General features: G+C 70.7%; 60 protein-coding genes (2 of these 60 running past the window's edge). 27 read left to right on the top strand and 33 right to left on the bottom strand.

What is annotated here, in order from left to right; genetic code table 11:
- From ACFFQA_RS09425 to ACFFQA_RS09415, 3 genes are all read right to left on the bottom strand, one after another.
- Positions 1-84 carry the beginning of an SDR family oxidoreductase gene (locus ACFFQA_RS09425; protein ID WP_377851324.1) on the bottom strand. It extends 657 nt beyond the left edge of the window, so the window shows 84 of its 741 coding nt (coding positions 1-84); it begins with the start codon at positions 82-84; its stop codon lies off the left edge, out of view.
- A gap of 88 nt (positions 85-172) precedes the next feature.
- Positions 173-1,042, bottom strand: coding sequence for a sigma-70 family RNA polymerase sigma factor (locus ACFFQA_RS09420; RefSeq protein WP_377851323.1), 870 nt, complete (start codon positions 1,040-1,042; stop codon positions 173-175).
- Positions 1,043-1,103: 61 nt separating this feature from the next.
- On the bottom strand, positions 1,104-1,859 hold the full coding sequence (locus tag ACFFQA_RS09415; RefSeq protein ID WP_377851322.1) for an SDR family NAD(P)-dependent oxidoreductase: 756 nt from the start codon (positions 1,857-1,859) through the stop codon (positions 1,104-1,106).
- A gap of 101 nt (positions 1,860-1,960) precedes the next feature.
- On the opposite strand from ACFFQA_RS09415, the gene ACFFQA_RS09410 reads away from it, so the two are divergent.
- On the top strand, positions 1,961-2,803 hold the full coding sequence (locus ACFFQA_RS09410; protein ID WP_377851321.1) for a helix-turn-helix transcriptional regulator: 843 nt from the start codon (positions 1,961-1,963) through the stop codon (positions 2,801-2,803).
- Here the strand turns inward: ACFFQA_RS09410 and ACFFQA_RS09405 are convergent.
- The 6 genes from ACFFQA_RS09405 to ACFFQA_RS09380 are packed head-to-tail and all read right to left on the bottom strand — an operon-like array spanning position 2,746 to position 9,311.
- Complete coding sequence (locus tag ACFFQA_RS09405) at positions 2,746-3,582, bottom strand: polysaccharide lyase family protein (RefSeq protein WP_377851320.1); 837 nt, start codon at positions 3,580-3,582, stop codon at positions 2,746-2,748. The genes ACFFQA_RS09410 and ACFFQA_RS09405 overlap by 58 nt on opposite strands.
- On the bottom strand, positions 3,579-5,093 hold the full coding sequence (locus tag ACFFQA_RS09400) for an alkaline phosphatase D family protein (protein ID WP_377851319.1): 1,515 nt from the start codon (positions 5,091-5,093) through the stop codon (positions 3,579-3,581). The genes ACFFQA_RS09405 and ACFFQA_RS09400 overlap by 4 nt, the downstream gene beginning before the upstream one ends.
- Positions 5,090-5,911 (bottom strand): carbohydrate ABC transporter permease, encoded by an 822-nt coding sequence (locus tag ACFFQA_RS09395; protein WP_377851318.1) that lies wholly within the window; start codon positions 5,909-5,911, stop codon positions 5,090-5,092. The genes ACFFQA_RS09400 and ACFFQA_RS09395 overlap by 4 nt, the downstream gene beginning before the upstream one ends.
- Positions 5,908-6,801, bottom strand: a complete 894-nt coding sequence (locus ACFFQA_RS09390) for a carbohydrate ABC transporter permease (RefSeq protein WP_377851317.1) — start codon at positions 6,799-6,801, stop codon at positions 5,908-5,910. The genes ACFFQA_RS09395 and ACFFQA_RS09390 overlap by 4 nt, the downstream gene beginning before the upstream one ends.
- A 3-nt stretch (positions 6,802-6,804) precedes the next feature.
- A complete protein-coding gene (locus ACFFQA_RS09385; RefSeq protein ID WP_377851316.1) occupies positions 6,805-8,070 on the bottom strand; it encodes an ABC transporter substrate-binding protein in 1,266 nt (421 codons plus the stop codon).
- Positions 8,067-9,311, bottom strand: a complete 1,245-nt coding sequence (locus ACFFQA_RS09380) for a Gfo/Idh/MocA family protein (RefSeq protein WP_377851315.1) — start codon at positions 9,309-9,311, stop codon at positions 8,067-8,069. The genes ACFFQA_RS09385 and ACFFQA_RS09380 overlap by 4 nt, the downstream gene beginning before the upstream one ends.
- A gap of 101 nt (positions 9,312-9,412) precedes the next feature.
- On the opposite strand from ACFFQA_RS09380, the gene ACFFQA_RS09375 reads away from it, so the two are divergent.
- On the top strand, positions 9,413-10,561 hold the full coding sequence (locus ACFFQA_RS09375; RefSeq protein WP_377851314.1) for an ROK family transcriptional regulator: 1,149 nt from the start codon (positions 9,413-9,415) through the stop codon (positions 10,559-10,561).
- A 9-nt stretch (positions 10,562-10,570) separates the two neighbouring features.
- On the opposite strand, the gene ACFFQA_RS09370 is transcribed toward ACFFQA_RS09375, so the two are convergent.
- Complete coding sequence (locus ACFFQA_RS09370) at positions 10,571-11,137, bottom strand: PadR family transcriptional regulator (protein WP_377851313.1); 567 nt, start codon at positions 11,135-11,137, stop codon at positions 10,571-10,573.
- A 73-nt stretch (positions 11,138-11,210) separates the two neighbouring features.
- On the opposite strand from ACFFQA_RS09370, the gene ACFFQA_RS09365 reads away from it, so the two are divergent.
- Positions 11,211-11,582 carry a nuclear transport factor 2 family protein gene (locus ACFFQA_RS09365; protein WP_377851312.1) on the top strand — a complete coding sequence of 124 codons (372 nt, stop codon included), beginning with the start codon at positions 11,211-11,213 and terminating at the stop codon, positions 11,580-11,582.
- Positions 11,582-12,016: a hypothetical protein gene (locus ACFFQA_RS09360; protein ID WP_377851311.1), complete on the top strand. Its 435-nt coding sequence runs from the start codon at positions 11,582-11,584 to the stop codon at positions 12,014-12,016. The genes ACFFQA_RS09365 and ACFFQA_RS09360 overlap by 1 nt, the downstream gene beginning before the upstream one ends.
- 45 nt (positions 12,017-12,061) lie before the next feature.
- Here ACFFQA_RS09360 and ACFFQA_RS09355 read toward each other — a convergent pair whose 3' ends face one another.
- Positions 12,062-12,391 (bottom strand): DUF6355 family natural product biosynthesis protein, encoded by a 330-nt coding sequence (locus ACFFQA_RS09355; protein WP_377851310.1) that lies wholly within the window; start codon positions 12,389-12,391, stop codon positions 12,062-12,064.
- A 170-nt stretch (positions 12,392-12,561) separates the two neighbouring features.
- On the opposite strand from ACFFQA_RS09355, the gene ACFFQA_RS09350 reads away from it, so the two are divergent.
- The 3 genes from ACFFQA_RS09350 (at position 12,562) to ACFFQA_RS09340 (ending at position 15,578) form a co-directional block, all read left to right on the top strand.
- Entirely contained in the window at positions 12,562-13,398 is an 837-nt protein-coding gene (locus ACFFQA_RS09350; RefSeq protein ID WP_377851309.1) for an alpha/beta fold hydrolase, read from the top strand.
- Positions 13,399-13,645: 247 nt separating this feature from the next.
- Positions 13,646-14,017, top strand: a complete 372-nt coding sequence (locus ACFFQA_RS09345; RefSeq protein WP_377851307.1) for a hypothetical protein — start codon at positions 13,646-13,648, stop codon at positions 14,015-14,017.
- A 574-nt stretch (positions 14,018-14,591) separates the two neighbouring features.
- Positions 14,592-15,578 (top strand): phosphotransferase family protein, encoded by a 987-nt coding sequence (locus ACFFQA_RS09340; protein ID WP_377851306.1) that lies wholly within the window; start codon positions 14,592-14,594, stop codon positions 15,576-15,578.
- Here ACFFQA_RS09340 and ACFFQA_RS09335 read toward each other — a convergent pair.
- The 7 genes from ACFFQA_RS09335 to ACFFQA_RS09305 all read right to left on the bottom strand — a co-directional run bounded on the left by ACFFQA_RS09335 (position 15,568) and on the right by ACFFQA_RS09305 (position 21,705).
- Positions 15,568-16,332 carry an alpha/beta hydrolase fold domain-containing protein gene (locus ACFFQA_RS09335; RefSeq protein ID WP_377851305.1) on the bottom strand — a complete coding sequence of 255 codons (765 nt, stop codon included), beginning with the start codon at positions 16,330-16,332 and terminating at the stop codon, positions 15,568-15,570. The two genes, ACFFQA_RS09340 and ACFFQA_RS09335, sit on opposite strands and share 11 nt — an antisense overlap.
- A gap of 27 nt (positions 16,333-16,359) precedes the next feature.
- On the bottom strand, positions 16,360-17,319 hold the full coding sequence (locus ACFFQA_RS09330) for an alpha/beta fold hydrolase (RefSeq protein WP_377851304.1): 960 nt from the start codon (positions 17,317-17,319) through the stop codon (positions 16,360-16,362).
- A 242-nt stretch (positions 17,320-17,561) separates the two neighbouring features.
- On the bottom strand, positions 17,562-18,056 hold the full coding sequence (locus ACFFQA_RS09325; protein WP_377851303.1) for an EF-hand domain-containing protein: 495 nt from the start codon (positions 18,054-18,056) through the stop codon (positions 17,562-17,564).
- A gap of 258 nt (positions 18,057-18,314) precedes the next feature.
- Positions 18,315-18,815 carry a hypothetical protein gene (locus tag ACFFQA_RS09320; protein WP_377851302.1) on the bottom strand — a complete coding sequence of 167 codons (501 nt, stop codon included), beginning with the start codon at positions 18,813-18,815 and terminating at the stop codon, positions 18,315-18,317.
- A 714-nt stretch (positions 18,816-19,529) separates the two neighbouring features.
- On the bottom strand, positions 19,530-19,916 hold the full coding sequence (locus ACFFQA_RS09315; RefSeq protein ID WP_377851301.1) for a VOC family protein: 387 nt from the start codon (positions 19,914-19,916) through the stop codon (positions 19,530-19,532).
- A 106-nt stretch (positions 19,917-20,022) separates the two neighbouring features.
- Positions 20,023-21,111, bottom strand: coding sequence for a phage tail sheath family protein (locus ACFFQA_RS09310; protein ID WP_377851300.1), 1,089 nt, complete (start codon positions 21,109-21,111; stop codon positions 20,023-20,025).
- Positions 21,112-21,315: 204 nt separating this feature from the next.
- On the bottom strand, positions 21,316-21,705 hold the full coding sequence (locus tag ACFFQA_RS09305) for a hypothetical protein (RefSeq protein ID WP_377851299.1): 390 nt from the start codon (positions 21,703-21,705) through the stop codon (positions 21,316-21,318).
- A gap of 3 nt (positions 21,706-21,708) precedes the next feature.
- On the opposite strand from ACFFQA_RS09305, the gene ACFFQA_RS09300 reads away from it, so the two are divergent.
- Positions 21,709-22,539, top strand: a complete 831-nt coding sequence (locus tag ACFFQA_RS09300) for an AraC family transcriptional regulator (protein ID WP_377851298.1) — start codon at positions 21,709-21,711, stop codon at positions 22,537-22,539.
- A gap of 188 nt (positions 22,540-22,727) precedes the next feature.
- Here the strand turns inward: ACFFQA_RS09300 and ACFFQA_RS09295 are convergent, their stop codons facing one another.
- On the bottom strand, positions 22,728-23,735 hold the full coding sequence (locus ACFFQA_RS09295; RefSeq protein WP_377851297.1) for an LLM class flavin-dependent oxidoreductase: 1,008 nt from the start codon (positions 23,733-23,735) through the stop codon (positions 22,728-22,730).
- 164 nt (positions 23,736-23,899) lie between these two features.
- Here ACFFQA_RS09295 and ACFFQA_RS09290 point away from each other — a divergent pair, with 164 nt between their 5' ends.
- Both ACFFQA_RS09290 and ACFFQA_RS09285 read left to right on the top strand, forming a co-directional pair.
- Entirely contained in the window at positions 23,900-25,465 is a 1,566-nt protein-coding gene (locus ACFFQA_RS09290; RefSeq protein ID WP_377851296.1) for an MFS transporter, read from the top strand.
- Positions 25,458-25,808 carry a YybH family protein gene (locus ACFFQA_RS09285; RefSeq protein WP_377851295.1) on the top strand — a complete coding sequence of 117 codons (351 nt, stop codon included), beginning with the start codon at positions 25,458-25,460 and terminating at the stop codon, positions 25,806-25,808. The genes ACFFQA_RS09290 and ACFFQA_RS09285 overlap by 8 nt, the downstream gene beginning before the upstream one ends.
- A gap of 3 nt (positions 25,809-25,811) precedes the next feature.
- On the opposite strand, the gene ACFFQA_RS09280 is transcribed toward ACFFQA_RS09285, so the two are convergent.
- The gene (locus ACFFQA_RS09280; protein ID WP_377851294.1) at positions 25,812-26,309 is read right to left on the bottom strand and encodes a hypothetical protein; all 498 of its coding nucleotides are present in this window, start codon (positions 26,307-26,309) and stop codon (positions 25,812-25,814) included.
- A 101-nt stretch (positions 26,310-26,410) separates the two neighbouring features.
- On the opposite strand from ACFFQA_RS09280, the gene ACFFQA_RS09275 reads away from it, so the two are divergent.
- From ACFFQA_RS09275 to ACFFQA_RS09255, 5 genes are all read left to right on the top strand, one after another.
- Positions 26,411-27,298: an ABC transporter ATP-binding protein gene (locus tag ACFFQA_RS09275; protein ID WP_377851293.1), complete on the top strand. Its 888-nt coding sequence runs from the start codon at positions 26,411-26,413 to the stop codon at positions 27,296-27,298.
- Complete coding sequence (locus ACFFQA_RS09270; protein ID WP_377851292.1) at positions 27,295-28,254, top strand: ABC-2 membrane transporter-related protein; 960 nt, start codon at positions 27,295-27,297, stop codon at positions 28,252-28,254. Before ACFFQA_RS09275 ends, ACFFQA_RS09270 begins: the two co-directional genes overlap by 4 nt.
- Before the next feature lie 70 nt (positions 28,255-28,324).
- The gene (locus tag ACFFQA_RS09265) at positions 28,325-29,197 is read left to right on the top strand and encodes an ABC transporter ATP-binding protein (RefSeq protein ID WP_377851291.1); all 873 of its coding nucleotides are present in this window, start codon (positions 28,325-28,327) and stop codon (positions 29,195-29,197) included.
- 36 nt (positions 29,198-29,233) lie between these two features.
- Positions 29,234-30,340, top strand: a complete 1,107-nt coding sequence (locus ACFFQA_RS09260; protein WP_377851347.1) for a carboxylate-amine ligase — start codon at positions 29,234-29,236, stop codon at positions 30,338-30,340.
- Between the two features lie 39 nt (positions 30,341-30,379).
- A complete protein-coding gene (locus ACFFQA_RS09255; protein WP_377851290.1) occupies positions 30,380-31,384 on the top strand; it encodes an iron-containing redox enzyme family protein in 1,005 nt (334 codons plus the stop codon).
- Here ACFFQA_RS09255 and ACFFQA_RS09250 read toward each other — a convergent pair.
- Positions 31,361-31,522 (bottom strand): CDGSH iron-sulfur domain-containing protein, encoded by a 162-nt coding sequence (locus ACFFQA_RS09250; protein ID WP_377851345.1) that lies wholly within the window; start codon positions 31,520-31,522, stop codon positions 31,361-31,363. The genes ACFFQA_RS09255 and ACFFQA_RS09250 overlap by 24 nt on opposite strands.
- Before the next feature lie 40 nt (positions 31,523-31,562).
- The gene (locus ACFFQA_RS09245; RefSeq protein ID WP_377851288.1) at positions 31,563-32,219 is read right to left on the bottom strand and encodes a HemK2/MTQ2 family protein methyltransferase; all 657 of its coding nucleotides are present in this window, start codon (positions 32,217-32,219) and stop codon (positions 31,563-31,565) included.
- A gap of 123 nt (positions 32,220-32,342) precedes the next feature.
- Here ACFFQA_RS09245 and ACFFQA_RS09240 point away from each other — a divergent pair, with 123 nt between their 5' ends.
- Entirely contained in the window at positions 32,343-32,714 is a 372-nt protein-coding gene (locus ACFFQA_RS09240) for an SPW repeat domain-containing protein (RefSeq protein WP_377851286.1), read from the top strand.
- A 25-nt stretch (positions 32,715-32,739) separates the two neighbouring features.
- On the opposite strand, the gene ACFFQA_RS09235 is transcribed toward ACFFQA_RS09240, so the two are convergent.
- Positions 32,740-33,813, bottom strand: a complete 1,074-nt coding sequence (locus tag ACFFQA_RS09235; protein ID WP_377851285.1) for an FUSC family protein — start codon at positions 33,811-33,813, stop codon at positions 32,740-32,742.
- A complete protein-coding gene (locus ACFFQA_RS09230) occupies positions 33,810-34,652 on the bottom strand; it encodes an SDR family oxidoreductase (protein ID WP_377851284.1) in 843 nt (280 codons plus the stop codon). Before ACFFQA_RS09230 ends, ACFFQA_RS09235 begins: the two co-directional genes overlap by 4 nt.
- A 383-nt stretch (positions 34,653-35,035) precedes the next feature.
- On the opposite strand from ACFFQA_RS09230, the gene ACFFQA_RS09225 reads away from it, so the two are divergent.
- The 3 genes from ACFFQA_RS09225 to ACFFQA_RS09215 all read left to right on the top strand — a co-directional run bounded on the left by ACFFQA_RS09225 (position 35,036) and on the right by ACFFQA_RS09215 (position 39,087).
- On the top strand, positions 35,036-35,962 hold the full coding sequence (locus ACFFQA_RS09225; RefSeq protein WP_377851283.1) for a hypothetical protein: 927 nt from the start codon (positions 35,036-35,038) through the stop codon (positions 35,960-35,962).
- A 157-nt stretch (positions 35,963-36,119) separates the two neighbouring features.
- Positions 36,120-36,392, top strand: a complete 273-nt coding sequence (locus ACFFQA_RS09220) for a hypothetical protein (RefSeq protein ID WP_377851282.1) — start codon at positions 36,120-36,122, stop codon at positions 36,390-36,392.
- A 157-nt stretch (positions 36,393-36,549) separates the two neighbouring features.
- Positions 36,550-39,087 (top strand): penicillin-binding protein, encoded by a 2,538-nt coding sequence (locus ACFFQA_RS09215; RefSeq protein WP_377851281.1) that lies wholly within the window; start codon positions 36,550-36,552, stop codon positions 39,085-39,087.
- On the opposite strand, the gene ACFFQA_RS09210 is transcribed toward ACFFQA_RS09215, so the two are convergent.
- Positions 39,084-39,317 carry a hypothetical protein gene (locus ACFFQA_RS09210; RefSeq protein ID WP_377851280.1) on the bottom strand — a complete coding sequence of 78 codons (234 nt, stop codon included), beginning with the start codon at positions 39,315-39,317 and terminating at the stop codon, positions 39,084-39,086. The genes ACFFQA_RS09215 and ACFFQA_RS09210 overlap by 4 nt on opposite strands.
- A gap of 130 nt (positions 39,318-39,447) precedes the next feature.
- On the opposite strand from ACFFQA_RS09210, the gene ACFFQA_RS09205 reads away from it, so the two are divergent.
- On the top strand, positions 39,448-39,987 hold the full coding sequence (locus ACFFQA_RS09205; RefSeq protein ID WP_377851279.1) for a DUF4383 domain-containing protein: 540 nt from the start codon (positions 39,448-39,450) through the stop codon (positions 39,985-39,987).
- A 77-nt stretch (positions 39,988-40,064) separates the two neighbouring features.
- On the top strand, positions 40,065-40,493 hold the full coding sequence (locus tag ACFFQA_RS09200; protein WP_377851278.1) for an STAS domain-containing protein: 429 nt from the start codon (positions 40,065-40,067) through the stop codon (positions 40,491-40,493).
- On the opposite strand, the gene ACFFQA_RS09195 is transcribed toward ACFFQA_RS09200, so the two are convergent.
- The 5 genes from ACFFQA_RS09195 to ACFFQA_RS09175 all read right to left on the bottom strand — a co-directional run bounded on the left by ACFFQA_RS09195 (position 40,474) and on the right by ACFFQA_RS09175 (position 45,108).
- Positions 40,474-40,878, bottom strand: coding sequence for an ATP-binding protein (locus ACFFQA_RS09195; RefSeq protein ID WP_377851277.1), 405 nt, complete (start codon positions 40,876-40,878; stop codon positions 40,474-40,476). The genes ACFFQA_RS09200 and ACFFQA_RS09195 overlap by 20 nt on opposite strands.
- Before the next feature lie 153 nt (positions 40,879-41,031).
- Positions 41,032-41,712, bottom strand: coding sequence for a GNAT family N-acetyltransferase (locus tag ACFFQA_RS09190; RefSeq protein ID WP_377851276.1), 681 nt, complete (start codon positions 41,710-41,712; stop codon positions 41,032-41,034).
- 116 nt (positions 41,713-41,828) lie between these two features.
- Complete coding sequence (locus ACFFQA_RS09185; protein ID WP_377851275.1) at positions 41,829-42,611, bottom strand: thymidine kinase; 783 nt, start codon at positions 42,609-42,611, stop codon at positions 41,829-41,831.
- Between the two features lie 229 nt (positions 42,612-42,840).
- Positions 42,841-44,049 carry a cytochrome P450 gene (locus ACFFQA_RS09180; RefSeq protein WP_377851274.1) on the bottom strand — a complete coding sequence of 403 codons (1,209 nt, stop codon included), beginning with the start codon at positions 44,047-44,049 and terminating at the stop codon, positions 42,841-42,843.
- Between the two features lie 18 nt (positions 44,050-44,067).
- Positions 44,068-45,108 carry a type III polyketide synthase gene (locus tag ACFFQA_RS09175; RefSeq protein WP_377851273.1) on the bottom strand — a complete coding sequence of 347 codons (1,041 nt, stop codon included), beginning with the start codon at positions 45,106-45,108 and terminating at the stop codon, positions 44,068-44,070.
- A 787-nt stretch (positions 45,109-45,895) separates the two neighbouring features.
- On the opposite strand from ACFFQA_RS09175, the gene ACFFQA_RS09170 reads away from it, so the two are divergent.
- Positions 45,896-46,825: an EamA family transporter gene (locus ACFFQA_RS09170; protein WP_377851272.1), complete on the top strand. Its 930-nt coding sequence runs from the start codon at positions 45,896-45,898 to the stop codon at positions 46,823-46,825.
- Entirely contained in the window at positions 46,822-47,109 is a 288-nt protein-coding gene (locus ACFFQA_RS09165; RefSeq protein WP_377851271.1) for a chorismate mutase, read from the top strand. Before ACFFQA_RS09170 ends, ACFFQA_RS09165 begins: the two co-directional genes overlap by 4 nt.
- A 15-nt stretch (positions 47,110-47,124) precedes the next feature.
- On the opposite strand, the gene ACFFQA_RS09160 is transcribed toward ACFFQA_RS09165, so the two are convergent.
- Positions 47,125-47,688, bottom strand: a complete 564-nt coding sequence (locus ACFFQA_RS09160; RefSeq protein WP_377851270.1) for a TetR family transcriptional regulator — start codon at positions 47,686-47,688, stop codon at positions 47,125-47,127.
- A gap of 249 nt (positions 47,689-47,937) precedes the next feature.
- On the opposite strand from ACFFQA_RS09160, the gene bioB reads away from it, so the two are divergent.
- Positions 47,938-48,999, top strand: coding sequence for a biotin synthase BioB (gene bioB / locus ACFFQA_RS09155; protein ID WP_377851269.1), 1,062 nt, complete (start codon positions 47,938-47,940; stop codon positions 48,997-48,999).
- A 235-nt stretch (positions 49,000-49,234) separates the two neighbouring features.
- The gene (locus ACFFQA_RS09150) at positions 49,235-49,570 is read left to right on the top strand and encodes a hypothetical protein (RefSeq protein ID WP_377851268.1); all 336 of its coding nucleotides are present in this window, start codon (positions 49,235-49,237) and stop codon (positions 49,568-49,570) included.
- Positions 49,571-50,025: 455 nt separating this feature from the next.
- Here the strand turns inward: ACFFQA_RS09150 and ACFFQA_RS09145 are convergent, their stop codons facing one another.
- Both ACFFQA_RS09145 and ACFFQA_RS09140 read right to left on the bottom strand, forming a co-directional pair.
- The gene (locus tag ACFFQA_RS09145; RefSeq protein WP_377851267.1) at positions 50,026-51,369 is read right to left on the bottom strand and encodes an MFS transporter; all 1,344 of its coding nucleotides are present in this window, start codon (positions 51,367-51,369) and stop codon (positions 50,026-50,028) included.
- 120 nt (positions 51,370-51,489) lie between these two features.
- The gene (locus ACFFQA_RS09140) at positions 51,490-52,338 is read right to left on the bottom strand and encodes a class I SAM-dependent methyltransferase (protein WP_377851266.1); all 849 of its coding nucleotides are present in this window, start codon (positions 52,336-52,338) and stop codon (positions 51,490-51,492) included.
- A gap of 106 nt (positions 52,339-52,444) precedes the next feature.
- Here ACFFQA_RS09140 and ACFFQA_RS09135 point away from each other — a divergent pair, with 106 nt between their 5' ends.
- Positions 52,445-53,698, top strand: a complete 1,254-nt coding sequence (locus ACFFQA_RS09135; RefSeq protein WP_377851265.1) for an FAD-dependent oxidoreductase — start codon at positions 52,445-52,447, stop codon at positions 53,696-53,698.
- On the top strand, positions 53,695-54,210 hold the 5' portion of the coding sequence (locus ACFFQA_RS09130) for an NAD(P)H-binding protein (protein ID WP_377851264.1). 111 nt of this gene lie beyond the right edge of the window; 516 of the gene's 627 nt are visible here — the first part of the coding sequence; its start codon is at positions 53,695-53,697; its stop codon lies off the right edge, out of view. Before ACFFQA_RS09135 ends, ACFFQA_RS09130 begins: the two co-directional genes overlap by 4 nt.

The raw sequence follows: 54,210 nt of genomic DNA, 5'->3' as shown, positions 1-54,210 counted from the left end.
CACGGCGTCGTGGCCGTGCTCACCGAGCAGGGCCACCACCTTCGTGCCGATCAACCCGGTTCCCCCGATGACGACGATCCGCATGGTCACTCCCTTCGTGGGCCCGCCGGTGGATGGGCGGGCGTTCACGAGCTAGGACAGGACAGCGGGCGGCGCTGTGACGGGACCTGGGTCACACCGCGCGGAACGCGGCGATCTTGTCGGGGTTCACCAGCCACATCACCTGGTCGATGCCCCGCTCCGACGCCGTCACGGTCACCAGGGCGTACGTGTCGCCGCCCCGGCGCAGCGCGACGGCGGCCAGCCCGTTCGCCTCGACGAACGTCGTCGCCGCGCCGCTCCAGAACTCCGGCGCCCAGGCGGTGAAGACCTTCGCCAGGGTGTGCGCGCCGACCAGTGGGATCCGCGCCGCGCGTGCCTTGCCATCACTGTCGGAGTAGCTCACCACGTCGTCGCTAAACAACCGCTCCAGGGCCGCCAGGTCACCGGCCTGCGCGGCGGCCACGAACGCGGCCAGCAACCGCCGCTGCTCTGTCGCGTCCACCGGCGCCCGCCGTTCGCCCGCCAGCCGCTTGCGCGCCCGGCTGACCAGCTGCCGCGCCGCGACCTCGGTGGTCCGCACGATCTCGGCGATCTGCTGGTACGGGTAGTCGAACGCCTCACGCAACACGTACGCCGCGCGTTCGGTCGGGGTGAGCTTCTCCAGCAGCATCAGCACGGCCAGCTCCAGCACCGCGCCCCGCTCGGCGCCGAGCTGCGGGTCTGCGGAGGTGTCCACCGGCTCCGGAAGCCACGGCCCCACGTAGGTCTCGCGGCGCGCTCGCGCCGTCTGGCTCTCGTTGATCGCCAACCGGGTGACCGCCGTCGCCAGGTACGCCTCCGGGTTGACCACGGCCGCGTGGTCGGCGGTCTGCCAGCGCACCCAGACCTCCTGCACCAGGTCCTCGGCGTCGGCGACGCTGCCAGACATCCGGTAGGCGATGCCGAACAGCCTCGGCCGCACCGTCGCGAACACAGCCTCGGCGTGGTCGAGCCGCGTCATCAGCCACTCCGTTCTCTCGCCGGCCACCGTAGCGCCGGGACGGAGCCACGGTGGCGACCGGCTACAGGAACGTGCCGCCGGAGATCTCGATCCGCTGCGCGTTGATCCATCCGGTGCCCTCGGTGAGCAGCGCGGCGATCGCCGCCCCAATGTCGTCGGGCTGCCCGGTGCGGCCCAGCGCGGTCTGCGTGGCCAGGAAGCTGTTCACCTCGGGGTTGTCCCGCACGACACCACCGCCGAAGTCGGTCTCCACCGGTCCCGGCGCGACGGTGTTCACCGCGATGCCGCGTGGGCCCAACTCCTTTGCGAGGTAACGGGTCAGCACCTCCACCGCGCCCTTCATGGTGGCGTAGGCGGAGTAACCGCTGTAAGCGAACCGGGTCAGGCCGGTGGACAGGTTGATGATCCGGCCGCCATCGGTGAGCAGCGGCAGCAGCGCCTGGGTGAGGAAGTAGACGCCCTTCACGTGGATGTTCATCAGCTCGTCGAAGGTCTCCTCGGTCACCTCACCGAAGGGCGCGTTCCGGCCGACGCCCGCGTTGTTGACGAGGAAGTCGAAGGTGTCGCGGCCCCACCGCTCGGCGAGCGCGCCACGCACCGCCTCGGTGAAGGCGGCGAAGGTGCGCGTGTCGCCGACGTCCAGGGGCAGGGCGACGGCGGTGCGGCCCAGCTCCCGCGCCTGGGCCACGACGGCTTCGGCCTCGGTGGCGCCGGTGCGGTAGGTGAGCACGAGGTCCACGCCCTGGCGGGCCAGGTGCAGCGCGGTGTTGCGGCCAAGACCCCGGCTGCCGCCGGTGATGAGTGCGATGTGTGCCATGGGTGCAACCCTCGGCCCGTCGCCGGGGGAGCGGAAGGACTCGCCGAACCAGGGATCGGCGATCCCTGGTTGTCTCCGTGGATCTGCCTACGATCGGGCACATGGACCGGGACCAGCTCGCACACTTCCTCCGCACCCGCCGGGAGGCGTTGCAGCCGGAGGACGTGGGCCTGCCCCGCAGGCCGCGCAGGCGTTCCGCCGGGTTGAGCCGGGACGAGGTCGCGGTGCTCTCGGGCATGTCCACCGACTACTACAGCCGCCTGGAACAGCGGCGCGGGCCGACCCCCTCCGAGCAGATGCTGGCCGCGATCGCCCAGGGGCTGCGGCTGAGCCTGGACGAGCGCGACCACCTGTTCCGCCTGGCCGGGCACAACGCCCCGACCAGGATCCTGCGCTCCGACCACGTCAGCCAGGGCCTGATGCGGGTGCTCGACCGGCTCACCGACACCCCGGCACTGGTGATGAGCGACCTCGGCGAGACGCTGGTGCAGAACTGGCTGGCCACCGCGCTGCTCGGCGACCAGACCGGTTTCACCGGACTGGCCCGCAGCTCGGGGTACCGCTGGTTCACCGATCCGGCCTCCCGCGCGATCTACCCGGAGGCCGACCACGACCACCACGCCCGCGTCCAGGTCGCCGCGCTGCGGGCGGCGCTGGTCCGCAACGGCCCCAGTTCTCGCGCGCGGACGATGGTGGACCGGCTGCTGGCGGTGAGCCCGGAGTTCACCGCACTGTGGGAACAGCACGAGGTGGTGGTGCGGCGCGGCGAGCACAAGCGCATCGCGCATCCGGAGCTGGGCGTGCTGGACCTGCACTGCCAGGTGCTGCACACCGACAGCCAGGACCAGATCCTGTTGGTCTACACGGCTTCTCCCGGCACGGAGGGCTACGAGAAGCTGCGCTTGTTGTCGGTGTTGGGGTCGAACACGCCCACGGCGTCGTAGGCGTGCCACGACCCGCTCGCCTTGCCCAGTGTGATCACGTTCTCGCCCACGCGCAGAGCGCTTCCGGGGATCGGAAGCTCCACAATGGACGGACGAAGTGGGCTGCCGGGCACCGTGGCGTCCCCGGTGGTCGATCCCTTGGTGGCGCCCCTCTCCAGGGCCACGTCGGCCACGGAGGTCCCGTTGCAGGACACCTCCAGGCGGCCAGGAGTCGTGGCGTGCGAGTCGATCATCCACACCGCCAGCACCAGGTTCCGGACCGAGGGCAGCGGGAACCGGAACCGGAACCGGAACGTGTGCGCCTTGCTCCCGGCCCACTTGTCCGCCGGGCCAGGATGCAGGTAGGGCCAGTCGGCACTGGGCGAGCTGACTCCGAACGCGTAGTCGGGCCCGTTGGGAAACCGCGTCGAGTACTGCTGGTACCCGTTGGGCGCGAGGGCCAGTTCCAGGCTCTTCCGGTCGAAGTCCCCGATCACCGCCACCGGACGCCCGGAAACCGTGACCGAGGTGAGTGAGGACGCGCGCAGGACCGGGCTTGGCAGGCTGCGGTCACCCGCCGCGTCAACGGTGACCACGCGGTAGTACCACGTCCGGCCGCGCGGCCCGAGGTTGTCGTGTCGCAGTCGCGTGTAGACGGTCTTGCCGATCAGCTCCCCTCGCGAGTAGGGAGAATCCGAGGCGTAGACGGCGAAGTGGTCCACCAGTGGGTGGTAGGAGTCCGCTTCCCAGGTGAGGTCGATCCACCCGATTCCCGGAGTAGCCGCGAGTTGCCTGATCACAGCGCCTCCAAACCCGGCCGCCCAGCGGTCGTGACGAAGCGGGCGGCGGTCGAGACCGGGGCACGGTCGTCTCGCCGGATGTAGTCGACGACCTTGTACTCGGAGGTCAGCCGCTCGGGGGTCATCGTGCAGAGCAGGTAGCCACGTCGGCCGTCGTAGAACTTCACGTGCGGGTTGCTGAGCCAGAGATCGGTGTAGGAGTCCCGAGGGGTGCCGTCCCCGTCGGAGCCGATGGACCCGGTCACGAGCTCGGTCCCGATGGTCGCGGACGCGGGGTCGTTGAAGTCGGCCTTCAGCTCGGCGGCGACGTGGCGGTGGATGTCGCCGGTGAGCACGACCAGGTTGGGCGTGCGGAGGGAGAGCAGCCGCTCCCGCTCGACGCGGAACCCGTCCCACTGGTCGGCGCTGAACGTCTGGCCCGGCCCCATGTCCCGGTCGATCTGCGCCATGACCACCTGCTGCGCCAGCACGTTCCAGGTCGCCGAGGACGACCGCAGCCCGTCGTGAAGCCACTTCTCCTGGCGCGAGCCCAGGATGCTCCTGTCGGGTACGCGGTACTGCCGCGTGTCCAGCACGCTGAAGTCCGCCAACCGCCCCCAGCGCAGTCGCCGGTACAGCGTCATGTCAGGACCTCGCGGCAGGGAGGTCCGCCGCAGCGGCATGTTCTCGTAGTACGCGCGGTAGGCGACCGCGCGCCGACGTTCGAAGTCCTCCAGCGTGACGCCCTGCCCCGCGTGGTCGTAGTTGTTCTGCACCTCGTGGTCGTCCCAGGTGGACACCCACGGAGCCTTGGCGTGCACGGCCTGGAGGTGCGGGTCGGACTTGAAAAGCGCGTACCGCAACCGGTACTGCTCAAGCGTGCGGACCTCGGCGTCGTGCACCTTGTCGAGCTGAACGCCTTGCCTCCACAGGTTCACGGAGTTGATGGCGTACTCGTAGATGTAGTCGCCCACGAAGAACACGAGATCGATGTCCTCTGTGGCCATGTGCCGGTACGCCGTGAAGTGCCCGTGGTACCACGCTTGGCAGGACGCGACCGCGAAGGAGAGCCGCGCGGCCTGGTCTCCTCGCGCGGGTGCGGTTCGAGTACGGCCGACCGGGCTGATCGAGCGGCCCGCGCGGAACCGGTAGAAGTACTCCCGCCCCGGGCGGAGCCCGTGCACCTCGGGGTGCACGGAATGCGCGAGCTCGGGGGAGGCGACGGCATGGCCACGACGGACCACGCGTGCGAACCCCGGGTCCTCGGCGACTTCGTAGTGCACGTCAACGGGGCGGCGCGGCATGCCTCCGTGCCCGTCCGCGGCCAGCGGCTCCGGGGCCAGTCGCGTCCACAGGACGACACTGTCCGGCTCGGGATCACCGGATGCGACACCGAGCCGGAAGGGGTCGGCGGGGACGTCGTCGCCACCGGGGGTGAACGCGTGCGCGGGGGCACCGGTGCCGAGCACGACGGCGGCGGCACTGACACCGGCCAGGCCGAGGAAGGTTCTTCTGCTGGGTGAGTCGGTCATTTGACACCACCTGAGGTCAGGCCGGAGATGATCCAACGCTGGAAGAGCAGGACCGCGATGACCAGCGGCACGGTGACGACGACACCGGCAGCCATCTGCGTCCCGAATGGACTGTCGTAGCCGGCGACACCGCCGAACTGGGAGATCCGGACGGTCGCGGTCTGCATCTCGGGCCGGTTCACCATGCTGAGCGCGATGACGAACTCGTTCCACGCCACCACGAACACGATGATCGTGGTGGTGAAGACACCGGGGACCGCGATCGGCAGGATGACCTTGCGGAAGGCCTGGCCGCGGCTGCAACCGTCCACTGTGGCCGCTTCCTCCAGCTCCACCGGCAGCTGGCGGAAGAACGTGGTCAGGTTCCAGACCGCGAGCGGCAGCGCGAAGGACATGCTCGGCACGATCATCGCCTGGTAGGTGTCGATCCACCCGATGTCGGTGAACAGCTTCAGCAGCGGCACGACGAGCGAGATCCCCGGGAACATCGAGGTCGCGATCACCAGCGCCAGCACCAGGTTCTTGAACCGGAACGCCAGCCGCGCCAGCGCGTACCCGGCGAGCGTGCCGAGGAGCACGGTGAGCACGGTCGTCACACCCGCGACGACGAGGCTGTTGAGCAGAGCGCGGCTGAACTGGTTCTGCCCGCTGAACACGGCCTGGTAGTTCTCCAGCGACCACGGCGAGGGCAGCGCGGACATGTCGAAGATGTCGTTGGTGCGCCGGAAGCTCGACACCACCATCCAGTAGAACGGCGCGAGGCAGTACACGATGATGACAGCGATCCCGAGCAACGGCGCCAGCCGACGGACGCTCATACCGACGCCTCCTTCTTCCGCCGTTCACCCAGCAGGTCCGCGCCGAGCAGCTTGACGAACACGAACGCGATGAGCACCACGTACAGGAACAAGATCACCGAGTACGCCGCCGCCGGGCCGTACCGGACCTGGTTCGCCTCGCTCCATGCCAGCATGGACAGCGTCTCCACCGAGCCCTTCTGCTGGCCAACAAGCACGAACGGGAGGTCGAACATCCGCAGCGCGTCCAGCAGCCGGAACAGCACCGCGACCAGCAGGGCCGGCTTGACCAGGGGCAGGGTCACGCGCCAGAGCCGCTGCCACGCGCTCGCCCCGTCCAGCCGCGCCGCCTCGTTCACCTCGGCCGGGATCAGCTGCAGACCGGCGAGCACGAGCAGGCCGACGAACGGCGCTGTCTTCCACGTGTCCGCGATGATCACGGCGACCTTGGCGGCCCAGCCGTCTGAGGTCCACAGCAGGTCCGTCCCCAGCACCTGGTTCGCCACCCCGTCGGACTGGAAGACCCAGCGCCACAACAACCCGGAGACGGCCGTCGGGATCGCCCACGGAACCAGGATCGACGCGCGGACCAGTCCGCGGCCCCGGATCACCTTGTGCATCACCAATGCCATGGCGGTGCCGACGACGACCTCGATCGCCACGGTGGTGAAGGTGAAGAAGGACGTGTTGCCGAACGCCGTCCAGAACCGCGAGCCGAGCGCGTCGGCGTAGTTGTCCAGACCGACGAACCGGTCACCGGACACCAGGAACCCGTCCGCGTCCAGCTCGTCACCGCTGCGGTACAACGACTCCCGGAACGCCGCCAGCAACGGGTAGCCGACCACCAGCCCGAGCACGAGCAGGGTCGGCGACAACAGCAGCGCGGCCATCCCGCCGGCTCGGGCCCGCACGGGTCAGGACCCCTGTGCGATCTCGGTCAGCTGCCGTTGCATGGTGGACAACGCCTGCTCGACCGTGGCCTTGCCACCGAGCACGGCGTACACCTGCTCCTGGATCGCCGAGGACGCGTCGCCGTAGCGGACCAGCGTGGGGCGCGGGTGGGCACTGGTGATCGCCTCCTGGAGCACCGGGAGGTACGGGTACTTGGCCTTCAGCTCGGGGTCCTGGTAGATCGCCGTCCGCGTCATCGGGTACGCCGAGCCCTTGGCGTGGGTGCGCTGAGTGTCCACACTGGTCATGTACTTGATGAACTCCCGCGCTGTTGCCTGCTTCGTGGAGAACGCGGAGACGGCCAGGTTGTTACCGCCCAAAGTGGACACTCCGGGGCCGGACTCGCCGGGAATCACCGTGACGTCGAACTTCCCCGCCACCGCCGACGATCCGTCCGTGGCGTTCATCAGCGCGTGGATGTAGGCCCAGTTGCGGTGGAAGACCACCTTGCCCTGTTGGAAAGCCCGGCGGCCTTCCTCTTCCTTGTAGGTGATCGCGTCCGGTGCGACGGTGCCGTCGCGGAACAGCGTCGCCAGGAAGTCGAGACCGGTCTTGGCCGCGGGCGTGTCCAGCTTCGGTTTGCCCTCGTCGTCGGTGACCTGCCCGCCCGCGGAGCCGACCGCCTCGGAGAAGTTGACCGTGAGGCCTTCGTACTTGTCGTGCTGCCCGGCGTAGCACGAGGCGCCCGCGGCTTCGGGCAGGGCGAGCACCTTGGTGCAGGCGGCCTTCATCTCGGCCCAGGTCTTCGGCGGGGCGACACCGGCCTTGGCCAGCAGATCGGTGCGGTAGTACAGCATTCCCGCGCCGGTGAAGTGCGGGATGCTGTACAGCTTGCCCCGGTACTCCGAGCCCTTCAACGGCGCGGCGAAGAACCCGTCCACGTCGAACTGCTCGCGCGGTAGCTCGGTGACCCACCGTCGGGCCGCGAACTCGGCGTTCCACGGCAGGTCGATGGTGATCACGTCGTAGGTGTCGGACTTGGTCTGCGCCTGCTGGACCAGCTGCTGCCGCTGGCCGTCGGCGCCCTCCGGCAGGTCGACGATCCGCACGGGCTGGTCGGGGTGCGCGGCGTTCCAGGCCTCGACCAGCTTCGGCACGGTGCCCGTGCCGTCCTTCAACGTGGCGAAGGTGATCGGGCCGCGCCCGTCCGCCCCACCGCCCGCGGGGGTCGCCGTCGCGCAGCCGGTGACCACAAGGGCCGCGATTGCCAGTGCTAACGCCCTTTTCATCGTGTTCCCTCCAGGGTGACGACCGTGCCGGTCCGACGCGCCCGTTCCGCCGCCCACACCAGCCGGTGCGACTCCAGGCTGTCCCTGCCGTTGGTCAAGATCAGGTTCGGGTCGCCGGTGCGGACGGCCTCGATGAAGGCGTCGACGAGCGCCTGGTCCCCACCGCCGTGTCCGTCGTCCGCGGTCGCCCCGCCCGTGGCCCGCGGTCGCACGACGTCCGGCCCGGTCAGGAAGTCGTGGACGGTGATGGTCTCGCCGTCGCCCTCGATCGATCCCCGGGTGCCGAATACGCGGGTCTTGCGGTGGCTGACGGGAGCGAACGCCGTCATGGTGAACGACGCCGTGACGCCACCGGTGTACTCGATGTTGACGACCTGGTGGTCGACCACGTCGTTGTCGCACGCGTAGACGCACCGGCCGTACGGCCCGTGGCGCAGTGCGTTGCGCACGCCCTCTTCCGTGCGATCCGCCGTCAGCACCGACAGCGGCCAGACGCGGTCCGGTTCGGCGAGGAACGGCAGGTAGATCCGTGGCGCGGAGTAGGGGCACTCCGGCTCCACAGCGCAGTCGAGGCACCTCTCCGCCGCGCCTTCCGGCTTGCGCTCGGGCCGGAACTCGTACAGGCCGCCGAACGAGGACACCCGGACGGCTCGGCGGCCGATGACGTGGGCCAGCCAGTCCACGTCATGGCAGGACTTGGCCATGAGCATGAACGTCGACTCGTCCTCGCGGCGCCAGTTGCCCCGCACGTAGGAGTGCGCGTGGTGCCACCAGCCAACCGGTTCGAGGTGCTCGACGCTGACGATGTCGCCGATCCGTCCACTGTCGACGATGTCCTTCAACGCCCGCGAGTACGGCGTGTAGCGCAGGACGTGGCAGACGGCGAGCAGCACACCGGCGTCCTCGGTCGCCCGCACGATCTCCTCGCAGTCCGCTTCGGTCGTGGCCATCGGCTTCTCCAGCAACAGGTGGTAGCCGCGCCGGGCGAGCTCGACGGCGGGCTCCACGTGGGACTGGTCCTGGGTGGTGATCACCGCGACGTCCGCCAGCCGCGGTTGGGCGAGCAGGTCGCGCCAGTCCTCGAAGACCCCCGCCCTCGGCACGTCGTGCGCGTCCACGAGCGCCTTCCGGGCGGCGGGCCGGGGCTCGGCGACCACGACGACACGCGCCCGCCCGGTCGTGGCGGCGTGGGCCGCGTACGCGGTGCCACGGCTGCCCGCTCCGACGATCGCGACGGTCACCACGCGGTCATCACCTCCCGCAGGGGGCTATTAATGAAATGTCCTTTAAATAATCCGCCATGGTCTACCATCTGGATCGTCGGGTGGTCAAGGGAGAGTGCGTGAGCGGTACCTCGTTGCTGCGAGTGATCAATTCGGTGGCGGTGTTGTCCGCGCTCCGCGCGTCCAGCCCGGCGACGCTGGCCGATCTGGCGGCAGGCACCGGCTTGTCCCGGCCGACCGTCGAAGCCGCCGTCGAGGACCTGATCGAGCAGGGCTGGGCCGCCGAGCTGGCGGCCGAGGCCGGCAAGCGGGTCGGGCGACCGGCCCGCCGGTACCTCTTCCGCGCGGACAGCGGGTACGTGCTGGGCTTCGACATCGGCGCACACCGGGTGCTCGGCGTGCTCGCCAACCTCAACGGCGACCAGGTCCACTCCCACGAGACCCAGGTGGACCCGCAGCTGGACGCCGACCGGCGGATCGCCGTTGTCCGTTCCGTCGCGACGAGATGCCTCACCCGAGCAGGGGTGGACCGGGCGTTGCTGATGGCCGCGGGTGTCAGCGTCCCCGGCATCGTCGCGCCGGACGGCACCGTGACCGTGTCAACCGTCCTGCCGGGCTGGGACGGCATCCCGCTCGCCCGCCGTCTGGCGAAGTCGTTCTCCTGCAAGGTCTTCGTGGACAACGACGCGAACGCGGCCGCGCTGGCGGAGCGGTGGCACGGCGTCGCGAAGGACGTCTCCGACCTGATCTACCTGTTGATCGGGCGGCGCATGGGCGCGGGGCTGGTCATCGGCGGGCGCGTGCACCGCGGTTTCGGTGGCGCCGCGGGCGAGATCGGCCTGCTGGACCCGAAGAAGTGGGAGCTGCGCCGGGAGCGGCTGCTCGGCCCCGCCACCCAGGAGTCGATCGCCGACCGGGACCACCAGGTGACCGAGCGGATCATCACCGAGGCTCGCGCGGGTTCGCCGGAAGCGGTGCGGGTCATCGACGAGTTCTGCGAGGTGCTCGCCCAGCACGCGTCCGCGATGAGCCTGACCATCGATCCGGAGATGATCGTCGTCGGTGGCGGTTTGGCGAGCGCGGCCGACCTCGTGCTTCCCCGCATCAGGCAGCACATGGACAGCGCCTGCATCCGGACGCCGGAGCTCGCGGCCTCGACCGTCGGCCACGAAGCCGTGGTCCTCGGCGCGGTCCGGCTGGCGCTGAACGCCGCGGACGAGGCACTGCGACAACAGGCCAGGAGAACCTTCCGCGAGGCCGCGAGGTGAGGTGGGTGCTCACTCCTTCGGACGGCGCTTTCTGCTTTCCAGGACCTTGAGCACGGCTTCAGCCCAGCAGATGTTCGCCTCTTCGTAGGCGCGCCCGCCCATCAGCGTGAGGTAGGGGCCGACCCGGTCCGCCTCGCGCAGGTACTCGTCCTCGTCGCGGCCGTCCAGAAGCTCCTCCCGGAGGCGTTCGTACCCGGCGAGCTTGTCGCGGGCCTGGTCCAACCGCGCGGACATGGCTCTGTGGACGGCTTCCACGTCTCCGGCGTCCACCGCTTGCAGTTTCACAACGAGGTCGTCGCGCATCGCCGTCGGCTTGGTCTGCCGCGCTGTGAAGGCGTGCAGCTCCGCGCGTCCAGCGCTGGTGAGGCTGAACACCCGCTTGTTCGGGCGCCGCTGCTGTTCGACCACGTGTCCCCGGACCAGGTCGGCCTGTTCCAGCTGGTCGAGCTCGCGGTAGAGCTGCTGGGGCGTGGCCGACCAGAAGTTGGCGACCGACACGTCGAAGCGCTTCGCCAGCTGGTAGCCGGAGGCGTCCCCCTCCAGCAGCGCGGCGAGCACGGCGTGACGCAGACCCATCTACCCGGCCTCCCCGAACAGAGCTACTGTAATCCGCACCTATTCAACTTGATGACTATGTGGGGAGCAAGCCGTGCACTCGTTCCGCGCCGCTGTCGAAGCCCAGGACATGGAGGCGGCCACCGCGCTGCTCTCCGCCGATGTCGTGTTCCACAGCCCCGTCGCATTCCAGCCCTACCGGGGCCGCGACGTCGTCGCGCCGATCCTCAAGGCGGTGGCGCGCGTGTTCGAGGACTTCCACTACGTGCGCGAGATCGGCGCGCCGGACTCGGCCGACCACGTGCTCGTCTTCCGCGCCCGCATCGGGGATCGTGAGATCGAGGGGGCTGACTTCCTGCACGTGGACGACACCGGCGCCATCGACCAGTTCACGGTGATGGTCCGCCCGCTGTCCGCCGCGCACGCGCTCGCCGCGGCGATGCAGGCCGAACTCGGGCGGCAGTGATGCCGCCCCTCGTCGACGAGCACGCGATCACCATCACCGCGGGCACCGGCACCGTGTGGCGCGCGCTGGGCGAAGCACTCGACCGGACGTTCTCGCCCATGGCGGTCTACACGCGGCTCATCGGCTGTACTGACCGCACCGCGTCCGGGCCGCGCCCACCGGTCGAGGGCTCGACTTTTCCCGGGTTCCGCGTCACCTCGGCGGTTCCGGGCACGGAGCTGGTGCTCCAGGGACGGCACCGTTTCTCGACCTATGCCCTCACCTTCCGCTTGGACCAGCTCGGCCCTGGGCGGTCGCGGCTGCGCGCCGAGAGCCGGGCCGCGTTCCCCGGCCCGCTCGGGCGCTGCTACCGATTCCTGGTCATCGGCACCGGCGGTCACGTCTTGGCAGTCCGCAGGCTGCTTTCCCGTGTCGCGGCGCGCGCCGAGCGGTGATCGCACGAAGAAGGCCCGCCTCGTGGGCGGGCCTTCTGTCGTGTGTCAGACGGTGCCGTAGTAGCCGGGGCTGCACCACGGGCTGCCGATGTACCAGGCGCCGGTGACGGCCCAGTGCCGCGGGTACGGCGAGTACTGCTGGAGATCGGTGATTCCCGGCCGGACGCAGACCTTGAAATCGCTGTCGATGATCCGGGAAACCTGGAGCATCACGGTCAGCCGTGGGTTCGACTCGCAGTGGTTGTACTTGCCGCTACCCATGTAACCGCAGCCCCGCGCTGCGGGCGCGGATTCGATGGCCTGTGCGGCCGGAGCCGCACCCCCGAGAACGGCGGCGGTCGCCACCAGCGCACCGATAGCACGCGCGATCTTCATCTTGTCTTCCTCGCATTCGAGTTGGGACCCTCAGGCCCCCTGACGGGGGCGGACGCTAACGCGACAGACCTCCGTAGGTGATCACTTCGGTGAAAGCCACCCCGATCAAGTGAATGGTGCTCGGCGAGACGACGCGCCGACACCGCGCTGGTCGTCATTACGCTGGGCGCGTGGTGGTGGAACGCGATGTGCTTTTGTACGACGGCCGGACGCTGCGGACGTACGACAACGGGAACACGGATGCGAGCGGTGGGCTGAATCTCGTCTGGCACCACGGCTCGCCGCAGACCGGCGCGCTGATCGAGCCGTTGTTGTCCGCAGCCGGTGAGCGGGGCATCCGCTTGGTGTCCTACGGCCGGCCTGGCTATGGGGGATCGACTCCGCTCCCGGGGCGGAACGTGGCGTCCGCGGCGTCCGACGTGGCTCAGCTCGCCGACGCGCTCGGCATCGACCGCTTCGCCGTGATGGGGGCTTCCGGTGGCGGGCCGCACGCCCTGGCGTGCGCGGCGGTGTTGCCCGGCAGGGTCACCGGCGTCGCGTGCTTGGCGGGAATCGCCCCGCACACCGAGGAGTTCGACTGGTTCGGCGGCATGGCCTCCGACGAAGCGCTGCGGGCGGCCCTTGAGGGACGCGCCGCGCGAGCGCGCCACGCGGAGTCGGAGGAGTTCGACCCGACGAGCTTCACCTCAGCCGACTGGGCGGCGCTGTCCGGTGCTTGGGGCTCCCTGGGGGCTGACGCCGAGCGCGCCGGTGCGGCCGGACCCGGTGGGCTGATCGACGACGATGTCGCCTTCGCCGCCCCTTGGGGGTTCGACCTGGAGGAGGTGGCCGCTCCCGTTCTTCTCGTACAGGGCGGTCAGGACCGCGTCGTGCCACCCGCGCACGCCGATTGGCAGCACCGGCACCTGCGGCAGTCGGAACTGTGGCTGCGCCCCGAAGACGGGCACATCTCGGTGCTCGACGCGATCCCGGCGGCGATGGACTGGCTCAAGGCCGCCGCGCGATGACTCATCTGGAATGACACCGTTCGGAGCACGGAGAGGCGACCCCAGCGGCGGCTGTGCCGCGCTCGGTGATCAACACAGAATGGGTGTGCGACCAGCCGGTGCTCACACGGCGCGTGGCACCGGTTCCAGAGAGCGGACGACGAGGCGAACACGCCCTGCCCGCATGCCACCGTCCACGCGAGACACCGGACTCGCCCCACGGCCGCGGCGGCCGTGGTCGGACAGGTGAGCAAGGGAAAGGCAAAGCATGAACGAAAAGGTCGGCATTGTGATCGCGACGGTCGCTCTCGCCTTCGTCGCGACGTCGACCGTGCCGGTGGTGGCGGGGGACATGAGCGCGGCTCCGGAGTCCAGCGCGCCGACCACTGACGCGTCCGGTGTCCATCTCGTCCGGAAGCACTTCGACAACGTCCCCCGGCTCCAGGAGGTGTCCCTGCCCTGTCCGGCGGGGGAGAAGGCCCTCGGCGGTGGCGCGCGCCTGGCCGGGCACGACCGGAGCTCCCTCCACCGCAGCGCTCCCGCTGACGGAGGTGGTGGCTGGGTCGCCTCCCACACGTCACCGGAGGCCGGCTCCAGCGCGACGATCATCGTCGACGTCATCTGCGCGAAGGTCACCTAGCCAGTCGCCCGCGCCTCCCCGCACCCCACTCCCGCACCCCCGCGCCTCCCCGCCTCCCCTCCCCGCACCCCTCCGCCTCCCCGCACCCCCGTGCTCCCCGCGCTCCCGCACCCCCGCGCTCCCGCACCCCCGCACCCCCGTGCGCGCAAGGGCCAGCTGGCGCGGCCAGGGTTTTCGCGTTTTGTCACCTTGATGCGAAATGGGAGCGCTCTTTCGCGCAAGAAGGTGACAAAACGCGAAATGAGGGGCACGTGGGGAGGCGCGCGTAGGTGGAGGGCGCAGGGTGGTGAGGTGGTCTCACCACGTGGAGGGCGCAGGGGGGTGAGGTGGTGTCGCCACGTGCGGGGCGCGGCCTAGGCGGTCGCCTCAGTGGTGGAGTGACCGCATCGGTGGGGTGAACGGGCTTCCGTTTCGTGCTCATGGCGGGGGTTTGGAGCGTTTCCCTGCTATGCGCACGAAACGGGGTTCGACGCCACGGAGTCGCCTGTGCTGTGTGCTTAATGAGTCATGGTGCGGCCACAGGGAGCGTTAGAGTCCCGGACGGCTCATTCGGCACACGGGGGTTGTTGTGGATGTGGAAGCAGTTGAGCGCGAGTCGGACGCCTTCCAGCGGCCGGTTTCGGTAGAGCAGATCGAGGCCATGTGCCGCCGCGCCTTCGGTGATCGCACACGGGTCGCCCGCATCGTCGAGATCGGCGTGGGCCACTACAACACCACGTACCGGATCGACATCGAGGGCCGTGATCCCGTCATCCTGCGGGTCGCTCCTGAGCGTGCGCAGCAGGCGCATTGGGACCGCGACGTGATGCGCAACGAGTACGCGGCCGCGCCGTACTTCGCGGCACTGGGCACCCTCGTGCCACAGAACCTGGCCGTGGACTTCACCCACCAGATCATCGGCCGCGACTACATGTTCCAGACACTGCTCCCCGGCGCACCCGCCTCCACGACCCTCGACGCTTATCCGCGCTCCCAGTGGCCGTCGTACTACCGCCAGCTCGGCACCATCACCCGGGCCGTCCACGAGGTCCGCGGCGATCGGTTCGGTCGCGTGGCCGGTCCTGGGTTCGACACCTGGAGCGAGGCGCTGAGCGACCAGTTCCGCGTCCTCGCCGCCGACTTCGACGACGCCGGGCTGGACTCCGGTGACGTGCACCGGGTCATCGACGCGGTCGGCACCCATCGTGCCGCGCTGGACGAGGTCACCGAGCCGCGGCTGCTCCACGGGGACCTGTGGACGTTGAACATCATGCTCGACCCTGACGCGGCCGAGCCCACCATCACCGGGGTGCTCGACTTCGACGTCGCGTGCTGGGGCGACCCGATGGCCGACTGGACCATCCACCGGGCGCGGCAACAGCCCGGCACCGAGGTGGCCGCGTTCTGGGAGACCTACGGTCGTCCGGCGACGGATGCGGCCAGTGCGGTGCGGGAGCTGTTCTACCAGGCGCGCAACCTCGTCGGCGTTCAACTGGACATCCACCGGCGAGGCATCGACATCAGCGAGGTTCCGCCCATCCACTGGGATGTCAGTGACGTGCTGGCCCGCCTCAGCGGGTGAGGCCCAGACGCGCGGCCAGGTAGGCGACGGAGTCGGTGATCAGCCCGCTCATGTCCGAGTGACCCTCGAAACCGTGCTCGGCGCCGGGCACGATCCGCAGTGTCGAGTCGGCACCGGCCTCGGTGAGCTTGGCGTGCATGCGCTGGCTCTGCGTCGCGGGCACGAGGGTGTCGGCGTCCCCGTGGACGAGCAGGCACGGGGGTGCGTCGGGGGGCACGTGCGTGATCGGGCTCGCCTGCGCGGCGCGCTCCGGCGTCGTCGAGGGCCAGCACCCGAGCCACGGCGAGTAGAAGTCCTCGTTGCCCAGGTCGGGCATCGTGGCGATGTCGGTGATCGGGTACCACGCGACGACGGCCTTGACGTGCGCGTTCGTCATCCCCGCCATCAGGGCCAGGTGCCCACCGGCGGAGTCGCCCCACGTGGCCAGCCGGTCCGGGTCGAAGCCGTACTCGTCGGCGTGGGTGCGGAGAAAGGCGATCGCCGCCGCGACATCCTCGCCCTGGGCCGGCCAGGTGGCCTCCCCGCTGAGCCGGTAGTCGATGGAGGCGCAGGCGATACCAGCCTCCGTCAGCGTGGTGAACACAGAGCCGCGGGGGAAGGTCCGGTGCAGCCAGCGGCGGTCGCCGGAGTGGAAGCTGCCGCCGTGGATCCAGACGACGAGGGGTGGGCGGTCGACTCCGTCCGGGAGGTACAGGTCCAGCAGGAGCGGCCGGAAACCGCGGATGACCGAGTACGTGACTTGATCACGGATCATCAGCGCATCGTAGGATCCGGCCGCACGTCAGGTCCCGAAGATCGCGGTTCGGCCCTGGGAGGAGTCGAACAGCGCCTCGTGGTCGTGTCCGATGCCCGGCACCACGACCATGTCGTGCCGCGCGGCCGGGGAGGACTTCCGGATGTGGGCGAAGTAGTTGCGGCCGCGCTCCAACCGGTGCCTGCCCTGAGCCTTCGCCGAACAGGAGTCGTCGATGCTGTGGTTCTGGTGGATGTCGTCCCCACCAAGGAGATAGGTCACCTCGCGGCCGGTGTACTGCTCGACGAGCCGTCCGGCGGGCAGCTCGCCCATGTAGCGGTTGAGGCGCTTGAGCCCGTACTTGTAGTCGTCGTACTTCGGGCAGGACGCCACGCCACCGCGGACCGGCCGATCGGCGGTGAAGTACAGGTACGAGGAGGGGTTCGCGGTGACGAAGTGGAATGTCGCGCCGCCCGGCTGCATGGTGACCCGGCCACCAGCGGCGTAGCGCTGGACGAACTGGCCACCGGCGGAGTGCCCGACCAGGGTCACCCGCGTCAGCTTCGGGAAGCGCGTCCTGTCCGCCAGCCTGGCCAGAACCTCGTCCATCGCGGCGAAGGAGCTGACCGCGCCGCGCGACACCGAGTCGCCGCCGTCCTTCCAGGAAGTCGCGTCGCCGTTGGTCCAGAAGGCGTCACCGCTGGCGGGCTTGTCCTCCGCGGTCTGGAACCGGGGCGCGATGATGACCGTGTCCCGCACACCGGCGTGCTCGGCGGACTTGACCACCGAGTCGAAGTACCCGCGCGCGTTGCGGCCAGTCCCGTGCACGACGACAACTGCTTGGGTCGCGTGTGCCGCGCCTTCAAGGGAATGGTTGTGGTAGTAGGGCAACCGCGCTCCCGACTTCAGCGTGAAGCGGTCGATCGTCGCGCTGGCACTCGCAGGCGACACGAGTCCGGTCGTGGCGACACCGACGATCGCGAGAACGCTCATCCAACGGCGAGTCATGCATACCCCGTTCCTCGAAAGGATTGCCGCCGCGAGGATAGGGACGCCGCCTCGGGACCGGTCCCAACCGTGTTCTCCGCCGAGCGCCGCCGTGAGCGCCCCGAGTCGCTCACGGCGGCAGGTGGCGAACCGGCAGGAGATGCCGAGTCCCGTCGCCGCGGAAGTCCACTATGGACACAGCGAAACCGTTGCTGTGTAGTGGGTCCGGGGCGCTGGTTTTCTCGGTCGCACCGGTTCCCGGGTCACTGCTCCGAGTAGAACCTCGCGACCGCGGCGGCGTGCTCGTCGGCGGTGACGTACCCGTCGCCGTCCTCGTCCAGGGACTGGAAGCTCTCAAGGGCTTCCAGCTGGTTCGATCCGAAGACCGTGTGCGAGATCATCCACTCGTTCAGCGACATCCTGCCGTCCTGGTCCGCGTCCCCGATCTCGAAGGCGAAGCGTGCCAACGGGATGGCGACGGCGTCGATGAACCCGGGGCGGTCGTGCGCGGCGACCCACTCCTCGCGGCTGACCGTCCTGTCGCCGTCGTCGTCGAGGTGTCCTATGAGGTCGTACCACAGTCTGTTCGCCCGGCTGGTGATCTCCCGCCATGCCGGCGAGCCCGGGACCACCCGGTGCGCACTGCACAGGGACTGCACTACGCCGTCGATGTCCGTCTGGTCGATCGTGCCGTCGCCGTCGACGTCGTACCGGTTGAACTCTCTGGTGAGCCGGTGCTGTTGCAGGCTTGTGGGCATCGGAATCCTCGCCTTGGCACTGTCGTCCCGCCCTGCGCGGGCCCGTTATCGGCTTACCGGCTCCGGGAACACGCCGTCACTGCGCCAAGCGGTGGCACTGCGTCCCCGGCCGCTCACTCATGGTGATCGTCCCGGTTCGGGGGTGGGAAACCCGGCGGAAGGAGTGTTCGGCCGGGCGGCTCGGGTCGCCCAGAGTGGCAGTCATCTGCCTATGCCCCAACGGGTTCCCAGATATCTGGGTACCAGGTGCCCGCGTTGTCAGCTCGTGCCGGGAACGGCGGTCGTCCAGTCCTTGTGATCCGGATCCGGTGTCGTGCCGAAGAGCGCGCACCGCGCCTTGTGGGCGGCGCGCCACCCGGCGTACCGGTGAGTGGCACTCGCGGAGTCCACGAGGTGGTAGCGGACGCGGGTGAGCACCACGCGGACCGCGAGGAGCGGACCGCCTTCGGTGTTGTCGAGCCTGCCGACCGGGAGCGACCCGGTGTCCACGTCGACCGTGAGCTGGTTCGGGGACTGGGGCGCTCCGCTGAGGTTCAGGAGCACGCCCTGGCTGATCGCGGGTGCGCACTCCGCGTGCAGCTCGTGCGAGTACTCGTCGAACCCGTAATCGAGGTCGCTGACGAACTCGTACCCGGCGCGCCCGTCGGCGAGCGGCTCGAAGTCCAGGCTGAACGACACGAAGTCGGGGAAGCAGTTGGCCACCGTGCCATAGCGCACCGAGACGCCGCGTACCGGCCGATGCGGGAACGTCTCCTCCACACCCGCGAATCGTAGGTGCTGATGGGCAGTCCCACGGCGCCGTCCTGCCGCTGCACCACTCCGCGCACCAGCAGCGGACGAGGATTCCCTTGGCGCACAACACGTCGGCCATGCCGTTCTCGTCCGCGACGTTGACGAAGACGACCCGCCCGCCGCGGATGAGCACCCGGGTCTCGCCGCCCGCCCGAGCCCGCGCCCAGGTCGTGTCCTGCACGTAACACCACCACCTCACCACCCCCCTTGGCGCCCTCCACCCCCTAGCGCCCTCCCCCCTTGGCGCCCTCCACCCCCTTGGCGCCCTCCACCCACGTGCCCCTCATTCCGCGTTTTGTCACCTTGATGCGCGAAAGAGCGCTCCCATTTCGCATCAAGGTGACAAAACGCGAAAACCTCGACCACGCCAGCCAGCCGACGCGGGCACGGGGGTACGGGGGTACCGGGGTACGGGGGCGGCGCCAGCTCGGGGGATCGGGACGGGCGCTAGCGGGTGGCCTGGTCGGTGATCACGTTCGCGGCCTGGGTCGGTGCCGCCCGCACGGCAGTCCTGGCGGCGGCCAGCGGTGACCGCGCCCACCGCCGCCGGAACCCGTCGTGATCGCCACCGGCTCGGCGCCCAGCCGCGCAGTCGTCCGGTCGATACGTCGGCAGAGTGTGATCTTGCTCGGACCGGGACCCTCCGTCGGAAGGTGGCCTGGCGCGGTGTGCGGCCTCCGATCAGGGGCAGCGTGTCGCAAGGACGCAGAACTCGTTGCCCTCCGGGTCGACGAGCACGACCCAGCTCTCTTCGCCTTGGCCGACGTCGGCGTGTCGAGCACCCAGGTCGAGCAGGCGACGGACCTCTTCGTCCTGCTCCCTGTCGGTTGGGTTGACGTCGATGTGGAGCCTGTTCTTGACGGTCTTGCCCTCGGGAACGCGCGCGAACGTCAACGTCGGTGGCACTGGGCCAGGGCGGTTCTTGCCTTCAGGCACCGCAGGGGAGCCGATCGTGACAATCTCGTCGTCCTCGTACTGCACCTCGTAGCCGAGGACGGAGCACCAGAACCGGGCGAGACCGCCGGGATCGGCGCAGTCGATCGCGAGCTCGGTGAACTTACTGGCCATGTCAGGCCCTCCCAGGCACGTAGCGAGTCCGCCAAAGGCCACACGCTAACCGCGGAACAGCGGGTCGGCGAAGTCACCCGAACATGTGTTCCGCGTGGGGGAGGGGTCAAACCGGCTGCTCGGTCAGGGACCTCTGTACGACCCGGAAGGTCACGTACTCCGCCGGGCGGATGATGGCCACCCCGACGTCGATGACCACCTTCGCGCTCTCGGCGGTGTTGTTGCTCTCGTCGCAGATGACCGAGAACGCGTCGTCCACCGTGCGCCCCTTCACCACGCCCGCGCGCCACTGGCCCGCCAGGAACGCGGTGGTGGTGTGGCGCAACGACGCCCACAGCCGGTGGTCGTTCGGCTCGAAAGCCGCCCAGCGGGTGCCGGCCCGGATCGACTCCCAGAGGTGGTTGGCGGTCCGGCGGACGTTCACGTAGCGCCAGGCGATGTCGCTCGACAGCGTGCGCGCGCCCCAGATCAGCGCGTCTCGCCCCGAGAAGCTGCGGAGGCAGTTCAGCCCGATGGCGTTGAGCGGACCCTGCTCGGCGTCGGTCAGCTTGCGCTCAAGGGAGACGACCGTGGTCAGGTTCTCGTTCGCGGGCGCCTTCTGCACGCCGCCCCGGGTGTCCGAACGCGCCCAGGCGCCTGCGACGTGACCCGTCGCGGGCGCCGCGCGTCCCGTGCCGCCGGAGGTGATCCACGGGTAGTAGAGGGTGAGGAACTGGGCCACGTGCTCGTCCAGTCCGAGCTCGGAGGGCACCTTCACGGCATCGGCGGGGGACAGTCCTCGATCGGTGTGGAGCACCGCCATGCGGTTGCCCAGGGCCGCGCAGTGCCGGGCGATCGCCCTGGCGACCACGGGAGCGTCCTCCGGTGAGCTCCACAGGTCCGGGGCGACCACGATCCGCACCTCGGGGATCACCTCCAGCTCGGCCAGCCCCGCGGTGTACCGCGCGACCCGACTGGACTCCCCGCCGACGCCGATGACGTAGGCGGACGTGCCGCCGTTGAGGAAGAACCCCCTAGCCGCGTCCGGGAGGTACGACGCACCGGTGTCGCTTGTGGACAGTGCGGCGAAGTCGTGCCAGCTGTGCAGCAACACCGGTTCGCCGAGCGGGACCTCGGCGAGGAACGCCGTCACCGACGTCGCGGCCGCCATGATCAACCGCGTACCGCCGAGCGCCTGGTGATCCCCGGTCCTCATGCGCGCTCCTCCACCAAGTCGGGATACCTGGTGATGATCTTGCTAGGCGCCGGGCGGCCCGCGCGTCGGCTGATCAGGGCCGCCGCCTCGGCCGAGGAGGTGGCCCGCCGAGCGGCTCCGGGTCACGCAAGGAGACGGCGACCGCGCCAAACGCGCCGAACGCGCGACGCGCACCGGCTTTTGCCGGGGGAGCGGGCCGGGGGATCACGGGGCGGGATCCGGCCGCCGCCGCGACGCGACCGCTCCGGCGGCCAGCACCAGCAGGCCGGCGGCGTCGATCCACGCCACCTTGGTGAGCTCCGCGTTCACCGGGGGGTTGGCCAGCGCCAGGACGAGGAAACCGCCCATGCTGACCGCGTTGGCGGTGATCGCGGCCGCGCGCGGTCCCGGGCGCAGCGCGGCGACGACCAGGGTCGTGCCCACGATGCCGAGCAGCAGCGCGCGATGGCGGAACAGGACCTCCATGTCGGGACCGGCGATCTCGACCCCGTAGGTGGAACGCGCGAACGCCACCGAGACCGCGCCGACGGCGGGAGCGGCGTTGATCAGCCCCGCCACCGCGAGAAGCGATCGCCCGACTCGTTCCAGTCGCATTCGGTGTCCTTTCCCTTCCTCGGCCTGACGTCTGCGATCATCGCCTCCGTGGACAACGGGGCGCTTCCAGAAACGTGCTGTCCCGCAGGGGAGGCGACGCTGTGGCTGTGGCCGGGGCACGCGCTCTACCTGGGCCCGTCGTTGCGGCTGGACACCCACTCCGGTTCCGTGCACTGCTTCGCACTCGGCGTCGACGCCCCGTTCGGCCTGCGCGCGGGGGAGACCGGTGAGCGCCGGGTCCGCAGCGCCCTGGTCACCGCGCGGACACCGCACCGGATCGTGGCCGAGCGCGGACGAATGCTGTTCTGCTACCTGGACCGGGCGGACGGGGTGCGGTCCAGGATGACCGAGCACCACTCGTCCATCCACTGTGGACATCGCGACGAGTCGTCGCTGATCCGGTACCTGGACCGGACACCGGTGCCGGATCCGTTGTGGCTGCTGGACTTCCTTCGCGGCGGCGCGGCCGGGCGGATCGACGAGCGGATCGTCGCGGCCATGCGTGCCATCCGCGCCGACCCCGCGGCCGAGCTCAGCGCCGCCCGGCTCGCGGCGGAGGCGAACCTGTCCACCTCGCGGTTCCTGCACCTGTTCTCGGCGAGCACCGAGACCAGCTTCCGGCGCTACCGGCTGTGGGCGCGGATGCTGCGCGTCGCCGAGTCGGTCCGCGAGGGACACAGCCTCACCAGGGCCTCCACGGACGCGGGGTTCGCCTCTCCCGGCCACTTCAGCGACACCTTCCACGCGATGTTCGGCCTCACCGCGACCGCCTTCTTCGCGGCGGGAGCCCGCATCGTCCCCCTGGACCGCCCGGCGGCGTCCTCCTGCTCGTAGATCCCCGCCCCACCACGCCGTGCCGTCCCCGGCCAGCATCGAGGAGGAACCGCGCAGCGCCACACGCGCACGTCACCTCGCGTTTTGTCACCTTGATGCGAGAAAGAGCGCTCCCATTTCGCATCAAGGTGACAAAACGCGAAAACCTTGGCCGCGCGAACGGGCTCGGGCGGTGTGCGGGAGAGCGGCTAGGCGTCGACGAGGTGGTTCAGGTCGGCCAGGCGGGAGAGACGGCGGTAGGAGTCGAGGACCCGGTCGCGGTCGAAGCCGTTGGTGGTCACCATGATCTCGTCGGCGGCCGTGCGGTGGACGAGCTTCTCCAGCGCTGACGCCACCTCCGGTGCGGTGCCGTGGATCTGGTCGCGCATGGCGCGCTCGAACAGCTCCTGCTCCCGCGCGGTCATGTCCGCGCCGAGCACGTCGTCGGGGTGCGCCAGCGGCGGGAACACGCCGTGGGTCTGCGAGTACGCCGTGGACCACGCCTCCGAGACCAGCAGCCGCCGCGCGTCCTCCGTGGTCTCCGCGACCGCGACCGTGGCGGACACCACCACGTACGGGGTGGGGGACCACGGCGACGGGCGGAACCGTTCGCGGTAGCGCTCGACCGAGCGCACGAGCTCGTCCTGGCCGCGCGCTCCCGCGATCACCAGCGGCAGCCCGAAGTCCGCCGCGGTGTCGGCGCCCGCGCCCGTGGCGAGCAGGAACGGCGGCACGCGCAGGCCCTCCGCCGGGTTGGCGTGGACACCGCCGCCGTTCTCCCCGGTGAAGTAGCCCAGGAGCTCGGCGAGGTGCTCGGGGAACCGCTCCGCGTCGGACTTGTCGCGGCCGAGGGCACGGCGGATGCCGGAGGTGAAGCCGACCGAGCGGCCCAGTCCCATGTCGACCCGGCCCGGGAACAGCGACTCCAGCACGCCGAACTGCTCCGCGACGACCAGGGGCTGGTGGTTGGGCAGCATCACGCCCCCGGTGCCGACCCGGATCCGCGAGGTCGCCGCGGCCACCGCGGAGGCGAGCACCGTCGGCGCCGACCCGGCGACGCCCGGCACGCTGTGGTGCTCGGCGACCCAGAAGCGGTGGTAGCCCAGCGCCTCCGCCTGCTTGGCGAAGCGGACGGTCGCGCGCAGCGCCTCGCCCGAGTCGCCACCCTGGCGCAGCAGCGAGCGGTCGAGCACGGAGATCCGGGAGGGAAGCGTCACCTCTGTCCCAACGCCTGGAACGCTCGGGGATTCCCGGGTTCGCCCTTGTCGAAAAACGGTGCCGTCCGCGCGCTCGTCGGGGTTGACTGTCAGACCTCGGTGTCATGATCCCGGCGGGTGTCAGCACCCGGTCCCGCACCACCCATCCCACACAGAGGAGAGCCGTGTCCGTCGCCAGCGCCACCCAACCGACAACAGCACCACAGGAGAACCCGTGGCGCAGCCTGGTGGTGATCGCGTTCGGCGTCATGATGGTGGCGCTGGACGGCACCATCGTCGCCGTCGCCAACCCGGCGATCGGCAACAGCCTCGGCGCCTCGCTCGCCGAGCTGCAGTGGGTCACCCACGGCTACCTGCTCGGCCTCGCGGTCTGCCTGATCACCGCCGGCAAGCTCGGCGACCGGTTCGGGCACCGGCGGCTCTACCTGGTCGGCGTCGCCGGGTTCACGCTCTCCTCGGTCGCCATCGGGCTGTCCGTCGGCACCGGCATGCTCATCGCCTTCCGGGTGGTGCAGGGCGCGTTCGGAGCGGCGCTGATGCCCGCCGCGCTCGGCATGCTCCGCGCGGCGTTCCCGGAGAACCTGCTCAACCGGGCGCTCGGGATGTTCTCCGGCCTGATCGGGGCGTCCGCCGCTGCCGGGCCGATCGTGGGCGGGCTGCTGGTCTCGGCGTTCAGCTGGCAGGCGGCGTTCTTCGTCAACCTGCCGGTCGGCGCGCTCGCGCTGGCCCTCGGCGTGAAGTACCTGCCCGCGAACCGGCCGACCGACTCCGCCTCCGCCTTCGACCTGCCCGGTGTCGCGCTGCTGACGCTGTCCACCTCCGGCATGGTGCTGGCGCTGGTGCTCGCCCCCGAGCACGGCTGGACCTCGTCGGCGACCCTGGTGCCAGGACTGGGCGGCCTGGTGGTCGGCGTGCTGTTCGTGCTGTGGCAGCTGCGCGCCCCGCAGCCGCTGATGCCGATGAGCATGTTCCGGTCGGTCCCGCTGTCCGTCGGCACCGTGGTGATGTTGATCATGGCGCTGGCGATGTTCGGCTCGATGTTCTTCCTGACCTTCTACGTGCAGGGCGTGCACGGCTTCACCGCGCTGGAGGCCGGGCTCCAGCTGCTGCCGCTGACCGCGCTGCTGGCCGTCGGCCCACCGCTGGCCAGCCGCCTGTTCGACCGGTTCGGCCTGCGCCTGCCGATCCTGGGCGGGCTGGTGTCCTCGGCGGTGGCGATGTTCGGCATGGCGACCCTGGGCACCGACGGCGGGACCGGGCTGCTGCCGCTGTGGCTGACGCTGCTCGGCGCCGGGCTCGGCGTCGTCATGGTCGGCGCGACCGACGCGGTCATCGGCAACGCGCCGGTGAGCCTGGCCGGGGTGGCCAGCGGCATGCAGCAGACGCTGCTCCAGTTCGGCGGCTCGCTGGGCACCGCGATCCTGGGTGCGCTGGTGTCCGGGCACGTCGGCGGGAACCTCGCCGAGGGGTTCACCGCCGAGGGCCTGCCGACGCCGACCGCCGAGCAGGTCGCGCAGTGGCAGACCGTGGTGGCCCAGGGCGGGGCGGTGGTCCCGCAGGGCACCGCGCCGCAGACGGCCGCCGCCATCACCCACGCCAGCAACGTCACCTTCGTCGGCGGCATGTCGCTGGCCTTCGTGGTGGCGGGTGTCGCGCTGACCGTGGCCGCGGCGATCTCGACGCTGCTGCGACGCGGTGCGTCGAGCGGGGAGCCGGTCGTCCATGTCTGAGCGGGCGCGCCAGCCAGAGGACCTCGGCAGGCTCTTCGTCGAGCGGGCCAACGCGGGCGACGTCGAGGGACTGGTCGCCCTCTACGAGCCGGACGCGGTGCTGGCCGTCCCCGGCGGCCAGGTCCAGGGTGCGGCGCTGATCCGCGAGTTCTACGCGAAGCTGCTCGCCGACGGGCCGCGGTTCGCCCCTGGCGAAGGACAACCCGCGCTGCGCAAGGGAAACCTCGCGCTGACCTCGACCCTGCTCCCCGGCGGCAACGCCACCGCCGAAGTGGCCCGGCGGCAGCCCGACGGCAGCTGGCGATGGGTGGTCGACCAGCCCACGGTGCTGCCGCCGGGCTGAGCGTCAGCTCGCGGTGGGGTGCGGGCGGACCGGGAGGTCGGTCCGCCTGCGCACGTCGAGCTTGCGGTAGGCGCGGGTGAGATGCTGCTCCACGGTGCTGACCGTGAGTAGAGCTTCCTGGCGATCTCCCGGTTGGTGTGCCCCATGGCCGCGATCCCCTCGCTCCGCGTCGCTGAGCGCGGTGAAGCCCTCGCCGCCGTCTTCGGTGCCCCCGGACCAGGTCAGCGCGAGCCGGGCGAGGAGCGACTCCGCCCGGCGCTCCTTGACCACGTGCCAGGCCCGCCGGACCGTCATCCTGGCGCGGTCGGAGTCGCCGATCGCGTGCGGCGCGTCTCCCAGCTCGGCCAGGGTGTGGGCGAGTTCCAGCTGGTCACCGCACCTGCTGAACGCCATCGGCAAGGGGCACGACATCGCCACCGGCCTCGGGTTCACGCTGCTGTGCGCCGTGACCACCGTGCTGGCGGCCACGGCGCGGCACCGCTGGGTCGAGGTGCCCGGCATGCGGCGGCGACCCCGAGGCAAAACACTACATAATTAGTGAAAGGTGGTAGCGTGGCGCCGCCGCCGGAACCCCGGCGGGTGGTCGGCGGTGTGGAGACGGTGTGGTGCGGCGGACGAACGGGCGGGGCCCGGCGATCCAGGCTGTGGGACTCGGCAAACGGTACCGGCGCGGCTGGGCGCTGCGTGACTGCACGGCGGAGGTGCCCGACGGCAGTGTGACCGCGCTCGTCGGGCCGAACGGTGCGGGCAAGTCCACGCTGATGAGCCTGGTCACCGGGCTGGCACGGCCGACGACCGGTGCGGTCGAGGTCTACGGCGCGCAGCCGACCGGCGCCGGGCTGGCCCCCGAGCTGGCCTTCCTCGGGCAGCACAAGCCGCTCTACCCGAGCCTCACGGTCGCGGAGACGCTGCGGCTGGGCGCGCGGATGAACCCGGGGTGGGACGCCGGCTACGCGGCCGGGCTCGTCACGGCGGCCGGGGTGCCGTTCGAGGCCAAGGTCGGCACGCTCTCCGGTGGCCAGCGCACCCGCGTCGCGCTGGCGCTCGTGCTCGGCAAACGTCCCCGCGTGCTGCTGCTCGACGAGCCGCTCGCGGACCTGGACCCGCTCGCCCGCGAGGACACCCTGGGCACGCTGCTGGCCGAGGCCAGGGGCCAGGGCATCACCGTGGTGCTGTCCTCGCACGTGCTCGCCGAGCTGGAGGGCGTCTGCGACCACCTGCTGCTGCTCGGCGGCGGGCGGGTCCTGCTCGCCGGGAACGTCGGCGACCTGGTCACCGAGCACCACGTGATCTCCGGTCCCGCCGCGGGGCCCGTGCCCGTGCCGAGCACCCCGCCGATCGCCGACCACGTCCGAGGTGACCAGCGCATCATGTTGATCAAGGGGACACCACCGCCCGCGCTGCCGGGATGGCGGCTCCAGCGACCGCGCCTGGACGTCCTGGCCCTGGCCTACATGCGCTCCTCCGACACGCGGGAGGTCGCCGCATGATCTGGGTCGCGTGGCGCCAGCAACGCGCCACCCTGGTGACGCTCGCGGTGGTCCTGCTCGGTGGCGTGGCCACCCTGGCACTGCTGAGATCCTGGTCCACGTCGCTGATCGAGCAGCATTCGCTGGCCAGCTGCGTGCTCGACACGAAGAACGCCGAGTGCGCTCGCCGGGCGAGCCTCTGGCGGGACGAGTACTACGAGCTGCTGAAGTACGCGCAGGTCGCGCTGGTGATCCTGCCCGTGCTGCTCGGGATGTTCTGCGGAGCGCCGTTGTTCGCTCGGGAGTTCGAACAGGGCACCCACGTGCTGGCGTTCACGCAGTCGGTGAGCCGCGCGCGGTGGATGGCCGTGAAGGTCGCGATGGCCATGCTCCCCGCGCTGCTGGTCGTGCTGGTCCTTCAGGCGTTCCTGAACGGATGGGCGGACTCCGCTGGCGACCTCGGACCGCGGACCGAAGGGCCGTACGCGTGGTCGCACTACGACACCACCGGCCTGATCCCGTTGGCGCACACGCTTTTCGCTTTCGGCGTCGGAGTGTTCGCCGGTATCGCCGGACGGCGGTCGCTGCTCGCCATGACGGTGACCCTCGGCATGTTCGCCGCCGTCCGGCTCGCGGTGCCGGCGATCCGGCCCATGCTGGCGGCGTCCGAGCGGCGCGTCGGGTCCTACGCCACCGGAGCGGACGTCCCGAAGCGCAGCCTCGTGGACTCCTACGGCTACATGGACAGTGCCGGACGGGTGGTGCCGGACGGCGAAGCGCTGTTCTCCCGGTGCATCCGGACCGAGCCGGACAAGGTGGCCGAGTGCATGGGGCGGTCCGGGGTCACCCAGGTCTTCACCGACTTCGTCGGCCCGGAGGCGGCGGGGACGGTCCAGCTCGTGGAGAGCGCGCTCTTCGCGGGCGTCGCCGTGGTGCTGCTCGCCGCGGGCGTGTGGTGGCTGCGCCGCCGGATCTGAGCCTTGGGATGATCACGGGCGTGGTGCGCGAGGATGTCCGGGAGGACCACCATCCCACTGTGAGGCAGCGATGACGAGCGAACCGGCCGCGCTGCGCGGCATCGGCCTGTCCAAGCGGTACCGAGGCCGGTTCGCCCTGCGGGACTGCGACTTCAGCGTGCCCGAGGGCAGGGTCGCGGCGCTCGTGGGACCGAACGGGGCGGGCAAGAGCACGTTGCTCGCCGTCGCGGCGGGACTGGTCCGGCCAACGACCGGGACCGTGTCGGTGCTGGACTCCGAGGTGCGGGGCAAGCTCCACCCGGACATGGCTTTCCTCGCCCAGCACCGGCCGCTCTACGGCAAGCTCACCGTCTCGGAGATGCTGCGCGCGGGCCGGGAGCTGAACGAGCGCTGGTCCTCCGCGCGAGCGGAGGAGGTCCTCGCGCTGCTGGCCGGCGTCGATCACGACGCGCGGATCGACACCCTCTCCGAGGGCGCCCGCACGCAGGTGGCGCTGGCCATCGCGCTGGCCCGGGGGCCGAGGGTGCTGTTGCTGGACGAACCGCTCTCCTCGCTGGACCCGCTGGCCAGGGACGAGATCCTGCGCATCCTGATGACCGAGGTCGCCGAGCGGGGCACCACCGTGGTGATGTCCTCGCACCTGCTCAACGACCTGCGGGACGTGTGCGACCACATCCTGTTGCTCGACCGGGGAAGGATCCAGCTCGCTGGCGACCTGGAGGACATCCTCGACGAACACCGGTTCCTGGTCGGCCCGGCCGCCGGGGAGGCCGAGGTCGGCGGCGACGTGGTGTGGCGCAGCAGCACCGACCGCCAGGCGACCCTGCTCGTGCGCGGTGAGCACGTGGTGCCGAGCGGCTGGGCGGCCGACCCCGTCGACATCGAGGCACTCGTGCTGGCGTACCTGCGCGCTTCCCGGGATCTCGCCCGCAGCACGGGGTAGTCCCGTGTGGTGACCATTGAGACGGCCGCGCACGGCATGACCCTCGGCGTCGAGGAGGAGTTCCTGCTCGTGGACGCCGACACCGGGCTGCCCTCCCCGGGCAGTGCCGTGGTGCTGGAGCACGCTCGGGCCCAGCCGCGCGCGGTTTCGGTGCAGACGGAGATGCTGAGCACCCAGGTCGAGTCGGCGACCGCTGTGTGCACCGGGCTCGACGAGCTGCACGGCCAGCTCAGCGAGGGCCGTGCGCTGCTCGCGGCCGCGGCGCGGGCGAACGGGATGCGGTTGCTGTCCACCGGAACCCCGGTGCTGCGGGACGGAGCGCCCCCGCCGACGGACGGCGAACGGTTCGCCTCGATCATCGGCGCCTACGCCGAGGTCGCCGCGCACTACCAGGTCAGCGGCTGTCACGTGCACGTGGGCGTTCCGGACCGCGACACCGCCATTGCGGTGATCAACCACCTGCGGCCGTGGTTGCCCACGTTGCTCGCGCTCTCCGCCAACTCGATCTTCAGCGAGGGCCGGGACTCCGGCTACGCCAGCTGGCGGGTGCTGGAGCAGAGCCGGTTCCCCGGCTGGGGGGTGACTCCGTGGTTCGCCTCGGCGCGGGACTACGACGACGAGGTCGGCAGGCTCATCGCCTGCGGGGCGGTGATGGACGAGGCGATGAGCTTCTGGCTGGCCCGGCCCTCGCCGCACCTGCCGACCGTGGAGGTCCGGGTGGCGGACGCGGTGCCGACGGCCGAGGACGCCGTGCTCCAGGCAGCGCTGACCAGGGCGCTCGTGCTGACCGCGCTGTCTGATCTCGACGGCGGCCGGGAGGCGGGACGGGTCGGTGACCAGGTCACGGCGGCGGCGGTGTGGTCGGCCGCGCGCCATGGCCTGCGTGGTGCGGCGGTGCACCCGTTCCGGATGCGCCGGGTGCCCGCGACGGTCATGGTGGCTGAGCTGTTCAAACACGTGCGGCCCGCCCTGGAGGAGACCGGTGACCTGAGGCGGGTGGAGCGGTCGCTGAAGGCCGTGGTGCGGGACGGCAGCGGAGCCGACCGGCAGCGTGCTGCCGCGGCGAAGGGGCCGCACGCCGTCATCGCGATGCTCGCGGACGAGCTGTTGCGGCAGCGGACTGATCTGGCTGATCGGGGGTAGCCAGAGCGGGTCACGCCCCCCGACGGAGCGGAGCTGCCCATGCCTGCCCCAGCCGTTGCCGAAGCCGGCACCCTGCCCAACCCGGTCGGCCCGCTCAGCGAGACGGTGCTCGCCGCGCTGGGCACTCCGCCTTCCGGCCGGTCGTGGCCGGTGTTCCCGCAGGAGGCCGCCGATCCCTACGGACTCGACCTGCACCTGGCGCTGCACGTCTGCTACGAGCTGCACTACCGCGGGTTCCACGGCGTGAACCCGGAGTGGGAGTGGAATCCCGAGCTGCTCAGGTTCCGGGGAGCGTTGGAGTACACGTTCCTCACCGCGTTGCGGACCGACGTGCCCGGCGGGAACGACGTCTCCGAGGCGGTGGGCCCCTTGCTCGTCGAGCCGGACGACGGCGACGGGCTCTCCCGCTTCCTGCGCGACAAGGGGGAGTGGTGGCAGATGCGGGAGTACTTCGCACACCGCTCGATCTACCACCTGAAGGAGGCCGATCCGCACGCCTGGGTGCTGCCGCGCCTCACCGGGAAGGCGAAAGCCGCGTTGGTCGCGGTCGAGTTCGACGAGTTCGGCGGCGGGCGCGCGGATCGCATGCACTCCAAGCTCTTCGCCGACCTGCTCGACGGCGCGGGCCTGGACTCCAGCTACCTCGGCTACCTCGACGCCGTGCCCGCGCCCGCGCTGGCTGTGGTGAACATGATGTCGATGTTCGGGCTGCACCGAGCGTTGCGTGGCGCGCTCGTCGGCCACTTCGCGGCAGCGGAGATCACCACCGCGCCTGCGGCGAAACGGATGGTGGCGGCGCTGCGGCGGTTGGCGGCCGATCCCGCGTGTGTGCGCTTCTACGCCGAGCACGTCGAAGCGGACGCGGTGCATGAGCAGGTGCTGCGCCATGACGTGCTCGACGACCTGCTTCAGCGCGAACCGCACCTCGCGGCCGATGTGGTCTTCGGCGTCCAAGCCACCGAGCTGGTGGAGAGCCGCCTCGCCGAGCACCTGATGACGAACTGGGCACAGGCGCGGACCTCACTGCTGCGCCCGCTGCCCTGACCGGGACCGCGGGCGGTGGCTTGTGTCGCACAGGGGATAGCTCCGACTGCGGCGACACAGGCACAGTGCGACCTGGAAGCGGTCGCACAGCGTGAAAGCACCGTCGGCGCCAACAAGCTCCACGGGGCCTTCGATCATCAGCGGCCCACCGGGAACCACGCGGACGCGGCGGGGGCGCTCACCGGGGTCGGTCGGCACGGATCACCACCAGTTCCTCGTCGCGTTGGCCGGGCTCGATCAGTCCCTGTCGCTCCAGCCAGTCCGAGCGACCGCGCATCACCGGGCCGAACGGGCAACGCTGCCTGGCGATCACGGCGGCTTTGAGCCCGGAGTTCCGCAGCCGACGGAGCGTCGTCTCCGTCCCGCAGAGCGCGGAGTGCACCATGAGCATCATTCCCTTGGGGGACAACAACCCCGGGGCGCGGTCGCACAAGGGGTCGATCAGCGCCCGCCCGTCATCCCCGGCATCCCACGCGCGGGCGCTGTCGTGCCGCCCGGGGGCTCCGTGTCCACAAGGGACGTACGGGGGATTGGCGAGGACCACGTCGAAGTGCCTGCCGCGCAGGGACTTCCTGAAGTCGCCACGACGAACCCGGACCGGTCGGCCGCGGAGCCGTGTGTTGACGAACGCCATCGCCACCGCCCGCCAGGACACGTCGATCGCGGTCACCTCCGCGGCCCCGGCGTCCGCGGCGGCCTGTGCCAGAGCGCCCGAGCCGGTGCCGACGTCCAGCACGTGGGCGCCTGGCGGCAGCGGCGCGCCGAGCATCGCGTCGACGAGCAACGCCGTGTCCTGCTGGGGGCGGTAGACACCCAGTGCTCCCGGAAGCCACACAACGGTTCTGTACCTCCAGCGCGGCTGGGCAAACGCCGGAGGCACAACGCCGGGTTCACCGGGACTTTCGTCTCTGGTCGGGACGTGGCGGCGAGACCAGCCTCGGTGGTGGAGGTGAGCGATATGTCGGACACGCAGTCCAAGCCCTGGACCCGCGTCCAGGACTGGGTAATCCTGGTGGCAGGCGCCTATCTGGTGCTCGCCACCCTCTGGGTCGACGCCGGGGTGCGGGGCTCGTGGAGCATAGTGGTGATCGGGCTGGCGATCGTGGTGATGGCCCTTCTCGCCCTCGCCCAGCCGGGTTCCTACATCGACGAGTGGATGATGGCGGTCGCCGGTGTGGTCGCGATCGTCGCCCCGTGGCTGTTCGCCTACACCGAGCACCCCTCGGCCGCGTGGACCTCGTGGATAGCGGGTGCCGTCGTGGTGGGGTTCGCGCTGGGTGCCCTGTCCGCGAGCCGGGAGGAGAACCGGCGGCAGCACCGGGCAGTCTGAGGCGGGGACGGGGCCGTCATGGAGGTCACCTGTCGGCGAGCTCCTGGAGCATTCGCCGAGCGGGCACGACCATGCCCGCGGACCCGGGCGGCCCCGCCTCGGTCAGTTCCGCCAGTAGCTCCTCGCAGCGCTGCCGGATCTCGTCGAACCTCAAGTCGTGGTGCTCCACCGACACCCGCAGCCGCACCATGCCGGCGAACCCGCTCAGGAGCTCGGAGAGCGTCCGACGTGAACAGCGATCCGGGTAGGAGACGGGGTCCTCGGCGCTCGCGGCTGCCTTGAGCACCTCCGCGATCTGGTGCAGATGTGGCCAGCTCACCCGCAGGCTTCCCAGCAGCCGCAGGTGGTGTTCAGCGGGACCGTGCCGGATGATGCTCTCTCGACGGGCGTTGAGCCGTCTGCTCCTGCGGCTGTGTTCCACGGCGCGTTCGGCTTTGCGGACGAGCTCCGCCGAACCCCGCGCGCGCCGCGTCCAGTCCGGTGGGTCCTCCGAGGGCGTCTCGCGCCGCAGCTCCCGCGCGATCTCGGCGAGCAGGTCGGCGAACTGGGTGGCCAGGCGTTCCGAGGACTCCCTGGCCGGTCTGGCGTAGAACGGTGGGAACACCAGCACGTTCACGATCGTGCCGACTCCCAGTCCCAGCGCGGTCTCCACCAGCCGGTCGCCGAGCATCGCCGGGTCGCTTCCCGTTCCCCACGCCAGGATCAGCAGCGCCGTGAGTCCGACCCACTGGCCGCTCTCCCCGTAGATCCGCGACCGCCCGACGAGCAGTCCTACCAGGACCGCGACCCCGATTTCGAGAGTGCGCCACGGCAGGACCAGCTCGGCGACGGCGGCGACCAGTACCGCGGAGGTCACCGAGGCGATCTGGTGCAGTGAGCTCCACAGTGTCGCGGTGACGGTGAACTCGACGGCGAACACCGCGGCGTACGGTGCGAGATGGGCTTGCGGAAGCCCCAAGAACGTGCTCGAAACCAGCCAGGCGACCATCGCGGCGAGGGCGGCTTTGACCGCCTGCACCAGTACGAGCCGTTCGTTTCCCGGTGTGCCGAAAGCGCGTTTGAGCCACCGGTACGGTGCCGCGACCCGCTGCGCCCTCATCCCGGCGAGAGCTTCCTCCAGTCCGTTGTGGACAGTTCGGAGCTCGCCTGCGGTCCCATCAGCAACATGCCGCCGTCGACGAGGTAGGAGGCCCCGGTGATGTACCCGGCCGCCGGTGTGGCGAGGAAGGCCACGACGGCGGCGACCTCGTGGGCGTGCCCGGGCCTGCCCAGGGGCACGCCCGGCCTGGACTCGGTGCGGGGGTTGACGTCCTCCTGACCGGTCATGGGCGTCGAGATCTCACCGGGCGCGACGGAGTTGACGGTGATGTCGTGCTCGGCGAGCTCCAGGGCGAGGACCTTCGTCAGCATGCCGAGCCCGGCCTTGGCCGCGCAGTACGGTGCCGCGCCGACACGCGGGGCGTGCTCGTGCACGCTGGTGATGTTGATGATCCGGCCGCCCCTGCCCGCCTCGATCATGCGTCGCGCCGCGCGCTGGGCGCACAGGAAGGCGCCGTCCAGGTCGACGGAGACCACGCCGCGCCAGGTGTCGTAGGCCATGCCGATCACTGGTTCGGACGAGCCGGTGCCCGCGCAGTTCACCAGGATGTCGATCCCGCCGAGCTCGTCGGCGAGCTCGTCGATCGCGGTGACCGAGCCGGGCAGGCCGGTGAGGTCAAGCCGCCGCACCACCGCCTTCGCCCCGCAGCCGGTCACGTCGGTCGCGGTGTTCTCCGCGCCGCCGGCGTCCCGGTGGTAGGTGATGCCGACGTCCACTCCGGCAGCGGCCAGGGTGACCGCGACGGCTCTGCCGATCCCGGAGTCCGATCCGGTCACGACGGCGGTGCGCGGCCGGTCGAGCTGTTCGTGGGGCAGCGGTGCGGAGTGGAAGGAGTCCATGCCCCCTGCGTACCCAGTTCCGCCGCCGTCATCCCGACGGCTCCGGTCAGCTCGCCCGGCCGCGGCGTTCCCGATCGCTTTCCACCCCGTCAGCTGTCCCGAGTGGACGGCGACCGTCCATAGCAGACGCCTCATCACGTTCGGTGCCACTCTTAGGCATTTCCCGCTGGGCCGCTTGGCTGGAACCCCTCTCCTTCTCCCGGGTGACGACATTGGTCGGGTTGTGACGCAGCGGAACCGTTTCGGTGTCCCGTCGGGGTGAAATGCGGTCCTAGCTGCAAAAAAAGAGGTGTACCCCATAGGGGAATGCGAAAAAGGTAGTTTCGAAATCGTTGGAACTCCGGCGGGTGCGAGCCCGCTTTTCTCTGGAGAGGGAGAATGTGGTGAAAACCGATCGTGCGGTTGGCCGTGCCGTGCTCGTGGCGGCGACGCTGGCGGTTCTGCTGCCGTTCAGCGTGGGGACCGCTCAAGCCACTCCCGCCTCCACCGCCTCCGGCAACGGTGTCGCGGTGGGGAATGTCGGCGGAAACGACAACGACGTCGAGGTCGGTAACCACCGTGCCGTGGGAAACCGCGTCGGTGTGCGCAACGACGATGCGAACCGCAACCGGACGGGCGTTCGCAACAAGAACGCCAACCACAACGACACCGTGGTCGGCAACGTCGGCTCCGACGACAACGACACCGGTGTCGGCAACGTCAACGCCAGCGGCAACCGCACCGTGGTGCGGAACAAGAACGCGCACGGCAACCGCACCACGATCGTCAACCACGGCTCCGGAGACTCCGAGGGCGACCTGGACGAGGCCACGGGTGAGAGGGGGGCCGCCCGCGGCGCCGCGGCGCGGAGCTCGGACAACAACGACGTCATCGCCGTCAACCGCGGCGCCAACCGCAACGACGCTCTGGTGCTCAACCGGCTCGCCAACCTGAACAAGGTGGCGATCGGCAACATCCACGCCGACGACAACCGGTCCCGGGTGGTCAACGCCGGGTCCGACCGCAACCGCACCGCCGTGGGCAACAACGACGCCAACGGCAACGACACCGACGTGGTCAACCTGCGCTCGCACCGCAACACCACCGTCGTCAGCAACAACGGCAGCGACCGGAACCAGTCGGCGGTCCGAAACGGCTCGTCGCACCGCAACACCACGGTCATCAGCAACAACGGCAGCCACGGCAACAGCGCGATCGTGGACAATTCCCACGCCAACGGCAACACCACGGTGATCAGTAACAACGGCGGGAGCCGGAACACCGTTCGCATTGGCAACAGCGGTACCAGTGTGGAGATCGACAGGGGCTGAGTGACGACACTTTTCCGACCGGCCCGTGCGCGAGTCCCAGTACTCGCGCACGGGCTTTCCCTCATGGGTGAATAGTCGTGATCGAGATGACTGTTGTTAACCTCTTGGTCGCGAAAAGGACACCTTTTTGCGCAGTCAAACACAATCGACGGGTGGAGTGAACGAGTTGTCTGTCAAGTCGCGCGTTACGGCCGTTCTGGCGGCGGCCACGGGTCTCATGGCGGTCGGTGCGCCCGCGAACGCGATCGGTGTCGGAGTGGATACCCGCCCCACCGCGATCGAGGTTCTCAACAACGTCAGCGTGCTGCCCGTGCAGACGTGCGGCCTCGCGCTCCCGCTGGGCGCGCCCGGTGGGAGGCCGCAGTGCGCGAATGCCCCCGTGGGTGACGACGTCGAGGAGCTGATCACCAACAGCCACGTCGGTCCCTGACCGCCGCGGCCACCGCGAGACGGGGAGGGTGTCTGGAGTTCCTCGGCGCCCTCCCCACGAGTTCTCCCGGCCACCCCATCGTGTGCGTGGCGTTCCCGTCTCCGGCGCCCGAAAACGGCTAAGACGTAAGGGGAACTGCGGTGGACGGGGGAGGCGCGTGCGGGACAGGGTTTCGATCCGGGTGTCGAACAAGCTCGACATCACCAACCTCACCTGGGACGACGAACCCGTTCGGCGGCCTGGGAAATCGCCGCTCAAGCTGCTCGCGCTGTGCGTGCTCGCCGGGGTGCTGGTGGCGGCGGTGCTCTTCCCCTTCGTCGGAGGGGCCGGGCTGGTGGCGGTGCGGGCGAGCGACACTGTGGACACCACGGCGGCGGAGCTGGTGCGGAAGGACCCGCCGCTGCTGACCACGATGCTCGACACCAACGGCAAGCCGCTCGCGCACGTCTACGACCAGTACCGCGTGCTGGTCCCCGCCGACCGGATCGCCGTCACCATCAAGGCCGCGATCGTGGCGATCGAGGACCACCGCTTCTACGAGCACGAGGGCGTCGACCTGGTCGCCATCGGCCGCGCGCTGATCACCAACAGCCTGCAGGGCAAGGTCTCCCAGGGCGGCTCGACGCTCACCCAGCAGTACGTCAAGAACTACCTCACGCACATCGCCGCCGAGACGAAGCTGGAGCAGACCAAGGCGCGCGAGCAGTCCGCCGCCCGCAAGCTGCGCGAGCTGCGCACGGCGTTGCAGCTGGAACGCCTGCTGAGCAAGGACGAGATCCTGGCGCGCTACCTCAACACCGTCCCCTTCGGACAGAACTCCTACGGGATCGCCGCCGCCGCGCAGACCTACTTCGGTGTCGCCCAGGAGACGCTGACGGTCGCCCAGGCCGCCCTGCTCGCCGGGATCGTCAACGAGCCCAGCGGCCTGAACCCCTACCGCTTCCCGGAGCGGGCGCTGGCGCGGCGCAACGTGGTGATCGACGAGATGGCCAAACAGCACCGCATCCCGCCCGAGATGGCCGAGGTGGAGAAGCGGGCGCCGCTCGGGCTGGCCCCGGAGACGGCCCGCCCGCCCAACGGCTGCATCGGCACCGGCGACGCCGGCTACTTCTGCGACTACGTGCTCAAGTACCTCGGCAGCGCCGGACTGTCCCGCGAGGAGCTGCGCAGGGGCGGCTACACGATCAAGACCACATTGGACCGTGACGCGCTGACCAAGGCCAAGACGGCGGTGGACGCCCAGGTCCCCCCGGACACCGAGCACGCGGCCAACGCGATGGCGATCGTCAAGCCGGGCAAGGACAAACACCGCGTCGTCGCGCTCGCCGCGAACCGGGTCTACGGCCTGGACCGGGACAGGCACGAGACCACGCTCGGGCTGCCCTACGCGATGCAGAACCTGGGCGCGGGGTCGATCTACAAGATCTTCACGGCGGCCGCGGCACTGGAGAAGGGCGGCGGCATCAACGACTCCCTGCCGGTGCCCGGCTCCTACACCTCCACCGTCTTCCTCGGCGGCTCGGCGAGCTGCCCGATGGGCGCGGAGGGGCTGCGGAAGTACTGCGTGCAGAACGCGGGGGAGTACCCGGAGCGGCTGTCCCTGCAGGACGCGCTGGCGACCTCGCCCAACACCACCTTCGTGCACCTGCTGGAACGGGTGGGCGTGTCCTCCGCGGTGGACATGGCGCAGCGGCTGGGGCTGCGGTCGCTGGCCACGGTCCGCGCGGGAGAGGACCCGAAGAAGCGGCCGATCGGGAAGTTCTTCTCCGAGCAGAACTACGGCTCCTTCACCCTCGGCCCGACGCCGACCAGCACCCTGGAGCTGGCCAACGTCGGCGCGACCCTGGCCAGCGCGGGCACGTGGTGCCCGCCGAGCCCGGTCGAGGAGGTGCTCGACCGGCACGGCAGGCGGGTCCCGGTGCGCGAGCAGCAGTGCGCGCAGGTCGTGGAACCCGGGCTGGCCAACGCGATGACAGTCGGGCTGAGCAAGGACTCGGTGTCCGGCACGGCGGCGGTGGCGGCGAAGGCCTACGGCTGGGACCGGCCGATGGCGGGCAAGACCGGCACCACCCAGGAGCACAAGTCCTCCGGTTTCCTCGGTTACACGCCGCAGCTGTCGGCCGCGGTGTTCACCTTCGACGACTCGCCGGCGCCGACGACGCTGTGCGACCCCGGCGGGTCGCTGCCGCCGCGCCCGTGCTCCGGTGGGCGCTACATCTACGGCGGCAAGTACCCGGCGCGCACCTGGTTCCACGCGATGAACGGCGCCGACGGCCAGCCGGGGATCATGACCGCGATGGAGCCCGCCGAGCTGCCTGCGCTGGAGGACCGCTACGCCGATGGCGAGGAGCGGGACACCGGTGCCAGGGTCGAGCAGGACCGCGCTCCCGGTGTGACCGGCCTCGGGGTCACCGACGCGCGGGAGCGGCTGGAGAAGGCGGGCTACACGGTCCGGATCGTCACCAGGGCCAGCCAGAAGGCCAAGGGCACGGTGATCGGCCAGAGCGGCGGCGCCGCCGCGGGCGCCGTGGTCACGCTGCAGGTCAGCAGCGGGGTGACGGTGGCGGCGCCCGGTACCGGGACGCCCGCCGCACCGGGGACGCCGTCCCCGACGAGCAAGCCGAGGCCCAGGCCCTCCGCCGCCACCCAGCCGCCCACCACGACCGGACCGAAGCCCACCCGCACCTCGGGTTAGGGGCGCACCACGCTGTTGGTGATCAGCTCGGAGAGGTGGTCACCGACCGGCGCGTTCTCGCACGAGGCCGACCCGCCGCACAGCTGCACCGGAAGGACGCTGACGTTGTTCAACGCGCGCAGGCCCAGCGGCTCGTCGTTGAGGACGACGGCGGCGTTCGCGGGCGAAGCACCGGCGAGGACTCCGGCCACGGCCACGACGACGCCCGCGACGCGAGTGGAAAAAGACATGGGTGAGCACTCCAGTCAACAGGGGACTGCGCCGGAATCCGTTGCCGGCGCGGGGAAAAGTCAGGCTAGCAACGAAACCTCCCGCGCATTCGGGGGGTCTTGCGCCATTCCGCTGCCCCGGGGCGAGAAGATGATCTCCGAGAGAGTTGGTGTCCCGGAGAGCGCGACGAAGGTGGCGGCGGTGCCTCAGCACGTGGTGGCGGTTGCGCGCGCGACCGTGCAACAGGCGGCGGGCCTGGTCGCCGCGATCTTCCTCCTCCTCGGCATCTGCGGACTGGTCCCCGGGCTGACCACCGAGTACGGGCTGCTGAAAATGGCAGGTCCGCGCTCCGCCGCGCAGCTGTTCGGCGTCATCGACGTCTCCGTGCTGCACAACGTGATCCACCTGGTCTTCGGGGCCGTCGGCCTCACCCTCGGCAACACCCGGCAGGGCGCGCGGCGCTTCCTGGCGGTGGGCGCCGCCGCGTCACTGGCGCTCGGTGTCTACGGGCTCGTGGTGCCGCGCGCCAGCCCGGCGAACGTGGTCCCGTTCGACGCGGCGGGGAGCTGGCTCCACGTCGGGCTCGCGGCGATCATGGCGGCGCTGCTCCTGTGCTGGCGCGCGCCAGAGAAGATCGCCCACACAGGTGAACCGCTGCGGCGAAAGGAAGACGTCTCGTCCTTCGGCTGACGGTATGTCCGCCGTGGTGAAACTCGCTACGCTCGTCGGCAATCAAGATCCGCACGCGTACAACCGGGGAATGTCCAGTGAAGGCCAGCAGCGACAAGCTCTACGGAACGCCGTACGAATCCGCGCCGTCGCTGCGGGTCGGCGCCACACGGTCCGGTTCCGCCACGGTGGTCACGGTGGCCGGAGAGATCGACATGTACTCCGCGCGCGAGCTGGAGCTCGCGCTGACCGGGCACGTGAGCTCGGGGGCCGGGGTCGTTGTCGTCGACCTCGACGGGGTGTCGTTCCTGGGCTCGGTCGGGCTGGCCGTGCTGCACCAGGCGGCGGTGGGCGCGGCCGACCAGGGCGTCGCGCTGCACCTGGCGGTGACCACCAAGGTGGTGACGCGGGCGCTGGACGTCTCCGGCCTGACCCAGGAGTTCTCGCTGCACCGCAGCGTCCAGGAGGCGGTCGCCCACGGAGACCGCGGCCGCGCCCCGCTGCCGGTCAGCGAACGTCGCAGCTGAGCTCCGCCCACACCGTCTTGCTGTGCGCGCGGGTGATCACGCCCCAGTGCCGGGCGAGCCGGTCGATCAGGATGAGCCCGCGGCCCCGGTTCCCGCCGAGCCGGGAGCCCCCGGGATGCGGCACGCCCACGGTGTCGCCGTCGTCGACCTCGATCCGGACCAGCCGCTGCTCGGTGAACCGGCGCAACGAGAACCGCCGTGGCGGGCCGCCGTGGTCGTAGGCGTTGCTGACCAGCTCGGTGGCCAGCAGCTCGGCGGCGTGCAGGCACGCGTCGCTCTCCCCGGCCAGTGCCGCGCGCACCCGCTGGCGCAGTGCCCGCAACGGTGGCACCGCGTGTCCGCTGAGGTCGAGGCTGAACCTGCCCGGCAGCGTGGGATCGGTCATCGCTCCTCCGCTGTCGCCCGTCCGCCCGTGGATTGTGTACTACTCGGTCGCCAGGCTGTTCGGGCCCCCGTGGGACCGAGCTGACCTCCAGGCCGTCGCCGTGCGGATTCCCGTTGTGGCGCAACGGAATTGCGCTGGACGGGAGAACCGTGCTCAGCCCAGGTGCCGCGCATGCCAGTGCCGTCCTCGGCTGGGACGCCAGTGCCGGCCGCGCCGGGGGAGGACCGGAGGGTGGGACGCGGAGAGGTCCGGGTTGCGCGCGGCGAACTCGTCGGCGGTGATGCCCATCAGCACCAGGTAGTTGATCCTGCCGCGCAGGACCTCGGTGTCGCGCACCCGGTCCTCCTCGCGGAAGCCGAGCACGCCGTGCAGCGACAGCGAGGCGAGGTTGCCGCCGTGGATGCTGACCTCGCACTTGCGGTAGCGGCGCTGGCCGAACATGTGCGCGAGCAGGACGGTGATCGCGTCCGCGGCGTACCCGCAGCGCCGGTGCCGCGGCCCGATCCCGATGCCGTAGCTGAACCGGTCGGACCTCGGGTCGGCCTGGATGCTCCACATTGACCCGACCAGCATCCGGCCGTGCAGCGCCTCGATCGCGAACTGCGCGGTGTCACCGGAGTCGGCCACCCCCGCCCGGTGCGCGGCCCAGTGCCGGTACCCGCCGACCTGCGGGGGGTGGTCGCGGGCCGAGTCCCGGTCGAACCCGGCGAGCGTGCGGCGGTCCGCGGCCTCGACCGCGCGAAGCCGGACCTTCCGTCCCAGCCAGCTCGCCGGAGGGGCCGAGTCCGGACCGCCGCGGCTCGCCGATCCGGGGCCGGTCGGGTGGATGATCATCGGCGCCGACCATACCGGGCTTCGCGGCGTCCGCGCAGGGGCGGTTCGGGGGTTCGCAACCGGTCCGGACCCCGCCCGCGTCGACCGGTCAAGTCTTGCCACAGGCACGAAACCAGTCAGGCGAGGCTGAGCTGCCCGGCGGGCACGGCGCGCGGACCGAGGTCGCCGCTGCGGTAGTGCCGCCGGCACAACACCTGGTAGCGCACGGTGCTCTCCTCGCCGGTGGCCTCGTGATCCTCGGCGGGCTCGTTGTCAGTGTTGTCCGTGTTGTCGGCGGTATCGGCGGTGTCGGCGACCAGCACGGTGTCGCCCTCGCGCAGGACGCGGTTGTCCTGGGTGCGGGCGTTGAACCGGCCGGGCAGCCCGCACCAGCACAGCACCTCGACCTGGACCGGGTGCAGCTCGTCGGCCAGCTCCACCAGCCGCTGGGCGCCGGGGAAGAGGTGGCTGCGGAAGTCGATGGCCAGCCCGAAGCAGTAGACGTCCACCTGCGCGTGGTCGGCGAGCTCGGCCAGCTGCTCGACCTGGCAGGGCGACAGGAACTGCGCCTCGTCGACGATGAGGTAGTCCACCCGCTGGTTGCCCGCCCACTGCGCGCGGACCAGCTCCTGGATGTTCATCTCCTCATGGACCTCCACCGCGGCCCTGGTGATCCCGATCCGGCTGGAGATCGTCGGCGTCCCCGAGCGGTCGTGCCGCACCAGCAGCAGGCCGCGGCGGCCCTGCCGCGCGTGGTTGTGGTCGATCTGCAGCGCCAGGGTGGACTTGCCGCAGGCCATCGGCCCGAAGTAGTACCGGATCCTGCCGGGCACGGGGTGCTCGCCGCGCGCGGCGGCGGAGGGCACCGACGAGAGGGCGTGCGTCGCGTCCACGGCAGGGGGGTGTCCGGTCTGAGTCACGGGCGCCGACCCTAACGGGTGGTGGGCAGCGGGCGTCCCCCGGCACGCGGTTCCCCTGACCCTCGTCCCGGCTCGCTCGCGGCGACGACACCCGGTCGAGCCGGAGGGTGACGCCGCATCGCTTGTGCGGCAACGACTCTGAGGTATGGGTGTGCGGTATGGGCACCGGGGCGGGTGGCGTGGTCGACGTGCCGCGGCCAACCCGCCCCGGTTCCTCATCCCGTGACGGTCACCACGTCACGGGGAGGTCGATCGGACCGCGGATGAGGGCGTTGGTGTGCCAGCGCACCTGCGCGGCCGGGATCGCCAGACGCAGGTCGGGAAGTCGGGTGAGCAACGTGCCGACCAGGACCTCCAGCTCCATCCGGGCCAGGGCCGGGCCCATGCAGTAGTGCGGGCCGTGGCCGAAGGCCAGGTGCGGGACCTCCTCGCGTTCCAGGTCGATGCGGTCGGGGTCGGGGTAGACCTCCGGGTCGCGGTTGGCGGCGACGTAGGAGACGTAGACGACCTCTCCCTCGCGGACCAGCACCCCGCCCACCTCGACGTCCTCGGTGGCCACGCGCGGCATCCCGATGCCGTTCTTGTGCGGGATGAACCGCAGCAGCTCCTCCACCGCCCGCGGCACCAGTCCGGGCTCGCCGCGCAGCCGGGCCCACAGCTGGGGCCGGGTGAGCAGGAGGTAGATCATGTTCGAGCCGTTGTTGCGGACCGCGTGCCAGCCGTTGAACTGCAGCAGCAGCGACAGCCCGACCAGCTCCTCCTCGTCGAGCACGCCATCGGCCTGGGCGGCCACGAGCTTGCTGACCAGGTCGTCCTCCGGCCGGGCGCGGCGCTGGGCCGCCAGTGCGCGGAAGTACTCCCCGGACTCCTGCTTTGCTCTGTTCGCCCGGTCCGCCGCGGCCTGGTCATGGGCGACGGACAGGACCGTCTGCGCCCACTCGGTCATCCTCGGCCAGTCCACCGCGGGGACGCCGAGCAGCTCACCGATCACCCGCACGGGGAACGGCGAGGTCACCTGGCGCACCAGCTCGCCGGCCCGGCCGGCCCCGGTCATCGCGTCCACCAGCTCGTTGACGACCTGCTCCGCGTGCGGACGCAGCTTCTCGGCACTGGCATCGGTGAACGCCTTGGCGACCACCCGGCGCACGCGGGCGTGCTCGGGCGGGTCGGAGTAGCTCACCGCCCGCTCCAGCGGGATGTGGTGGCGGGTCATCTTCGTGACCGGCCTGCCCAGCGTCGCGGCGCGGCTGAAGCGGGGGTCCGATGCGACGAACTTGACGTCGGCGTAGCGGGTCATCAGCCAGGCGTCGCCCTCGCCGTAGGGCAGCCTGATCCTGGCGACCGGCTCGTCCCGGAGCAGCTCGGCGAGCACCGGGTCGAACTCCAGCCCCGGCAGGTCGCCGACCTCGTAGAGCCGTGCGGGACAGTTGGCGGTCATCGGCGTCGTACCTCCCGGTCACGCGGTGGCGAAGGACAGGTTCGTAGTGGGGGCGTCCAGCGTGCTCTGCTGCCAGGTGCCGACCGCCATCTCGGCGGTGATCCCGGGACCGAAGCCCGCGATGACCCCGCGGGCGTTGTCGGTGAGGCAGTCCTCGGCGAAGAGCCGGTCCAGGGCGTCCAGGACCACGGCGCTGGCGATGTTGCCGTACTCGGTGAGAGTGGCCCTGCTGTGCCGGAACATCTTCGACGGCACCGACAGGAACGTGGCCAGGTCGTTGAGGATGCGGGGCCCGCCCGCGTGCACGATGTAGAAGTCCAGCTCGGAGGCGTTCCAGCGGTGGCTGGCCACCAGCTCCCGCATCGCGGGAGCGAGCGGGCGCATCGTCCCGGGAACCCGTTTGTCCAGCTGGAAGTGGAAACCGGTTGCCTTGACCGCGTAGGAGATCCAGTCCTCGGTGCCCGCCACCAGGTGCGAGGCGTTGCGCTCCAGCCGGACGCCGGTGCCGCCGGAGCCGCGCACGACCGCCGCCGCGACCGCGTCGCCGAACAGGCCGTTGGACAGCAGCATGCCGACGCTGTCGTCGGTGGGCTGGTAGCACAGCGAGCAGAACTCGCAGGCGACGATGAGCGCGTTCGCCTCCGGGTAGGCCCGGCAGAAGTCGTGGGCCCGGTTGATCGCCGCCCCGCCCGCGGCACACCCCAGCTGGGCGATCGGCAGCTGGCGGGTCCCGGGGCGGAAGCCCATCGAGTTGATCAGCCACGCCGTCATCGACGGCATGGTGAACCCGGTGCACGAGACGTAGACGATCAGGTCGATGTCCCCGGCGTCGAGCTCGGCGTTCTCCAGCGCCCTGCGGATCACCGGGGGGATCCGCCGCTTCGCGTGCTCGGTGTAGATCCGGGTCCTGGCCTCGAACCCCGGGTGCTCCAGGGTCTTGGTGATCGGCTGGATGATGTGGCGCTTGCGCACCCCGGTGTTCTCGATCAGGCGCAGGACGAGTGGCAGGTTCGGGTGGTCGGCGTGCAGTCGGCGGGCTAATGCGAGAGTTTCCTCCATGGTGATGATGTGGCCTGGAACAGCCACCGCGGGTCGGCAAAGGACCACCATCAATTTCTCCTTCCTTCAGCTTGTCCCCAGGGGGACGGGGCACGGTCGTGCGGATTCACGGCCATGAGCGTTCGAGCACGGTGAAGTTGCTTGCGGAGACATCGGAGACCCGTTGTTGTCGGGAAATCGCGGGTCGCGCGGCCTGTGCCGGGGTTCCGGCCCGTGCTGCGGGACGCGTTGCGGACTTGTCGGCCGTCTCACCAGGACACGTGCGGAGACGAGGTGCTCACGCATGCCTCGGAACGCCTCGCCGGAGGCGCGTGCGTTTCGCCTTCCGCGAAGCGTTCCGTGTGTTCTGTGCTTGGCGCCGAAATCGCTGCGTTCTCTGTACCAATTCCCATTGGCGTCCATGGCGGAGAAAGCTCTCGCACAGCTTTACGTCAAGGAGGCCGTGGGGCATGAGCGAGTGCCACGCGAGGTCTCGCGCGGGGGCTCATATGGCGAACGCAGACAGCCAGGTGTTGGGGGAGAGCTGTGCCAGGTGCGGCCCCCGGTGCGAGGCGCTGGGGTGCCGACCCTGTGAAGCTGACAATCACCGGGCGTAGCCGAGTATCACTTTCGGGCTCCGCGCCCGGCGGTACCAGGGTCCGATGGCGGCCATGATCGGGACTTCCGGCCCTGGCGAGGTCCGCTCGGCGTCGCTGGCGGCCACTATGCGTGATCATCCAGTTTTGGCGAACGGTTCATCAACAAATGCTTGGTGGACGTGAACGGTCCGGTTTCGTTTACTGGCCGCGTGACGACCTCCCCCTCGGCCCGCGGTGGTGCCGCCATGGCGCTCGGCGCCATGCTCTGCGTCCAGCTGGGTCTCGCGCTGTCGGTGAGCCTGTTCGACCGGATCGGGCCGGACGGCGCGGCGTGGCTGCGGCTCGCCTGGGCGGGTGTGCTGCTGCTCGTGCTCGTCCGGCCCCGGCCGTCCTCGTTCAGCGGGGCGACGCTGCTGGCCGGTGTCGCGCTCGGGGCCGCGACGGCGGGGATGACCATGCTGTTCATGGCGTCCGTCGCGCGGTTGCCGCTGGGCACGGCCAGCGCGCTGGAGTTCCTGGGACCGCTCGGCGTCGCGGTGGCCCGTGGGCGGGGCGGGCGCAAGCTGTGGCCGGTGCTCGCCGCGGTGGGAGTGGTGCTGCTGACCGAGCCCTGGCGCGGCGGCGCCGATCCGGTCGGCGTCGCGTTCGCCCTCGGAGCGGCGGGGTGCTGGGCGGCCTACATCCTGCTGACCCAGCGGGTGGGGGACGAGGCATCGGGTGTCCGGGGCCTGGCGATCTCGATGCCGACCGCGGCCGTCATCGCGACGGCCTGGGAATGGCCGTCGGTGTCCGGCTACCTCACCTGGGAGCTGCTGCTCACCGGGCTCGGGCTGGCGCTGCTGCTGCCCGTCGTCCCGTTCAGCCTGGAGATGCTCGCCCTGCGCAGGCTCACCACGGCGGCCTTCGGGACCCTGATGAGCGTTGAACCCGTCATCGCGCTGGTGACCGGGTTCGTGGTCCTGGGCCAGGCTCCGTCCGCCACCGCCCTGGCCGGGGTCGGGTTCGTCGTCGTCGCCTGTGTCGGCGCGGAACGCAGTGGTGGCCGTGAGGCCGTTACCGCGCCGAAGTCCTGCGCGGACGCTGTGTCCTCAGTGGACTCCGTGGCGTCTGGGCCCGCTGATGGCAGGATGGTGGGGTGACCACGCCGTCATCGCTCGCGGATGTCCGTACCCGCATCGACGCGCTCGACGCCGACCTCGTGCGGCTGCTGGCCGAGCGGCAGGCCCTGGTCCGGGCGGCCGCCGCGTTCAAGGCCGACGAGCAGGCCGTCCGCGCGCCCGACCGGGTGGAGCGGGTGATCGCGGCGGTGCGCGGCAGAGCCGTCGAGGCCGGGCTGTCCCCGGAGGTCGCCGAGTCCGTGTGGCGGGCGATGATCGCGGCGTTCGTCGAGCTGGAGCTCGCCGAGCACCGCGCGGACCGGTGAGGCGCGGCCTCGGCCTCAGTGGCCGGTGGCCCGGCGGTGGCGCGCGCCGTCGAGGATGAGCGCGAGCCCGTCGGCGAACTCGGTGTCGAAGTCGCGGTCCGAGGGCTCGGCCGCGCCGATCCGCTCCATCTGGGCTCGGGTCTGCTGCTCCATCGTCAGGCCGATCACCAGCTGGCACACGGCCGTCCGGGTGGCGTTGGCGTCCCGGTCGGACAGCCCGCCGTGCCGGGCCGCGTCGGTCAGGTAGTCGCCGACCGTCGTGGTGGACAGGCCGCTGGCCTGGCCCGCCGACACCAGCTCGGCGCCGTCGGTCACCCGCAGCAGTGCGGCGCGCATGTCCGTGGCAACCCGCTCGATCCGGTGGTCCCAGCGCATCCGCGCCGATCCGGGGCCGACCCGGCCGAGCACCTCGTCGGCCATCGCGGTGAGCAGGGACTGCTTGTTGGGGAAGTGCCAGTACAGGGCACTGGGCCGGACGCCGAGCTCGGCCGCGAGGCGCCGCATCGACAGGTCGGCGAGGCCGTAGCGGTGCAGGATCTCCAGCGCCGTCCTGAGGACGTCGTCCCGGCTGTTGCCCATCGCCCCAGCCTAGGTCGTGTCCTGCAAGGGGTAACACCACATCACCACCCCCTGGCGCCCTCACCCGCGTGCCCCTCTTCTCGCGTTTTGTCACCTTGATGCGATTTGGGAGCGCTCTTTTGCGCATCAAGGTGACAAAACGCGAAAACACCGACCACGCCAGCCAGCCAGTCGGCCAGTCGGCGCGCGCGGGGGCACGGGGTACCCTGAACGGTGTTCAGGTGAACACCGTTCAGGAGGGATGGGCCCGTGCAGTTCGCTGACCTGGGATTACGTGCGAGTCGTGGTGAGTCGATCAGCCCTGAGGAGGCGCTGGCGATCCTCGCGACCGCGGACGATCAGATCCTCGACGTGGTCACCGCGGCGAGCAAGCCGCGCTTCGCGTTCTTCGGCAACCGGGTCCGGGTCAACTTCCTGGTGAACCTCAAGAGCGGCCGCTGCCCGGAGGACTGCTTCTACTGCTCGCAGCGGCTCGGTTCCTCGGCGGGCATCCTGAAGTACTCCTGGCTCTCGACGGAGGACGCCGTCGCCGTCGCCAGGACCGGCATCGCCGCGGGCGCGCAGCGGGTCTGCCTGGTGGCCAGCGGCACCGGTCCGAGCAACCGCGAGGTCGGCAAGATCGCGGAGGTCTCCCGGGCGATCAAGGCCGAGCACCCCGGCGTGGAGATCTGCGCCTGCGCGGGCTTCCTCAAGGACGGCCAGGGCGAGGTCCTGGTGGACTCCGGCGTCGACGCCTACAACCACAACCTCAACGCGGCCAGCTCGCACTACCCGCAGATCTGCACCACGCACTCCTACGCCGACCGGGTGGACACCGTGGAGCGGGCGAAGGACTCGGGGCTGTCCCCGTGCTCCGGGTTCATCGCGGGCATGGGGGAGTCGCACGAGCAGCTGGTCGAGCTCGCGTTCGCGCTGCGCGAGCTGGGCGCGGACTCGATCCCGGTGAACTTCCTGCTCCCGTTCGACGGCACGCCGATGAAGGGGACCAACCACCTCACCGCGCACGACTGCCTGCGCGTCCTGGCGATGGTGCGCCTGGTCAACCCGCGCAGCGAGATCCGGATCGCGGCGGGGCGGGAACTGCACCTGCGCAGCATGCAGGTGCTCGGCCTGCACATCGCGAACTCGATCTTCCTCGGCGACTACCTCACCAGCGAGGGTCAGCCGGGGCAGGCGGACATCGACATGATCGCCGACGCGGGCATGGTCATCGAGGGCGCCGAGCACGCCCCGCGCGCCACGCCGGACAAGACCGACGAGGTCGCGCTCCGCCGCCGGGGAGCCGGGACGCAGGTTCAGGCAAACGCCTGACCGTGGAAGGGGGTCGCCCGCGACGGGCGCCCTGGGGCGTCCGGTGGAGGTGAGGACCCGGCGCGGCGTTGAGCCGCGCCGGGAAGCCTTGTGCGTCAAGCGGATCTTGCGTCGCACGAGGACATCGGACCTGTCCCGCCCCGACAACCGTGCTCGGAGGATTCCCGCCCAGGGCGACCACTGAGTCGCTTGCCCCGTCGCGCGCGGTCCACAATGGACCAGGGGCGCGATCGGCGTGGACGTGGGAGGACAGCGGGTGATGTGGCGGGCGAGCAGGAACTTCGTGGTCACCGTCGACGGGGTCGAGGAGTGCCTGGGCGACGGGACCGTGGTGGGGACGTGGCCGGGCCCCGCGTTCTTCGACGAGCTCGTGTACGCGGGTTATCCCCTCTCGTACACGTTGATGGGCCCGGAGGGCTGTGCCCCGGCCAAGGAGTGGTTCGAGTTCACCATCCACCCCGAGAGCGGGGAGGTGGACATGTGCGGTCGGCGGGAAGGCTCCACGGTCTACGACCTGAGCTACGAGTGGCCCCTGGTTCTCGACTGGTACCGCGAGCACGCCGCCCACTGAGCCGGGCCGGTGCGCCAGAACACCGGAGTCCGTGCGATCCCGGCGATGTGCGCCGCCAGTCGTTCCTCGGCGGCCGTGCTCGGTACCGCCGAGCAACCGTTCCGGGCTGACTCCCCAGGGCCACACCGCCGCATGGGTGTCGATCACGGGGGCGCGAACGGCTCTGCGACCACACCCCCTGACCTGCTCCACGACGTCCCGCCGTTGACAGTCTCTCGGCCATTCGCGGGCTTATGGACGTTGACGCGCGCCTGCGAACGTCCATAAGCCCGCGAATGGCCGTCCTGGGGTGGTGGCGGAGCAAGAGCAGGCGCCCGGTCGGGTGGCGAACCACCGGCGCGCCGTGGGCACCGTGATCCCGAACGGCGGCGGCAGCCGCTGGCCACCGCCCACGCAGCTCATGGGGCACCCGTCCACGACCGACAAGCATGCCCAAGCGCCACCCTTGAAGAGAGCTAGACGGCGGGGGAGTCCAGGTCGCGTTCCCGGGTCTCCGGTGCCGCGCGGGCCATCCACAGGACCGCGAGCAGCACGGCCGCGCCGATCACCGCGAAGGTCAGCGGCAGCCCGAGGTGCGGCCACAGCACCGAGCCGAAGATCACCGGCACGAAGCCCGCGCCGACGCGGCTGACCGTGGACGCCCAGCCGAACCCGCTCGCGCGCAGCTCCGTCGGGTACAGCTCGGAGACGTAGGCGTAGAGGGCGGGGATGGTGACCTGGATCAGGAACCCGTACGCGGCGATCCACAGCTTCGCGGCGGAGGCGATCTCCAGTTGCGCGGCGAACAGGACAAGGGCGAGCGCCGCGAGCGGGGCGCTGAGGCCGATGACCCACTTGCGGCCCACCACGTCCACCAGCCAGGCCGAGACGACGACGCCGAGGATGCCCACCGCCGTCATCAGGGTGGCGACCATGAAGGCCGCGTAGTCGCCGTAGCCCTCGGCTTTGAGGATGCTCGGCAACCAGGTCAGCGCGCCGTAGTAGAGCACGAACACGGTCAGGAACAGGCCCCACGCCGCCGAGGTGATCCGCGGGTTGTGCCGCCACAGCGCGGCGACCTGGGCCGCGACCGCGCGCGGGGTGAGCCTCGGGGTCGGTCGCGGTTCGGGCAACCGCCACGGGTCGACCTTCGCGCCGGTCCTGGCGACCAGGTCGTCGATGACCGCACGGGCCTCCACGCCGCGGCCGCGGCGCACCAGGTACATCGGTGACTCCGGCACCGAGCGGCGCACCCAGAACACCAGCAGCGCGGGCAGCACCATCACCAGCATCAGCAGCCGCCAGCCACCGAGCCCGAGCAACGCCGCCGAGGTGAGGCCGCACAGGGTCGCGCCGACCGGCCACCAGATGTCCATCGCGGTGAGCACCCGGCCGCGGACCCTGGCCGGGGTGAACTCGCCGACCAGCGCGTAGTCGACCGGGATGCAGCCGCCGAGGCCGACGCCGGCCAGGAACCGGAACACGCAGAAGGTGACGAAGTCCGGCGAGGCGGCTCCGGCGACCGTGAACAGGGAGAACATCAGCAGCGTCCAGCGGAACGCGCGCTGCCGCCCGACCAGGTCGGCGACGCCGCCCCAGGCGAAGGCGCCCACGGCCATGCCGATCAGGTTGGCCGTGCCGACCCAGCCGCGCTCGGCCGCCGACAGCCCCCACTCCTCGCCGACAAGCGGGATCAGGAACCCGTTGAGGGCCACGTCCCACGCGTCGAACATGAAGCCGAGCCCGCCCACGACGAAGATCGACCCCTGGACGCGCCACCGCCAGGGCAGCTCCTGGACGACCTGGTCCCCGGTCTTCACGCTCGGCCTCCTCGACGTGGTCTGCGAGCATCCTAAGGCGTCGTTTGACTCTGTGGTTTCAGTGTTGAATGAAATTAACCTCACTAGCGCAATGAAAACCACAAGAAGCCAGGACTCCGATCAGGCTCGGCGTGCCTCGATGAGCCAGGCCGCCGAGCCGTAGAACACGCCTCGTTCGGTCGCGTGCTCGGCAAGGCTGGTCCGCAGCTCGTCGAGAGCGCGGTCGCGGGAGTCGACGTCGAGCTCGCGCAGCATCCAGCCGAACTGACCGAGCACGAACTCGCGCGCGTCCTCGACGTCGCGGCCGAAGTACATGGGCTCGCTGACTCCGCGCAGCCGGACGTCGGAGAACCCCGCCGCGCCAAGCAGATCGCGCACCAGGTCGGGATCGTTGAGGGCGCCGGGCCTCGGCACGGGCGTCGGCAGTTCACGGCCGGCGGCGAACGTGGACCGGAATGTTCTGATCCATTCGTTGTGCCGCATCGGTTGCCAGGTCAGCAGGACCAGGCGTCCGCCAGGCCGCAAAGCGCGCGCGATGTTGGCGAACGCGGCAGGCGGGTCGCCGAAGAACATCGCCCCGTGCCTGCTGACGGCGACGTCGAAGCTCTCTGCGGGGAAGGGGTGGATCTGGGCGTCGGCCTGGAGGAACGTCGCGTTCGCGACCCGCTCCTCGGCGGCGAGGCTGCGCGCGAGCTCGATCAGGGGCGAGGACAGGTCCACGCCGAGCGCCGATCCGGCGGTGGCCCGCCGGGCCGCCTCCCTGGTCGTCTGCCCACTGCCGCAGCCGATGTCGAGCACGGTGTCGGTCGCCTCGATCGCGGCCGTGTCGAAGAAGTGGCCGTGGTACGCGGCGACGCCTTCGTTGAAGCGGTCCGCGCGCTCCGTCCAGAACGCGCCCTGGTCGCCGTTCCAGTCGCTGAGCTGCTCGGCGTTCGACGGATCCACCTGCGCCGTGGTGCTCTCGGTCATCGCATGCCCCCCTTGGCCCTGTGGGCGCGAGGTTACCGCCGAGTGGCCGTGGCGCCGGCGGGTGATTAATGTTCAGCACGCTGAGTAAACGAGCTGGGGAGGCGGGATGGCCACGGACGACGGGCGCCGGACGTGCTGCGTGGTCGGGGGCGGGCCGGGCGGCCTGGTGCTCGCCCACCTGCTGGCGCGGGCCGGGGTCGAGGTGACGCTGCTGGAGTCGCAGCCCGACTTCGACCGGGACTTCCGCGGCGACTCGCTGCACCCGGCGACCCTGGAGCTGATGGACCAGCTCGGCCTCGCCGACCGGCTGCTGGAGCTGGATCACTTCCGGGCCACCACGTTCAAGCTGCACACGCCGAGCGGGACCCTCACGACCGCCGACTACGGCCGCATCGGCGGCAGGTTCCCGTACGTGGCGCTGATGCCGCAGGCCCGCTTCCTGGACTTCCTCGCGGGGGAGACCGCCGCCTACCCGGCGTTCCGGCTGCGGACGAACGCCAAGGTCACCGGGCTGATCGAGGAGGACGGGCGGGTCGCGGGCGTCCGGTACCGCGCGCCGGACGGGGAGCACCACCTGCGGACCGGGCTGGTGATCGCCGCTGACGGCCGGTTCTCCCGGATGCGGCGGCTGGCCGACCTGCCCGTGACCTCGCTCGGCGGGGGCGGCGACATCCTGTGGTTCCGGCTGCCCCGGCGCGCCGACGACCCGCCGGAGGCGGACGTGGACATCTACTTCGGCGCGGGGCACTACGTCGGGTTGCTCGGCGGGCCGGACTCGTGGCAGGTCGGCTACACCATCGCCAAGGGCGGGTTCCAGGACGCCCGCCGGGCCGGGGTGGAGCCGATCCGCGAGTTCCTCCGGCGCAACGTCGGCTGGCTCGCCGACCGCGCCGGCCTGCTGACCGGCTTCGACCAGATCACGTTGCTGTCGGTGGACGTGGCACGGGCGAAGCGGTGGCACCGCCCTGGGCTGCTGATGATCGGCGACGCCGCGCACGTGATCTCCCCGGTGGGCGGCAACGGCATCCTGATGGCCATTCAGGACGCGGTGGTGGCGGCGAACGTGCTGATCCCGCCGTTGCGCGACACCGGCAGCGTCGGGGAGGACGCGCTGGCCGAGGTGCAACGACTGCGCGAGCCCGCGATCGAGAAGGTGCAGGCGCAGCAGGTGCGCATCGAGCGGCGCACGGCCAAGGCTCTGGCCACCGGCAAGCCGTACAAGCCCGCACTCGTGTTCCGGTTGCTCACCTCGTTGCCCGCGTTCCGGGTGGTGGCGGCCAGAGCCAACGCCTACGGCCCCGATCGGCCGACGCTCGACCCCGCTGTGCTCGGTCCCGCCGCGGTGGGGAGCCAGTCGTGATCGTCACCGTTCTGGGAGCCACCGGTCGCACCGGGGTGCTGGTCGTCCGCCTGCTGCTGGAACAGGGGCACACCGTGCGCGGCGCGGTTCGCGACGAGGAGAAAGCGTTGCGGCTCAAGGAACTCGGTGCCGACCCGGTGCGGGTCGACGTGGCGACCGGGGACGGTCTCGCCGAGGCGTTCGCCGGAGCGGATGCGGTGATCAACGCGGCCGGGAACGCCGAGCGCGCGCGGGAGGTGGACAACGCGGGCGCGATCGCGGCGTTCCAGATGGCCGAGCGGGCCGGGGTCGGCCGCTACGTGCAGATCTCGTCGATGTACGCGGACCGCCCGAGCTCGGGGCCGCCGTTCCTGCTGGACGTGTTGCGCGCCAAGCAGATCTCCGATGACGCCCTGGCCACCTCCGGAATGCGCTGGACGGTGCTGCGGCCGGGCGGGCTCGACGACACGGCACCGGCCGGCGCGGTGACGGTGGGGGAGCGGCTGCCCGGTGGGGTGGTGTCGCGGGCCGAC

The sequence above is a fragment of the Allokutzneria oryzae genome (assembly GCF_042429765.1).
Taxonomy (GTDB): Bacteria; Actinomycetota; Actinomycetes; order Mycobacteriales; family Pseudonocardiaceae; genus Allokutzneria; species Allokutzneria oryzae.
This window is presented reverse-complemented; position numbering and strand designations above follow the sequence as displayed.

What these genes read in the sequence shown, in the direction of transcription:
- ACFFQA_RS09180 (WP_377851274.1), bottom strand. Translation starts at nt 44,049, where the DNA reads ATGACCGCCAACTGTCCCGCACGGCTCTACGAGGTCGGCGACCTGCCG.
- ACFFQA_RS09205 (WP_377851279.1), top strand. Translation starts at nt 39,448, where the DNA reads ATGATCTCCGAGAGAGTTGGTGTCCCGGAGAGCGCGACGAAGGTGGCG.
- ACFFQA_RS09235 (WP_377851285.1), bottom strand. Translation starts at nt 33,813, where the DNA reads ATGAGGGCGCAGCGGGTCGCGGCACCGTACCGGTGGCTCAAACGCGCT.
- ACFFQA_RS09195 (WP_377851277.1), bottom strand. Translation starts at nt 40,878, where the DNA reads ATGACCGATCCCACGCTGCCGGGCAGGTTCAGCCTCGACCTCAGCGGA.
- ACFFQA_RS09135 (WP_377851265.1), top strand. Translation starts at nt 52,445, where the DNA reads ATGGCCACGGACGACGGGCGCCGGACGTGCTGCGTGGTCGGGGGCGGG.
- ACFFQA_RS09270 (WP_377851292.1), top strand. Translation starts at nt 27,295, where the DNA reads ATGATCTGGGTCGCGTGGCGCCAGCAACGCGCCACCCTGGTGACGCTC.
- ACFFQA_RS09310 (WP_377851300.1), bottom strand. Translation starts at nt 21,111, where the DNA reads ATGAGGACCGGGGATCACCAGGCGCTCGGCGGTACGCGGTTGATCATG.
- ACFFQA_RS09210 (WP_377851280.1), bottom strand. Translation starts at nt 39,317, where the DNA reads ATGTCTTTTTCCACTCGCGTCGCGGGCGTCGTCGTGGCCGTGGCCGGA.
- ACFFQA_RS09175 (WP_377851273.1), bottom strand. Translation starts at nt 45,108, where the DNA reads ATGGAGGAAACTCTCGCATTAGCCCGCCGACTGCACGCCGACCACCCG.
- ACFFQA_RS09280 (WP_377851294.1), bottom strand. Translation starts at nt 26,309, where the DNA reads ATGCCGGGCACCTCGACCCAGCGGTGCCGCGCCGTGGCCGCCAGCACG.
- ACFFQA_RS09385 (WP_377851316.1), bottom strand. Translation starts at nt 8,070, where the DNA reads ATGAAAAGGGCGTTAGCACTGGCAATCGCGGCCCTTGTGGTCACCGGC.
- ACFFQA_RS09415 (WP_377851322.1), bottom strand. Translation starts at nt 1,859, where the DNA reads ATGGCACACATCGCACTCATCACCGGCGGCAGCCGGGGTCTTGGCCGC.
- ACFFQA_RS09400 (WP_377851319.1), bottom strand. Translation starts at nt 5,093, where the DNA reads ATGACCGACTCACCCAGCAGAAGAACCTTCCTCGGCCTGGCCGGTGTC.
- ACFFQA_RS09230 (WP_377851284.1), bottom strand. Translation starts at nt 34,652, where the DNA reads ATGGACTCCTTCCACTCCGCACCGCTGCCCCACGAACAGCTCGACCGG.
- ACFFQA_RS09190 (WP_377851276.1), bottom strand. Translation starts at nt 41,712, where the DNA reads ATGATCATCCACCCGACCGGCCCCGGATCGGCGAGCCGCGGCGGTCCG.
- ACFFQA_RS09335 (WP_377851305.1), bottom strand. Translation starts at nt 16,332, where the DNA reads ATGATCCGTGATCAAGTCACGTACTCGGTCATCCGCGGTTTCCGGCCG.
- ACFFQA_RS09315 (WP_377851301.1), bottom strand. Translation starts at nt 19,916, where the DNA reads ATGGCCAGTAAGTTCACCGAGCTCGCGATCGACTGCGCCGATCCCGGC.
- ACFFQA_RS09255 (WP_377851290.1), top strand. Translation starts at nt 30,380, where the DNA reads ATGCCTGCCCCAGCCGTTGCCGAAGCCGGCACCCTGCCCAACCCGGTC.
- ACFFQA_RS09395 (WP_377851318.1), bottom strand. Translation starts at nt 5,911, where the DNA reads ATGAGCGTCCGTCGGCTGGCGCCGTTGCTCGGGATCGCTGTCATCATC.
- ACFFQA_RS09330 (WP_377851304.1), bottom strand. Translation starts at nt 17,319, where the DNA reads ATGACTCGCCGTTGGATGAGCGTTCTCGCGATCGTCGGTGTCGCCACG.
- ACFFQA_RS09140 (WP_377851266.1), bottom strand. Translation starts at nt 52,338, where the DNA reads ATGACCGAGAGCACCACGGCGCAGGTGGATCCGTCGAACGCCGAGCAG.
- ACFFQA_RS09240 (WP_377851286.1), top strand. Translation starts at nt 32,343, where the DNA reads ATGTCGGACACGCAGTCCAAGCCCTGGACCCGCGTCCAGGACTGGGTA.
- ACFFQA_RS09260 (WP_377851347.1), top strand. Translation starts at nt 29,234, where the DNA reads ATGACCCTCGGCGTCGAGGAGGAGTTCCTGCTCGTGGACGCCGACACC.
- ACFFQA_RS09250 (WP_377851345.1), bottom strand. Translation starts at nt 31,522, where the DNA reads ATGATCGAAGGCCCCGTGGAGCTTGTTGGCGCCGACGGTGCTTTCACG.
- ACFFQA_RS09355 (WP_377851310.1), bottom strand. Translation starts at nt 12,391, where the DNA reads ATGAAGATCGCGCGTGCTATCGGTGCGCTGGTGGCGACCGCCGCCGTT.
- ACFFQA_RS09410 (WP_377851321.1), top strand. Translation starts at nt 1,961, where the DNA reads ATGGACCGGGACCAGCTCGCACACTTCCTCCGCACCCGCCGGGAGGCG.
- ACFFQA_RS09370 (WP_377851313.1), bottom strand. Translation starts at nt 11,137, where the DNA reads ATGGGTCTGCGTCACGCCGTGCTCGCCGCGCTGCTGGAGGGGGACGCC.
- ACFFQA_RS09265 (WP_377851291.1), top strand. Translation starts at nt 28,325, where the DNA reads ATGACGAGCGAACCGGCCGCGCTGCGCGGCATCGGCCTGTCCAAGCGG.
- ACFFQA_RS09360 (WP_377851311.1), top strand. Translation starts at nt 11,582, where the DNA reads ATGCCGCCCCTCGTCGACGAGCACGCGATCACCATCACCGCGGGCACC.
- ACFFQA_RS09160 (WP_377851270.1), bottom strand. Translation starts at nt 47,688, where the DNA reads ATGGGCAACAGCCGGGACGACGTCCTCAGGACGGCGCTGGAGATCCTG.
- ACFFQA_RS09345 (WP_377851307.1), top strand. Translation starts at nt 13,646, where the DNA reads ATGAACGAAAAGGTCGGCATTGTGATCGCGACGGTCGCTCTCGCCTTC.
- ACFFQA_RS09305 (WP_377851299.1), bottom strand. Translation starts at nt 21,705, where the DNA reads ATGCGACTGGAACGAGTCGGGCGATCGCTTCTCGCGGTGGCGGGGCTG.
- ACFFQA_RS09325 (WP_377851303.1), bottom strand. Translation starts at nt 18,056, where the DNA reads ATGCCCACAAGCCTGCAACAGCACCGGCTCACCAGAGAGTTCAACCGG.
- ACFFQA_RS09285 (WP_377851295.1), top strand. Translation starts at nt 25,458, where the DNA reads ATGTCTGAGCGGGCGCGCCAGCCAGAGGACCTCGGCAGGCTCTTCGTC.
- ACFFQA_RS09420 (WP_377851323.1), bottom strand. Translation starts at nt 1,042, where the DNA reads ATGACGCGGCTCGACCACGCCGAGGCTGTGTTCGCGACGGTGCGGCCG.